Genomic DNA, 57,671 nt, shown 5'->3' with positions numbered 1-57,671 from the left:
ACCTTGTTCAGAATTGCCACGTTTGAAGATTGGACCGACGTAATGTACGAAACCATGCTGGTTTATAAACTTAGCTGGATTTACTACTTAACCTTTATATTTTTAACTGCGTTTGTATTTTTAAATATGATGGTTGGCGCTATTTTAGAAGTGATGTCGCAAGAGCACAAAAATGCCCGCGATGAGCTGGCCGATAACGACTCACTGCCCGCGACACAAGGGCAAGTAAACGCCTTGCAAGCACAAATTGCTGATCTAAAATCATTACTCAAAGAAAAAGAGTATTAATAAAAAGGCTATTAATTATTCACAGCCACCAGCTTAATAGTCCTAAGTTGAAGAATAATTAATTTAGCATTTAAAATAAAAAAGGGTTAGCCAATGGCTAACCCTTTTTTTATAAAACAATGTGAGCGTTTATACGGTTACATTAAATTGCTACTATTCGCTGTCAACAATTATGCGAAGCATACGACGTAGCGGCTCTGCAGCACCCCATAACAGCTGATCGCCAACGGTAAAGGCGCTAATATATTTAGGCCCCATGGCTAATTTACGAATACGCCCAATTGGAATATTAAGTGTACCGGTGACCTTAACTGGAGTTAAGTCGGTAGTACTAATATCGCGCTCATTAGGAATAACCTTTACCCACTCGTTATGCGATTCTAAAATTTGCTCTATTTTGGCAACGCTAATATCTTCGCGTAATTTAATGGTCATTGCTTGTGAATGACAACGCATAGCACCAATACGTACACATAAACCATCTATTGGAATAGGTTGTTTAGCCGAGCCTAAAATTTTATTCGCTTCAACTTGCGCTTTCCACTCTTCTTTACTTTGACCACTTGGCATAGGCACATCAATCCACGGAATTAAACTTCCCGCGAGTGGCACACCAAACTGATCCTGTGGCAATTGGTTCGAGGCCATTTTTTCACTGACTATTTTATCTATTTCTAAAATAGCAGCACTTGGATTTGCAAGTTGCTCGGCAACACTTTGATGAATTGCGCCCATTTGTGCAATTAACTCTTTCATGTTGCGCGCACCCGCGCCCGACGCGGCTTGGTAGGTCATGGGGCTTACCCATTCTATTAAGTCTTGCTCAAATAAACCGCCCAGTGCAAGCAGCATAAGAGAAACCGTACAGTTACCGCCTACAAAGGTTTTAACACCTTGTGATAAACCTTGCTCAATAACGTCTTTATTGACCGGATCAAGCACTATAATGCTGTCGTTAGCCATACGCAGTGCCGACGCTGCATCTATCCAATAACCATCCCAACCCGACTCGCGCAATTGTGGATAAACCGCATTGGTGTAATCGCCACCTTGGCAGGTAACAATAATGTCCATTTTAGCCAGTTCGGTAATATTGCTGGCATCGAGTAACGGCTTTGCTTCGCCCGCAATATCTGGGCCTAATTGGCCCGCTTGTGAGGTGGTGAAAAAGGTGGTGTCGATAAGTGCAAAATCACTTTGTTGCTTCATACGCTCTAATAACACAGAGCCAACCATGCCACGCCAACCGACTAATCCTACTTTTTTCATTGTGAGTTCCATTATTTGATTCATAAAAGATGCCTTAATACATTAAAAATTAAATTCATTGCGTGAGATTTAATTTTCATTAACGTCAAAATAACACCACCAGCACCCTAAAACTAGTGAATAAAGTAGAACTCAAATTTTTTTCATAGTGTAAAAAATGCAAAAACATACTGTGCTTATTTTAAACTTTAATAAAAGCTTAACCTTGTTGAAACTTATATTTACCATGCTCAAAAATAAATATGGAAGAGCAACAAGGCGTATTAGTCAATACCGCAACAACTTATTACAGCCCACAAGTATGGATAAATAGAAACTTAAAGCCATTTATTGTGGGACCGACAAATGGAAATCAATTTTGTGAAGAGTGTGGTCACAACCTAGAAACCTCTGGAAGCACTGTTACTTGGGGAGAGGATGAAAGCGCCTATGGATACTTCGATTGGTATAACCAATCATGGGGATGAAAAGCACTAGTATGAAAAACCAATGTTATCAGCTCTATGCAACTATAAAGTGCCAATAAAGTTGGCAAAATATAAAACCCAAAAAGCCCTGTATTAAATACAGGGCAAAGAACTATTGCCTACTTTAGGTGTCGTGGTTCATACCAATTTTGATAGTGTAGAAGTGAGATTCCAATCTAACCAAACATACAGTTAAGAGCAATAAGCATCCAGTTAATGATTGCGATGTATGAAGTCGAAATCTGATTCCTTTTGGCTTCATGACCTGCGTTTTTTTAATGCCTTAAAATACACATCAAGTGCTGTTATGTCAGCCAACAATTCATCAATATCTGGCATTTCCGTAACACCCAAACCAGTAGCGGTATCGTGACCTTCAAAGTAAGTACTACATTTCCCCATACCAGCACTAATAGTAGCTACATCCTCTGGTGTACTATCAACTATATATCGTATATTTTGCGTTTGAACAACACGACTAAACCGCTGCACAACATTTCTAATTAGCCATTCTTCAACTAACCTCTCCCATGTTTCACGCATTTTGCCATAAATATGTTTAGCATCTCGACTATACATATCTTCAATAAAGTCATCACGTTTAGTGTACCGACGAAGCTCTACTTCTAACTGTTTCAACTGGCCTATCCTATCTACAGTTTTTAAAGCATCCCAAGGTGGACTTCCTTGCGGGAACCCAGAGAGCTTCCCTCTACGAGTGATAGACTGGATATTAATCGGGTTTGAGGATTCCTCACTTAACATCATCAAGAATGGCAAGTCGTGCGTAAGTACGATCACCTGCCTATGTAGTGCTTCATCTGCAATACGTTTAGCAAACTTGCGCCTCCACTTATGATCTAAGGAATTGACTGGATCATCAAAAATAATGGCAGACTTTCGATTATCAATCGTTAACTCAGCCATAAAACCTGCTAGAGCTATACACTTTTGCTCGCCCTCACTGGCGATATGTCCTATCTTTGACGCATTCCTTGAAATCTGTAGAGTCAATTTCTGTTGACCAGCAGAACCTTGAGTTTTAGTTTCTACATCAAAGCTTTTAAAGTTCAACGCTGCTAACTCTTTGGCAAATGAAGCATTAATTACCCCCAAACTACCAGTTTTAGCCAACTCGGATATAAACCGCGTAATAAGTGAAAGGTTGGTTGTAGCTAGAGCTGAGTTAAAACAGCCAAATATCTTAATACGGTTTATTTCAATAAGGATGTTATCTTTATGCGCAGATAACCTCTGTCGATCTTCAAGCTCCATCAATCGGACCTGACTAAGCTTAATCATCTGAGCTAACGTACCGTCATCAGCAACACCATCCCTTCTTACTTTTAACGTTTCGACTTGCTTAGATAGTCGTTGTAAAAATCTCATATCGAGTGCTGGATGAGTAAATGTTGGGTTAGCAGAAGTTAGGTTGTTCTTCCTATCAAACAACTGCTGTATACAGATGTTGAATTGCTCCATGGCATCAGGTGCAGATTGCCGTATTTCCTCAAAAATACCTTCATACGGTTTAAGGTCAAAACCCAATTGAGTTATGAGATTCACCTGTAAGATTAGAGCCGCAGTTGCCTTATCAGCATCTACCTGAGAGTGATTAGTAATATAATCATTGAACCTAGCCATCCTTTCAGCAGCTTGACTTCCTACCGGTTGTAAGCAAGTAGGACAGTGTTCATTTTTAACTGGTGGGAAAGTTTTATCATCACCATTACCCATTATGAAGTTCTGCGCATGGTTCCACATTTCTTTCCAGGCATCATTCCCGATACCTTTAATTGGTAAACCATTTAAAGTATTCTGCCTTACATTCTCAGCAACTTTTAATTTAGTTAATTTATCATCATATAAAACACCAATTTTGGTTACATTAACATCATTTAGTTTTTCATATAGGTTGTTAAGAAAATTAAGTAGCGGTTCACGATGTTTTAATTTGGTTGCATAAAAAGCTTTTAATTGAGCAGGTGTTTTCCCGTTTAGCTCTTCCAGATCTTTCTTTAATTGAGATATTTCTATCAACTCATTTACACAACCACATTGAGCATCTAATGTAGTTTGGGTGGCTGTAATTAACGAATTACAGAAAGCACTCACATTAGATAATGGATTTAAATCAGGTATTACGTATGGTCTACTAAATGGAATCAATTCACGTGCCAATTCATCTTTCACAAATCGACAAGCACGACACAGCTCATCCAATAATTTTACTTCTGCTGGTTTGTACTCAACACTATCTGTTTTTGAAATGTAGTTTGTTGCTGAATTAGAATCAAAAATCCTTATAGACTTTAACTCAGGACTTGGTTCCCCCTCTATAGACCAGATATTTTCAACTACTGCGGCACCGTCAACTGACACACCTAAAGTAGCTTGTGATGGAACATCTGAAGGATTGAAAGCATTTGTAGAAATAACAGGAATATCACCTCGAGTTAAACATGCACTTTTGAGTATCTTTGCATAACTTGATTTACCAGCACCATTATCCCCATATACAGCTGTTAAGCCCTCAATTGGAAAGTTTAGTGTCACATCTTCAATTAACGATGAGACATTTTTTACATTGCCTAAGCTTGCTAACGTCACTGGTGCAGCTTCAGCTTCAAATCCTGCAACCGAAACATGTTTAACGTAATTAGGAAATTCAGGTGTTCGTGGAAGTAGGCCAAACTCCATTTTGGCAACTTGGTAAATAAGCTGTAAATCTTGCTGTTGAAGACCTCCCTGCCCCATGACCATACGGACTACCTGTCTCCACCATAGGGGCTTATTAGCGCTATTTACCCATGTAACAACTTTCTCTATTTGTGTCATAAAAATCCTTTTGTGCCATGCGTTAATATACGAACATTCGACTAAGAATTGAATACCCTGATATTAAAAACAATATCCATTTGATGAATAACTTAAAGATAATTTACTCTAAGCTTAAGTTAACCTAAAGCAGGTGTTTCAGTTCAATTTTGTACCTTTCCTATTAATTAGAGAATGTACGGTAAATATAGCTAGCTGTCGACTTCGTTTCGCTTGGAACGAGAGCTAGAAAGCTTCGAACCTTATCAATACGATAAACGTTGGTATAAAGAAAGACCTACAGATTGAAACTTATATGCGGTATTTAGCCTGTAGAATATTTAAAATAGTGTTCTACGTAATTTAGAAGTTATGTGACTCCTTCAGAATATGACCCTTAGGCTCTAAATAAAAAACCCCGTACAAAGTACAGGGCTAATGCATAATTCATCAGGTTTTATTAGCTAAAATAAACATTTAAAACTCGTAGCTGTAACTCACATCAAAGGTCATTCCCACTTCTTTAGAGCGTACTACAATATCTGACTGCGTAACTTGCTGCTCTTCATCAAGTAAGTTTGTAACTTTAAACTTAACGTTGGAGTTAAAGTCGGGATACCAAGTGTAAATTAAATCGAGTGAGTGAAAAGGCTGCTCGTAGGCATCATCACGCCCGGCTATACCGGCGGCCAATATACGCTCGCCAAATACGTTATACACCAACGAGCTACTATGCTGGCCATCAACAGAGTCGTAGTTGAGCTGTAGGTTAACCACGTATTTAGAATGCCCTGTCATGCGTTTAGTCGGGTTAGTTAAGTTACTCGCAAGTGCAGGATCGATATCTGCCTCTGAGTCACTTAAAGTAATGTTACCGCTGGTAAATAGCCCTTCGGTTAAATAAGTAAGATCTTTTAGCCATTCGGTTTCTATACCGTATACCTGCGCAGTTTTACCATTTACAAATGAGGCTGAGTAATCTTCATCGCCAATGCGTAATACAGTTTCAATCGGTTTATCTATGTCTTTATAAAAGGCTGCTACAGAGAATGAATCTCCGGTGTTGCCATAATATTCATAGCGTAAATCGTAATTTTTAATTGGGCTACTTTGCAAACCCACGCGGCCAAAAGTACGAATATCGGTTAGCGGATCAAAATACGACACTGGCACTACTTCACGTAAGTCGGGGCGCACTACTGTTTCGCCATACCCTAAACGTACTTGGTAATTTTCGCCGCCTAAATAAGTAAGCGATAACGCCGAAAAAAAGTCATCTTCATTAATACTGCCTGCGGCTATTTTTTCTGGGGAATAGTAAATATTTAAGTCATCCGCAGTAAAAATTAAGCTTGAGGTGCCTATAGAGGTTTGTTTAAATTCTTCATAACGCACCCCACCACTTAAGCGCAGTAAGTCATCATAAATAACATCAAACGAGCCATACGCAGCTGATATTTTTTGCCCAGCTATATAATCATCGGCATCGGGGGCTGAGGGTTCATTGAAGTCGAGTAAAATACGTTCGCCGTCAATAAATTCATCGGTTAAATAATTGCCCGCATCAAGCGGATTATCTGCCACAGTTAACGCCAAGCCAGTGCCGTTATTTACAGCAAAACTAGAGGTGTTATAAATACGCGCTCGGTCGGCAATATCAAAGCCGGTTTTTAACTCTACCTCAACAGCATTAAAGCTTAAGGGAAGCGTTAAATTACCACCGTATGAATTTACTCTGTCTTGCATATTTATATACGAGAACAGCGCACGGTTATCATCGCCGGTAATTTGCGAGTTGCTATAGTTACCGCTGTTATCGTAGTTATCTCTAAATTTAAACTCTACATTAGTTGGAATGTCAGTACTGGCTTTAGAGCGAGTATATTGCCAGTCGGCGCCAATACCCCAGTAATCTAAAAAGGTATGCTGACCCAATAACTGATTTACCGTAAGTGTACGCTGCTCTAAATTAAACTCATGAGTACGATTAGCCCGGTTATCATTTACTATGGTAAATACCGAGCTGCCTGCGGGGCTTTGCGACGTGGCTACCTCGGTTTCATCCTCGTTGTCGCGTAAATATAAGCTCATAAATGAAATACTATGGGTATTTAATCTATAACCTAAATTTAGCGTGGCGTTATAACGCTCGTTTTCGGTGGTGGTTACTGAGTCTTTAACTGTGTTAAAACACGATGTACTTACATCTTGCGCTGAATTAAGGGTGGTTGCACAATCATCACCAATATCTTGGGCTATAACAGCGGTTCTTCTTTTTGCCGAGTCCCAGCTTTTATCGTATTCACCTGAGAGTAAAAAGCCAAAAGTGCCGCCTAAAAAGGACTCATCAAAACTATTGCCTAAATGGCCTTTAATATCCCAATTTGGGTCTAGCGATTCATCTTTTAAAGCAAAATTGCGTGGTAGCGATTTTAACAATTGATTGTTAATGGCAATTGCTTGGTCTGAGCGTGACGCCTCGCTGTTATCAACCAAGTTATCTTTAGCAATAATGTTCCCCACATCAAAATTGCCTTTGTATTGCACTATGGCGTTATTTAAAACTTGGGGTATATCGCCATCGTTGCCTTTATAGGTAAAACCGCTGCTAGCCGATGTATCTTTAGATAAACCAACCGCAAATCCGGCAGTAAATTCTGCAGGAATTGATTTAGTACGAATATCGATATTACCGCCGCCAAACGCCGCTGGCATATCTGGAGAGTAGGCTTTTTGTACCGCCATACTTTGAATAATACTGGCAGGAAAAATATCCAACGGCACTACGTTGCGCGTTAAATCTGGGCTGGGAATATAAGCGCCGTTTAAACGCGCGCTAGAATAGCGCTCACCTAAGCCACGTACGTAAATAAACTTACCATCTACTAAGGTTAAACCCGTTACACGGCGCAGCGCCGAAGCCGCATCGCTATCGCCGGTTCGCGCAAGTTGTTCAGCACCTAAAATATCGGCAACAAAGGCTTGGTTTTTACGCTCCTCAACTACAGCTGCGGCGCTACCTTGTAGCCGAGTGCCAACAGCAACAACCTCTTCTATTTCGCTTTGCTCACTTTGTGCAGCGCTCAAATTAAGCGAGCTTGCTAAAAGCGAGAGACTAATTGCCAATGACAATTTATTCAATCTAGCTTGATTCAACATCTTTACAGATCCCTAATCAGTTAAAAAAGGGGCGCCTAAAATGCACTTTGCAAATGGCGCCCTAACTATTTAATGTGCGTTACTGAGGTATTAGTCTTGAGCTGATGCAGCGAGTGCTGCTTCTACCCACTTGTACCAAGGTGATGTGGTGTCTTGATCAGACACTGCACCAATGTAAGGAGCGGCTTCAAAAAAGCTCGCATCTAAGCCACTTAAGTCGTTAGCGGTAACAGTAATATCGGTTGAGGCAGTATTTGTAGCAAAGCCATTGCTAGCAAATACATCGGCCCCTTCGCCTATACGTTGATTACTGCCGTTATTATCAAACCAGGCAGTAAGTGTAGTGGCCGTTAATGCTGCAGGCTCTTTGCCACTATTGAAGGTGCCATCGGCATCGTCAAATTCAGAGGCGCAGGTCATTACTGAGCTATTAAAAATAATTTTATCGGCTTGTTTTTCGCCATCGCTTGAAAAGCTAATACAGCTAGATTGCAAAGCTATGTCTTTGGTCATTAATACGTTATAAAAATTAGCATTAAATGAGTCATCAAATTTAAACGCATTTGAAGGGTCAGTATCGCGAACCGATAGGCCATCGGTGGTGATAATAGTGACATTAGCAATGGTTGGGTTTGATGGTGCCACTTGCGCACTTGATGTACCTTTTACGCCGTCTGACTCAAAGCCGTTATTACCCATATATACTGTGGTGCCTTCGCGGGTAATTACGGTGCCGTGTTTAACGAACAAAAACTGCGCTTTGCCCTGCCAACCTGCATCAAAGTCAAACGAATCATCTTGAGTGTCGGTTACAACAACATGCTTAATGGTGGTTGCGCCACCAAATATTTCAATACCATCATCAAAACCTTGATGAATATGAATGTAGTCAAACTCTGAACCCGAGCCTACCGCATTGAGGGTTAACGAGTTTAAATCATCCCCTTCTCCGCCTACTTTAGGACCTGATCCAGCATACCAAATTTTGGTCCATTTAATATTACCGCTAGAGTCGCTATTATCATTACCACCAAAGTAACTGGTGATCCCTTCTGAGGGCACATTACACGTTGCCGCGTCGCGCTCTGCGTCAGTACATTGGTCAGTAATGCCATTACCATTAATAATTATGCCGCCCCAATCTGCATAGAGTGGGCCTTTACCTTCGGCATCAAAACGAGGAAATGCCTTAGCTGAGGTAAATACAATCGGTTTATCGGCAGTGCCAACAGCTTGAATTTTTGCACCACGGGCAATGCGCACAATAGCCTCACCCGATTTAAATGCAAGGGTTGCCCCAGGCTTAACCGTTAACGTAGGGCCGTTTGTTGGAATGCTAAAATCAGTAGTCGTGTCGCCATCTGTACCAATTAATAATGCGTCTTCGAATAAGTGAACACCGCCATCTGGTAATTCTTCAAAGGTTAAGTTAGCTGTAATTTGAATGTTTTTACTGGCAAACGAGTCATTATATAAACAGTCCTTACCATCAAAAATACCAGCAACCGTGCCCGCATCAGTTTGATACTCGGTACAACTAATATCATCGTTAGTGCCACCGCTATTATTATTTGAATTATTAACACTGTTATCAGTACTGGTGCTGTTATCGTTCACCGTGGGTGTAATTTCGATATCGCCGCCACAGCCTGCTAAAGTCATTGCAGTAGCCACTAGACTAACCTTAAATAAGCCAGATAATTTCATTGTTCACTCCGTTAAAGTATTTAATTATTTTGTTAGCGCATTAAGTAATAACTTAAGTCACTTTAAGGCACGATACTCATGCATTAAGGTCACTTGAGTTATCGAATAGGAGTACAATACGGGAGAGATATGACAGTGCCGTTACATTTTAATAAACACTATGTGACAATAATAAATTAAGTATATTCATATGGTTAACTTTGCAGAAGTAAAAAAACCGCACTAAATTAATATTAGTGCGGTTTGGCGTTGCGATTATAAACTGTTTTTATGCGCTATTAATTTAGCACCTAGCGCAAAAGTAAAACATTAAAGTAGCGCTGTTTTTAGGGTTTCAGCATGTATTTTTTCGCGCTTTACATATTTAATCCATTGCTTGGCTAAGCGCTGCGACTTTTTATGTATTTGCGCTTGTTCAAACGCTAAAATAGAGGCATCAAAGTTTTGTAAATTGAACTGTGCCATGCCCAAAGCTACAAATGCGTTTGATTCAAAATCAAGGTTGCCTTTATCAAGTGCTTTACGCGCAGAGTCGGCAGCTTCTTCATATTGCTCTGTATTTACATACACTTGTGCTAAGCGCTGATCGTAGTTACCACTGCTTGATAACTGCGCCGCTTTTACAAAGTATTTAATCGATTGCGCATCTTCTTTAGCTTGGATCATGGCTTCAGCTACAAAGGCATAGTTTTTAGCGGTTTGCTCTGCTATTCCTGCCTCAATTGCTTTACTCATCACTATGGCTGCTTTATAAGCCAAGCCATTGTATAAATACACCTGGGCTAATTGGCGTAAATCTGACTTGGAGGTTAAAAAGCCTTGCTGATATGCCGCTTCAATAATTGCTAGTTGTTGTTTTTCTTGACCTGTTTCGCCATACATACCTGCTAACTGCACCCAGTATTCTGGTTTGTTATACAGCTTAACCATGCGCTCTAGTACCTTTACTACTTTATCAGTTTGATTAAGTGAGTAGTACATAGCACGCTGTAATACTAGCCAGTTCTCTTTTGGTACTTTGCCTTCGCCGTCACTTAGTGTAATAGCTTGCGTTATATAGTTAAGGCCTTGCTGGTAGTCTTTTAGCTGATAATAGGTTTGCGCTCTTAACACATAGTAGCTCTCTGGCTTATCTTTTGTATTAATAGCATCCCATTGGTCTAAAAACGTAATTACTTTGTAGTAGTCACTGTTAGCCATTGCCAATTGAGCCAAACTAAACGTAGTGCTTAAACGTAATGTTTCTGGAATACCTTCCTCTGCGACTACTTTTTCAAACGCGGCTATTGCTTTGGGTAAGTCGTTTTCGTTGTAATAAATAAAGCCATAAAAGTTATGCATCATTGCAATTTCGTAGGAATTCATGCTTGATGCGCGATCTTGTATAGAATCAAGCGCTTCAAGGCCTGCTTTAACATCGCCATCGTCGGCAAGCTTTTGGGCTCGCGCTAACTGGCTATATACTTTTTCACGCAGGGCCGGTACTCGTTTGGTTTTTTGCTCTGCGGCTTGCGCTGTAAAAGCACTCACACCTGGTAATAAACTAAGTGCACTGGGGGTTACAATACTTGCGCTTATTGTTACGGTGCAAAAAAGTGTTAATTTAAAAATAACTGCTATTGGTTGTAATTTCATCATCGCCTCGCTTTTCTATCCATTAATAGGTTGAATTAATTAATCCAAAAATTAACCGCTTATCTGGAAAGATATTTTGTTCTGCACTCCCGCAACTTCAACGGCTTCACCATTGACTACGCGGGGCTTATATTTAAATTTAAGGGCTGCATCCATCGCCGCTCGGTCAAATAGCGATTCAGGCTCTGCCTTTAATACCTGAGGGTCGCGAACAGTGCCTTGTTTGGTTACTGTAAACTCAACAATAACGTAGCCTTCAATCCCACGAGACAGTGCGCGCCTTGGGTACACTGGCGCCACTTTTACAATGGGCAGGTATTCACCATCACTTGATTCAAGGGCTAAACCACCGGCTAAATTCACCTCGGCATCAACATTGGCCGCAAAGTCAAAATTATTAGCTTTTGCATTGGCATCGCTGTTTTGCATTTTTGGTGACTCCATTGGTGGTGGCGGCTCTTTGGGTGTGGGTGGTTTTTGTGGTTTGCGCTGTTTTGTTTGTAAGCTTTCTTCTTTTTTAAGCCGTACAAAGTCAAGCACGTTCCCCTTTGCAGGTTCGCTCATTGCGCCCTCACCACCAGTAATAAGTGCCTGCATGCCTAAAAACAGCATAAAGGTTACTAAAATGGCTATTACAAATGCTATTAAATAACGCATGGCTAACCCTTAGGCTTCTTGGGCCGCAATCGACACATCAAACACACCCGCGGCGCGCGCTGCATCCATTACTTTAATTAAAGTATCCGTGGTCGACTTTTTATCTGCTTGAATAACCACGCTCCCTTGTGGATTTTCGGCTTTTAAACGCTCAATATTTGCCTGCACCGCACGCACATCTATTTGGCGTTTATTAATCCAAATTTCACCTGTGTCTGAAATAGCGACCAAAATATTAGCGCGTTCTTTTTTAACCGCAGTGGCGGCTTCGGGGCGGTTAACATCAATACCCGACTCTTTTACGAATGAGGCGGTCACAATAAAGAAAATAAGCATGATAAATACCACATCTAGCATGGGGGTCATGTTTATTTCTTCTGCTTCATCTTCTTGAAATAGGTTTCCTAATGGGGCTCTCATTTTTTATTCTCCTGAAATAAGTGGCTATAGATAGAGCCACTTATTAATAATTGCTTAATGGTCTAAAACCATGCTGTCTTCAAGTAGCGCTACTTCACGTTTAGCCCGGCGTTGTAAGTACGTTGAGGCAAATACCCCAGATAACGCACCGACCATGCCTGCCATAGTTGGAATAGTTGCTTTAGATACGCCCGACGCCATAGAGCGCGCACTGCCTGTACCTGTAATAGCCATAACATCAAACACTTCAATCATTCCTGTTACTGTGCCAAGTAAGCCAAGTAGCGGACACAATGCAACCATCACATTAATAAGTGCTAAGTTAGCGTTAAGACGCATACTGGCGCGTGAGATCATCGCTTGGCGAATTTGTTCTGCATTCCAGCTATTACGCTCGTTGCGCTTAAGCCAACTGTTTTTGATGGCTTTTTTGTAACCACGAAAACCATTAAAAAAGTAAATGAATCGCTCGAGTATCAATAACCACATCGCGAAGATTAACACCCCAATGACCAAGAGAACTTGGCCACCAGTGTCGAGAAAATCACGGATAGCATTGATTGAATCAATCAATAGCACCATGGTTTATGCTCCTTTTTCACTTCGTTTTGCAATAATGCCCGCGCTTTGCTCTTGTAAAATAAGCAGTAAGCTTTTTGCTCGGGTGTTGAGTATGGTGTAAATAAATACTGTGGGTATTGCCACAACTAAGCCAAGTACTGTTGTTACAAGCGCTTGAGAAATACCGCCTGCCATGAGCTTAGGATCCCCGGTGCCAAACAAGGTAATGGCTTGGAAGGTATTGATCATCCCGGTAACTGTACCAAGTAAACCAAGCAGCGGAGCCACTACTGAAATAATTTTAATCAGGGTTAAGTTACGGGTTATTTTTGGCATTTCACGCAGTATAGCTTCGCTTAATTTAAGCTCTAAGGTGTCGTAGGCTACATTTGGGTAGTCGTCTTTTACTTTCATAACACGGCCTAGTGGATTATCGTCGCGAGCAACCGTGTCTTTAAGTTGACGGCGAATTTTGCCACCCACTAGCAATAAAGATACAAAACGCTCAATTGCAATTAACAGTGCTAATAAACCCACACCTAAAATAACGTAACCCACAGCGCCGCCTTGGTGAACTTGCTCAGCGGTATCTGGGGCTTGTACTAGTAAACCTAAAATTGAGCCACCGGTTGGGTCTAGTGCAAACTGTACAATACCGTTTTTAGCCTGCTGTAAATCTCCTGCGGTTGATGTATAGCGCGATACGGGCTGGCGAGTAAGCTCACTTAGCATATTTGTACTTGAGCTGTACTCTAAATATTTACCGTTGGAAATAAGGTTAAAAGCACCAACACGCACAACTTCTTGCTCTGCTTTGTTACCACCTTCAATAATAACCTGAGTATTAAAGCGGCTCACTTTGCCTTGCTCGGTCATTTCACGTTGTAGCTCGTACCACACTTTTTCAATATCTTCGATTGAAGCAAGTTGTGAAGTAGATCCCATTTTTTGTGCTAGATCGTCCATAAAAACACTTCGCCCTGGTATTTCTGCCGATACCACAGAGGTAGCAAACTTATTGCTTGAATCGCCTGCCACTTGTTGCAACACACCAAACAATTCTTTAAGTGATCCCATACGCTTTGATAGGGTATCGGTTAAATTAGCCAATTTAATTTCGTTTTCTTCAAACTGGGTTTCTAAACGCTCTGATTCACTAAGCATTTGACTACGCTTTGCTTGCGTGTCTTTTAGCATTTGTACTTGCTCGTTTTGACGCGCAGTAAATTGTTGTTCACGCTGAGTATTTTGCACACTTTGCGCAGATTTACCTTGTTCAAGGTTTTTAAGTAATGAATCTAAATCCATTGGCTCAGCTGCTACACTTGCGCATGTAAAACTTATACTTGCAGCAAGTACGGCCATTTTTGTCATTTGAGTAAACAATTTCATTTTCGACCTCTTATCGTGCTGCGTGAACTGGCAGAGTTAACATATCTGGGGCAAGTTGCTTACGCGCAATGCGTAAACCTTTATTAATTTGGCTAATGGTTGAGTCTGGAAGTGCTGCAAACGTTTTTGTTTGTGTATCCCAGCTACCAGCTAATTTACTATCGCGGGTTAAGTAAATGAGCTCTAAGCGACCAATGCGTAAAAAGTCAACTTCGCGTTCTTTACCATTTACCTCAAGCAGTGCGCTGTAAGCTTCAATAGTGCGGCCATAATCAACTTCTACTTGGTAGGCTTCGAGTACGCGGCGGAACTTTTCGCTAGAGGTAATATCGGCACGTTCCATCATGGCTTTTAAAGAGGTTAAACGCTTTTCACGTTCGTCTTTTAAAAATGGCACATCGAGTAATACAAACTGTTCAAGACCGGTGATCATACGCATCATTAGTGGCGTAATTTGACGCTCAATAATTGAAACCTGATCCATAGAGAGATTCATCGATTGCATATCTGCAATTTGGTTATTTAACTGTTTTGTAAGCTGAGCGTTATACACAGCTAAACCATCAATTTCTTTATTAAGGGTTTTAAACTGTTGCAGACGCCCTTGCATTGAATCTGCAATCTTGTCTATTTTTGTTTGTGATTGCGCAGCCGATTTAGTAATTTCACTGCTTTTATCAATAACCTTATTTAAATCGTTTGCGTGTACAGCGGCACTTGCGGCCACAATACCAGCTATAATTAATGGTTTAACGCCTTTCATCGCATACACCTTTACTCGTTAGTTAGCAGATTTGCTAGTTTGTTTTTGTTAGCTTTAAACGTTTGATACAAACAATTAAAAACTAAATATTTTCAATGAGCGAAAGTGTATAGATGAAAAATGACAAGCATGTTGCGCAAAGAAGTCGCTTTTATGACAGCGTTAATAAATAGCCTGTCTAAGGGGGCTGTGTAGGAAGTGCTGTGTAAGGAGTGTTGTGTAACAAGTGTTATAAGGGGAGTGAGTGTTTGGCAGCCAAACACGCATAATTTAGCAATACTTAACTAGTGTTCACGTTATTTAGCTTAAAATAGCATTAATTTGATTTAATGTTTTTTGCCAGTTGGTGTAGTTTATTGCTATTGGGTGCACTTTATTGTCATTTATAAGCACTAAAGATGGAAAACCCTGAATGGGCAAACTATGTACATAATTAAGCTCTGCAATTAACTCATCATTAAGCTCTTTTGATTGAAGCCTATTTGCAAACTGCGCTTTATTTAAACCTATTTGCTCGGCTAAGCTAATTAATGTGCTTTCATCTGAGGGGTTTTGAGCATTTAAATAGTAAGCTTGCTGAATGGCTGCAACCATTGCACTTTCTTTGCCCGCTTTACGCGCAATAAGCGCCGCTCTACACGCCGGGTACGTTGAGCGCCTTGGTTGGCAGTTGCGCCAAAAATCAAAATTAAACTCAGTGCCCAATTGCGCTGCTATTTTATGCCAGGTGTTTTGTAGCATATCTTGCATGTTTTGTGGCATGGGATCTTGGCTGTCAGGAGCAAGCCCTCCAACTTTGTATTCAACTACTAGTTTACTCTCAAGAGCGGCTTTTAACTTAAGCCAGCTTGGCGCATAACCCCAGCACCAACTGCACATAGGGTCGTGTACATAAACAAGTTTACTTTGAGCCATTTGCTCCTCCGTATTAACAGCTCGCGCTTAATGTAAGCCACCAGCATTTACACATACTATAATGATTAATAGCTAAACTGTTGTTAGCGTTTGTTTTTAAAATTTAAACTTTAAACTTTTTAACCATACGCTCTAAATCGCTAAATTGTTGTTTAAGCTTGGTGCATTCATCCAAGGTACGGTTTAAATTAGCTTTGCCCTGTATTGAAAGCTCACTAATATTATGAATGTCTGAATCGAGAGACTTAACAACCTGATTTTGCTCATCGGTAGCACTAGCAACAACATGATTCGCATCGCTAATTTTTTGTATTGCATCTATAATCTGCTGCATTACAACACCTACTGCATCGGCTTGTTGCACGCTTGTTTCACTGTCGCTTAAACTGGTTTTCATTAGTTCTACCGCTAAATTAGAGCCTTTTTGTAATTGGCTTACGGTGTCTTCTATTTCTTGGGTTGATTGCTGGGTTCGGTGCGCTAATTGACGAACTTCATCAGCAACTACAGCAAAACCTCGCCCAGCTTCACCAGCCCGTGCAGCTTCTATTGCAGCGTTAAGGGCCAGTAAATTTGTTTGCTCGCTTACCCCTTTAATTACCTCAAGCACTTGGCCAATACTGGCTGTATGCACGTTTAAGCTATTAATAGTTTGCTGTGCCTGTTCCATATTTTTTGATAACTGATGAATACTGGCCACATTATTACTGAGTGTTTGCTGGTTTTGCGCTGAGTGCTGATCGGCATTTTTAGCTAACTTAGAGGCACGCTCAGCACTGTTTGATATTTCCATTGCGGTGGCAGAAAACTGATTAATAGCGGTAGCTACACTGTCGGTACGTTTAGTTTGGTCTTCGTACATTAATAATGTTGAGTCGGTTTGCGCCACTAAACTCGAAATAGCCACATCTAATGACTCTGTGGTGTGCTTTACTTGCTCAATAGAGTGCTGTATTTTTTCAATGAATAAATTAAAAGAATGACTTAACTCGCCGAATTCGTCTTCATTTTCAACTTCTAATCTACACGTTAGGTCGCCTTCACCTTGGGCAATGTTTTTAATAGCGTCGTTTAATCGCTGCATTGGGCGCATTAAATAGCGCAATAATAGTTGCATCATAATAATGATAACAACTATACCAATAAGCATATATATAGCGGCCGTTTTACCAAAGGCCGATACACTAGCAAAGGCTTTATCTTTATCGATTACCACGCCTAAGTACCAGTCAACGTTTTCTATACCGCGTATTTTTGTATACGATATAAGCTTACTTTGCCCTGCCACTTGATACTCTGTAAATTCGCTTTGCAAAGCAGTGTGGGTACCAAATAACTCAGTAGTATTTTTTAAATTAAGTGCTCTGTTAGGGTGGCTTAACACTTGGCCGTTACTGTCAATTAAAAAGCCGTAACCTAAGCCTAAAAAATCTATATCGTTAATAATTTTTGTAATAATGCTCATTTCTATATCGGCGCCCGCTACACCAATAAACTGCTCATTTTGCTGCATCGGCACAACCGCAGATATAGTAAGTTCATTGCTGGTTACATCTATATAAGGGGTAGTAAAGGCAGTATTTTCTTTGTTTTCTACTAGCTTGTACCAAGGACGAGACGTGGCATAAAATCAGCGGGCAATACTACGCTTTGATCGTTTAATATAAACACGCCATTGGATTTACCAATATAGGTATTTTTAAAGTTTCCGGCCAACTCAGCGGTATTAAGCTGTGTAAGGGTAAGCGCCTTGCTGTCACTAGATTGGTGCGTTTTTGCTATGGCTATAACAATTGCCAGTTTGTCGTTTAGCCAATTAGCAATGTTTTGCGAAACAGATTCTGAACTTTGTTGCAGTACAAGAGCAAGTTGCTGCTCGGTTTGATTGCGCATAGATACATAGTTATTAATTGTAAAAACACCAAGTACTAATACTAATACCAGTGATGCAGCAATAGTGACCTTAGAGGTAAATTTTAACGAGCCAAACATAAGTGCCCTTTTTTAGTTGTTATTATTAGCACCTACAGTTTTAGCAAATATTTAACTAAATGTCTTAGTTATTAAAGCTTACAAGCAACAAAAAAGCTAAAACAGTAATAAAGGCTTAATTATGATTATTCATGAACTTAGAAGGAACGGGGAGATTAAGGTGTGTTGTTTAAATTGTGTACTTAAAAATACAAGCCCCTTACGAGGCTTATTACTGATTGCACTTAACTACGGGGAATTTATGTCGTTTTAAAATACGCTGCACAGCGACTAAAACGCTATGCTTTTTCCCATTTCATTTTATTATTGGTGTCGCGCGAATTGATAATTGTAGTATCACTGCTCTCTACGCCGCCTAGTTTTGCTAAACGGTCGTATAGCACCACATTACAAGTGGCAGCGAGGTTCATGCAGCCAATAGTAGGAATATACACGACTTCGTCGGCCCACTTTAAAACGTCTTTAGACACTGAGCCATCCTCTGGGCCAAACACATAAAATGCGTTTTCTGGGTGGGTAAACTCAGGCAGTGGCGTTGCACCTTCAATTAGCTCAATAACCACAACCGTGGCACCTTGTGGCTTTACTTTTTCTAAATTATCGGTGGCAGTTAGTGAAATTCGCTCAACCACATTTTTTGTATCGGTATGAAACTTTTGTGCATTTAAATAACGGTTTCCGGTAAAAAACACCTGCTGTGCGTCGTAGCAACCTGCAGCACGTAATACACCGCCCACATTAGTTGGGCTTTTGGGGTTTAATAAACCAATAACAGCCTGTTGCTCGCTCATTAATCACTATCCTTGGTTGGCCACTCTGCAATATATAGGTCAAAGTCATCGAGCTTAACGTCGCAATCTTTTACGGTTTTGTCTTTTACCGAAATGCCCTGCTGATGCATTTTTGTTTTGTCGCCATTATTTAACAGCGGATGCCACGAGGCCAACCCTCGCCCTTCGTGCAAACGGCGATAGCTGCAACTTTGTGGCATAAAAAAGATATCTTTGAGGTTTTCTTTGGTAAGTTTTACACAAGATGGTACCAGCGTTTGACGATTTTCGTATTCGCTACAACCACAGGTATTATTATCGAGATACTGACACACAATATTAGTAAATATTAACTGCTCACCTTCGCGTAGCTGATCGGTGGCGGTAAATTCATCTTCATCTTCGCTATCAATAAAGGTATTTAAGCAGCATTTCCCGCAGCCGTCACAAATGGCTTCCCATTCATTTTGGTTCATGTCGCTTAGGCTTTTTTCAAGCCAAAATTGTGTATTTGCTAATTGTTGATCAAACATAATGTACTCGCGCCCCTAAAGAGCGCGCATTCTACCGTATTGCTGCAAATGGCGCAAAGCCAATACCTTGCAGGTAAGGGCTTTGCCTAAGCATTATTGTACTGATTTAACCCAGCGCTTTATTTTCTGTTCTAAAATTGGCATAGGTAATGCGCCATCTATGAGTATTTGCGTGTGAAACGCTTTAATATCAAACTTATTACCTAGCTGTTTATGTGCGTAGTCGCGCAGCTCACTAATTTTAAACTCTCCTAATTTATACGACAGCGCTTGGCCTGGCCATGCTATGTAACGCTCAACTTCGGCTATTACATCACTTTTAGCCATAGACGAATTAGCTAGCATGTAATCAATACCTTGCTGACGCGTCCAGCCTTTTGCATGAAAACCAGTGTCGAGTACTAAACGCATAGCGCGTAATTGCTCATCTGATAAACGCCCATACCACATATACGGGTCGGTAAATAAGCCAAGCTCTTTCCCTAAACTTTCAGCGTACAACGCCCAACCTTCGGCAAATACGGTGTAGCCACCAAATTTACGAAAATCTGGCAGGCCCTCTATTTCTTGCTGTAATGCTATTTGAAAGTGATGCCCAGGCGCTGCTTCGTGAATCGATAATGTTTCGAGTAAAAACTTAGCCTGAGCCTTTAAGTTATAGGTATTAATATAAAAAACACCTGGGCGAGAACCATCTGGTGCTGGAGACGCATAAGATGCGCCCGCAGCCGACTGTGCTCTGTAAGCTTCTACCGCTTTTACAACGTATGGCGCTTTTGGTGCTATGTTAAAAAGCAGTGGCAAACGCGCATCAATTTTTTGTTTTACGTTTTCGTATGCCGCTATTAACTCTTGCGGCGTGTTGTAGTAAAACTCGTCTGAATCACGTAAGTGGTCAAAAAATGCAGATAAGTCACCTTTAAAGCCAACTGTTTCTTTTACTTTTTTCATTTGCGATAAAATACGCGCTACTTCACTTAAACCAATATCATGAATTTCGTTGGCAGATAAACTAAGCGTAGTGTGTTTTTTAATTTGGTATTCGTACCACGCTTTACCGTTAGGTAAATCGCTATAACCAACACTTTCTCGGCTATTAGGAATATATTGATTAGCTAAAAACTCGCTCATGCTGTTATATGCAGGTACTAAACGCTCTATAATCAATTTTCTATATTGTGCTGTAATTTGTTGCTTTTGCTGCGCTGTAAACGACTCTGGAAGGTTATTAATTGGCCCCCAAAATAGTGAGTCTTCGGCGTCAGTTACCACATGGGCTGCAAATTGTGGTTGCAGCTTTTTAGCCAGTGGCGTTGGTAATACTACGCCCATCTTTATGCCTTGCGCCATTGATTCTTGCACACTTACAAGCCAGTTAATAAAGCCCTCACTTCGGGCTAAAAAGTTGCTGTAATCTTCAACTGTATTAAAAGGTTGTGCACTTTGTCCCGAGCCAAAACCAGCAAAGGTGTTATGTGCCCCTGCCATTTGATTAATTGGCAGTAAATAATCTGGGTATTGCATTCCTTCAAGCTTAAGCGCTAAGTCTTGGGCTAATACTTCAAAGCTTAATAATGCTTGTCCTACTAGCTGCTCTTTATCTATAAGTGTTAAGCGCTGTTGATATTTTTTATAAAAAGCGGCTTTTTTATCACGGCTAGCCGATGAAATAACAGGCGTAAATTGGTTATTAAACTCATTACGGCCATTGTAAGTGGCACTGAGAGGGCTAAACATAAGCGATTCATCGTAATATTGAGCTACCAGTACATCAAGCTGTTGTTGTGCTGAAAGCTCTGACACCACTGCTTTGGCAGTATTAGCCATGCTCAATTGCGCGTGGCTACTGGTGGTGTTACTTTCATGCTTACTTTTATTTATATTAGTGCAACCACTTAAAGCAAGCAGTACACCACTGGCTATAACCGCCAAGTTTATTAATTTCATGCTGATACCTTGTTAAAATTTACTTATCGAGTATGCGTAGTTACATCAACTAAATAAAGAAATTACGATAGATAACAGCCATCGCTATTTATTTGCAGTTTGTGCTTAGCTTGGTAAAGTCGAGTTAATTTAAAATACTAATAAAAGACCCCCTAATATGAAAAAACAACTATTGTCTGCTTCTATCGCACTTTTATGTTTAAACAGTATGAATGCCTATGCTGTTACTTATGTATCTGCTAAGGCAATGCTTGATGTTCAAAGTGGTAAGTTAATACAGTCACCCCTTATTACCATAGATAATGGCGTGATCACCGCTATTGATAGCAATAAAACGCCTAAGCTTAATAAAGGAGATGAACATATTAAGCTGCCTGAACTGACACTTATGCCAGGATTAATGGACATGCACGTGCATTTAACCAGCGATCCAACGGTACCTCGCAGTGAGCGTGTAGGACAATCGGTACCGCGTATGGCTGTAAAAGCAGCGTACTTTGCGAAAAAAACCCTTGAAGCTGGGTTTACTACCGTGCGCAACGTAGGCGCAGAAGGTTACAGCGTAATTGCAGTACGAGATGGAATTAATGCAGGCGATATAATTGGCCCTCGTATTTGGGCAGCAGGCCCCTCTTTAGGTATTACCGGCGGCCATTGTGATAACAACCGTTTGCCACCTGAGCTTAAATATACCTCGCAAGGCGTTGCCGATGGTCCATGGGCGGTACGCGTTAAAGTGCGCGAAAATATTAAATACGGCGCCAACGCCATTAAATTTTGTGCCACAGGGGGAGTATTTTCAAAAGGGACTAAATTGGGCGCACAGCAGTACTCGTTTGAAGAAATGAAAGCCATTGTAGATGAAGCGCACCTTCGCGACTTACCAGTAGCCGCGCATGCTCATGGTACAGATGGTATAAAAACCGCAATTAAAGCCGGTGTTGATAGCGTAGAGCATGCCAGTTATTTAGATGACGAGGCAATTAAATTAGCTAAAGATCATGGTACTTGGCTTTCAATGGATATTTACAATACCGAATATACACTGAGTTTTGGTGAGCAAAATGGCGTAGATGAGGAAAACCTAGATAAAGAACGCCAAGTATCTAAAGTACAGCGTGATAGCTTTAAACGTGCAGTGAACGCCGGCGTAAACATGGTATTTGGCACCGATGCTGCTATTTACCCGCATGGCGATAATGCTAAACAGTTTTCTCGCATGGTTGAGTTTGGTATGACTGAACTGCAAGCAATTCAAGCATCTACTGTAAATAGCGCAAAGCTATTAAAAATGGATAAGCAGTTAGGCCAACTTAAAACCGGCTTTGCAGCCGATATTATTGCAGTAAAAGGCAATCCGCTTAAAAATATTGCAACACTTGAGCACATTCCTTTTGTAATGAAGGCAGGGGTAGTTTACAAAAATTAGTAACTCTTTTTAGATAGCTCTACATAAGGCCCGCTTTTAATTTATAGCGGGCCTTTATTTTAAGTCTAAATAATTTTTATGCCTAAACAATTAATAGCTGAAACTCTGACCAACTTAGGCTGAAAAAGCTAATCGTACATTTAAAAAGCATAAGTTACGCTTGCCAATTTCAACACGCTTAAAAAACCAGCAAACAGATTGTTATTAAAGTTTTTTTTGAACTTTTTATTTATTTATATAACGATAACCATTATCATTCGCGCAACTTGTTAAATACGAATACTTACCATTATATGCATAACTTTAAATATTCTTTACTTACCCTTGCTTGTTTAAATGCACAATTAGCCTTTGCCGATGACATAAAAGTTGAAGACAACATAGAGCGCATTAGCGTTTACGAAAAACAAAACCGTGTTGTTATGAGTTCTGGCCTAGCTACTAAGTCAAACATGTCGTTAATGGAAACCCCAGCTCCTGTGGTTATTATTGACCGTGAACTTATTGAATCGCAAGGGGTTAATAGCCTGCAAGATTTAGTACGCAACGTAAGTGGTTTAACTCAAGCCGGCAATAACTACGGTATTGGCGATAATTTAGTTATTCGCGGCTTAGATGCCAATTACACCTACGACGGTATGTATGGCGGTGCTGGGCTAGGTAATACCTTTAACCCGACTCGGTCACTTACTAATGTTGAATCGGTTGAAGTACTAAAAGGCCCTGCTACTGGTTTATATGGTATAGGTAGCGCTGGTGGCGTAATAAACCTAATTGAAAAAAAGCCTGAGTTTAACGAAAAACATAAAGTGGGCGTAGAGCTTGGCCAGTGGGATAGTTATGCACTTTCGATTGATAGCACCAATGCTATAACCGATAATTTAGCCTACAGGGTCATGGCTAAAACAGCTTCAAGTGCCGGCTTTCGTGACTTAAAAGAAGATCGCGACGAAATTTATACCTCGCTTAAATATGTATTCGATAACAAACAAAATATTATGCTCTCCGCGGCTTACATTAAAGATGCCATTGCAGTGGATTCAATTGGTCACCCTATTCGTATTTACGATGCAAATTCGGTAAATGGACTAACGTCAGATCAAGTAACCGGTGCTGATTTAGTAAATGATCCGTCTGGCAATGGCTTGCAATTATCTGAAGCGCAGCGCATTGAGCTTGCAAATTCATTATCGTCTTCAGATGGTTTAACGCCTTACAGCTTTGGTACTAATGGTATTATTTCACCTATGGCTAAAGATAACGAAGGTGAGGAGCTGCGTTTTAAATTAACCCACAACTACTTTATTACCGATGATTTATTTTTGAATCAACAATTGCAGTATCGTAATTACACCTCAAGCTTTGCTCGTCAAACCGGGGCTTATAATTACGTGTATTCAACTCGCAGTGGAGTAATAAACCAAGATCCGCGCGCGCCACTAGTTGAAGACGGGGTACTTTACCCGTTTGCAGCACGCCGCCAAGAGTATCGCCAAGTGGAGGCCGACGAAAAGTCATGGCAGTACTTTGCCGATTTGCGTTACGACTTTTCAGTAGCCGATATAGACAACGAGTTATTAGTAAACGCTAATTATGAAGATAGAGATATTGGCTTTAAACAATATTCTATTTATGATGCCGATAAAGTGATTAACGATAGCGACGGTAACTTACTTTACCAAGGCACACTGCCCTACATTTACGATATACGAGAGCCTAACTGGCCAACCGGTAACTTTGCCGATTACGACCCACTTAAAACCAGCGACTACAATAAAAAAGTACAAGCTTGGGGGTTAGGTATTCAACATGTAAGCTATATAAATGAAGCCCTTACTACACGTATTGGGGTTGCCTATAACCGTATTAAACAAAGTTACGAGCATTTAGGTGTAGATGAGCGCTACAGTTCAAGCCGTGCAAACCCAACCCCTGAGGCAAATACATCAGACAGTGGTTTAACCTATAATTTAGGTGCAACTTATCAACCAACTGAAGATTTCTCGATATTTGTTAATCATTCTAAAGGGCGAACAGCCTACAGTGTTTTAGGCTCTGTAAGTGGTAACGAAGCCGACAGAGAAGATTCTGAATCGTTAAGTAACGATTTAGGATTTCGCTTTAAGGCCTTTGACGATCAGTTATTAGCGTCTATTGTGGTATTTGAAAGCGCGCGAACTAATTTAGAGTATGCTAATCCTCTTTATGAAGCGGGTGTATCTGCAGAGGGTGTAGTTGAAAGCTTTTATAATGGTAAAGAAAAAACCAAAGGTGTGGAGCTTGATTTAAACGCTTACTTAAACGATAAATGGAAAATAAACGTCAACGGCGTATACCAAGATGCACGTGATCAAAGTAATCCTAATAGCAGCAGTTTCGATACTCGCCAAAAAGGCGTGCCCTATGTAACTGCAAGCACTTGGGTAACTTACTACGCAAACATGTTTAATTTACCAGAGGCGGTAAATATTAGCGGCGGTATTACTTTTGTAGATAACCGCAGCACTAACTCTAGCTCGTTTTCGATTCCGGATGGTTATGTACCTAGCTATACAATTTATGACACTGCCATTTCGTACACAACTGATAAATGGCATATGCAGCTAAATCTTAATAATTTATTTAATAAGCGTTATTACTCTAAAGCCATGTTTTTAGGCGGTATGCCTGGGCAAGAGCGCAATGCTAAATTAAGCTTTAGCTACACACTTTAACTAGTTAAATACTTAAAAAGCACGGTTTTCTAATTTAGAAACCGTGCTTTTTTGTGTTTGATGAATGCTTAATTTAGATCAGATAGTAACAACTATACGGCCGTTAATTTCGCCTTTGAGCATATCATCAAAAATTTCGTTAATATCCTCTAAGCGTTTTTCTTCAATAATTGCTTTTACTTTACCTTGTGCTGCAAATTCTAAGCACTCTTGTAAATCTTTTCGAGTACCTACAATAGAGCCCACAACTGACACACCATTTAATACTGTGTCAAAAATAGGTAATGGCATATCCTCTGGCGGTAAACCCACTAACACACACTTACCGCCACGACGTACACTTTTATAAGCTTGCTCAAAACCAGGCTTTGAAACTGCAGTACATACAACTGCATGCGCGCCGCCTACTTGTTCAAAAATGGCTTCGCTTGGAACCACTTCTTTAAAGTCGAGGGTAATATCTGCGCCAAGCTCTTTGGCCAGCGCGAGTTTTTCTTTGCCGGTATCAACCGCTATAACATTAAACCCCATTGCTTTAGCATACTGTACAGCTAAGTGCCCAAGACCGCCCACTCCCACAATAGCCACCCATTGCCCGGGTTTAGCTCCCGATACTTTAAGTGCTTTATACGTGGTTACTCCAGCGCAAAATAATGGCGCGGCTTCTGAAAAGCCAAGCCCTTCGGGTATTTTTACCACGTAGTCACCGTGTGCTAAACAATATTCGGCGTAACTACCATCTATAGAGTAGCCGGTATTATGCTGTGACAAACACAGGGTTTCTCTGCCATCTAAGCAAAACTCACAATGCCCACAGGCACTGTAAAGCCAAGGCACACCAACGCGATCGCCTACTTCTAGGTGTTTAATATTGCTACCGACCTTTTCAATTACACCTACGCCTTCGTGGCCTGGCACTAAAGGCATTTTAGGCGCAACAGGCCAATCGCCATGACATGCATGTAAATCGGTATGACACACCCCACAGGCCGCTATTTTTACCAATACATCATTTATGCCAACCTCTGGGATAGGCATGTCTATTATTTGTAATTTACCTTTAAATTCATTATTAATTGCAGCTTTCATAATCATTCCATCGTTTAAGTAATACCTATAAAATAAGTATTAATGTGTATTAAAAATAAACTTCATTGCTTTATACCCGTTACAACTTAAACCAATATAGCTGAGTGATTATTAATCTAAATCAAACTTTAGTCTGACAGTAATTACTTAACTCGCTGTAAAATCTTGCCATACTCAATAAGCGTGCTAGCATTAGTTTCTGAAATTACTAAAAATTAAGAAGTTATGAGTTTATCCGACAAAAATTTTTCCTTTGTAATGCACTGTGGTGAAATGGGTAGCCGCTGGGGATTCAATCGTACTATTGGACAAATGTGTGGCTTATTGATTATTACTAAAAATCCGATGACCGCGAACCAAATTGCAGAATCCCTCAGTATTTCACGCGGCAATGTTAGTATGGGCATTAAAGAGCTGCAATCGTGGCAGCTTATTAAAGTACAACATATTCCTGGCGACAGAAAAGAATATTATGCCCCTGCGGGTGATATTTGGGATATGGCTAACCGGGTGTTCGAAGAACGTAAAAAACGCGAAGTAGAGCCTACTCTAAGCTTACTGCGCGATAATCTATTAGATACTGCAAGCAACGAAGATGAACTTTACGCACAAAAACAAATGGGCGAAATTCATAACCTGCTTGAAACAGTGACTAAATGGTCATCTGAATTACAGCGTTTAACCCCTGAGCAGCTTAATAAGCTAATGAAGTTAGGATCTGGTATCGGTAAGGTAATTGATTTAAAAGATAAAATATTTAAAAAAGAGTAAGTAAAACCCAAAATTCAAAAAAAGCCGCAATTGCGGCTTTTTTTAGATACTTATTTAATCTGTATTATATTTTTGGATAGCCAATTCTGTCTGACAAATAACCTACACTGGTAGCAAAGTAATACGAGCGATTCCAGTGCATAAATACTTTATAGTTATCGTAGGCTAAGTACATACGACCATTTATATCATCTGGCATTACCAACGCTGCTCGTACATCTACATTTGGCAGATCACTACCATCTGCACGGCGTACACCTAGTGCTTGCCATTCAGCTAATGAGCGCTCTGAGTCATTCCAAAACTCTAACCATTGTTTACGCGTTTTAGTACCGCGCACTAGCACGTATTTACTATCAAAGTTTTCTGGTAACTTAACCTGACGACCCCATGTAAGCGAGTCGTTCCAGCCTTCTTGCTTTAAGTAATTAGCAATAGAGGCGAATGCATCTTCTTTGGTAGTCCAAATATCTTTGCGACCATCGTTATTATAGTCAACCGCGTAAGCGTTAAATGAGGTAGGCATAAATTGCGTTTGCCCCATAGCACCTGCCCAAGAGCCTTTAAACTTATCAAGGGTAATGTGCCCTGACTTTAAAATATCAAGCGCAGCCCAAAGCTGTTTTTTATACATGGTTTCGCGACGACCATCGAATGCGAGCGTAACGAGCGATGAAATTACATTATGGCCACCTTGTATAGCACCAAAGTTACTTTCAAGGCCCCAAATAGCCACAATAAAGCGCGCTTGCACGCCAAAGTCTTTAGCTACTTTTTCTAGCACGTCTTGGTTTTCGGCGTATAATTTACGGGCGCGATCAATTTTCCATTGCGGTACGCGTTTAGGTAAATAGGTTTCGAGCGTTTCTTTAACTTCTGGCTGATTTTTATCTGCAGATACTATTTTTTCTTTATAGCTTGCACCAGCAAAGGCTTGATCAATAAGCTGGCTGTCGTAACCCTTTGCAATTGCTTCTTGCTTTAAAGCGTCTAAATATGTTTGAAATTCAGCTTGTGTTTTTGCCATTACAGATGTGCTTAAACATACTCCACATAAAATCATGGCTAATTTTTTAATCATTATCGGCTCCGTTTTCTTTTCGTAATTGGCTTAACAGATTCTCCTGCGGAGGCGGTATTTGTAAATAATACCCTTTTTCTGTCAATGCTGCTTTTACGGTTTCTAAATCAGCTGTGCCTAACATCGCACGTTTTGCTAGGTTTATCAGCATCACATATTTAGGTTGACCAAACATAGCCATTAAAGGTTCCGGAACTTTAGTAAAATCATCTCTTTTTTCAACAAATAAGAAGCTATCCGCTTTTTTCTTACTTTTATATACCGCAGTGAGCATTATGGCCCTATAAATTCTTGCTTTTAAGTGCCAAGCACTTAAGATGTTGTAATCATTGATCTTTTTAAGGTATCAATTTTTGCGGGGTCATCGAGGGTCCAAACCGGCTTTGAATCGGGGATGAACTTACCATAAACCTTCCGCACCATAGTAACGTCATTATGCCCTAAATGATTTGCAACTGCACTCTCAGGTTCACCAGCTTTGAGCATCCAACTGGCAAAGCTATGTCGCGTCATGTAAGGGCGTCTATACATTATACCAGCTCTCTCAAGAATTTTGCGCCAGTGCTTTGAACTGAATAACGTTGCTGTGTGGTACGGCTTGCCTTTTCCCGTTGTCCAGACCCTCTCGAAATCGTGCGTTTGCAATTGTCGTTCTAAGACCAATCTCGCGGAAGATGGAAGGTAGATCTTCCTCTCTCGGCCAGTCTTCGGTGTCTGTACCTCGCCCCTTTGTGTTAAAGTGTGCCTCACAGTGATATATGGTAGACATACGTCCTCTCTCCTTAGTGCTGCGGCCTCGCCTGGTCTTAATCCTGACCAAAAAAGGAATGTCACGAGCCGCTTGTTATTTTCTGAACGGCAAGCATTAACTATTTTCTCAGACTCACCAATGGTAAATACTTCATCGGTGTTCAACACGTCTGTTGCCCGTTCACCTATTTTCAGTGCTTTAGACTTTCGTTCAACCGTATCAAGGAACGAGCCGAACGGGTCTGTTTTAAGGTCTAGCTCACGTACTGCGCGGCGCACGGTAACGCGGACTATCCACAAACGAAGTGACGCTGTATAATCCGATGGTGAGCTACTAATTATTGCCTCTCTTATATGCTTAGCAGCCTTAACATCTACGTTTGCGACGTCAACGTCCCCAATTGCTCTAATAATAAGGTCTGCATGCCTTTTATATGCGTCAATTGTTGAGCCTTTTACCAGCCCAGCTTTAGCCTTTAGAAAGTGCTCGTCTAGCATATGTGAAAGCATATGCTGCTCTTTCTTTAGACTGGGGTCATTCGGGAAGTAGTCGGCTAGGTTAAACTGGCCTAAGCTTATGTCACGCCTAATCGAGTTTAACATTTGCTCAGCGGCCTTTATGTTGGCCTTTGTTGCTGGAATGCCTAGCGACCTTTTCCATTGTACTTTTTCATGTGGTGGCCTGAATGCAATACGGATTTTACCCCTATGCAGCGTCACACCTTTGGGTAAATCTAAATCACTCATATGTCATGCTCCTGACAAGTTTACCCCCCACCGACTAGGATAGAGGACAGGGATCTTAGTGTCTATAAAATTGGCATAAAAAAGCCCCACCTATATTGGCGGGGGCTTTTGTTATTCTTCTACTACTTTGTGAGCGCGTCTTTTACGATAGCGTGTAGCTCATCATCCCATTCAGCCTTGGTGCTCTTGACCAGCTTTTCGGACGCGAACAACATAAGCTTTACAAGTAGCTCTGTTGTCACAAGCCGCGAGATAACGAACGCCGCAAACTTACTCACTTTCGGCGACTTCGATTACAGGTACAGCTTCGATCAGCGCAGATAAACTTTGGCCTGTGAAACCAACACGCTTAGCAATTGCGCTCAATACTTCTGTTAAGCCTTGCGACTCTTCTTGCATGTCAAACAGTCGCGCCTTTAATCGGATCAACTCTACTGATTTTTGTTGTTCGTCGTTCACACCGATACCCCCATGATTTCTGTTTTACAATGCAACTCAGCTGCGCCCTCTGCTGTTAAGCCCGCGTATGTTTCTGCATCTAGCGAGTAATCAGCGAAGTCCTGTGAAAATGTATTACTGTCGATCAAAGTATACGGCGGTGTGCCTGCATCCTTTGCCACTTGCGTAGGCCAGTAGCCCATGCGGTAGTTTAGTGAAAAACTAGATGAACCACTTGCCACTGCACCTGCACTTGTCGCAATGTCGAACTCAAACGTTTCGCTCTTGTTTTCCGTAAAGCTGGCCTGTAGCACTTGGCAAACGGCGGCTTTGTATGCAGTACCCTGTGGGTCGGTGAATGCTGCTGTGAACATATTTTGTCTCCTATGGTGATGAGCCGTTAGTATAGCGTGTTACTACTTGGCTATAAAGTAGTAACACTACTATTGTTGTTTGAAGGGGAAGTCCAGCTTTACTTTAGCGACGGCCTCAACCCACGCGGCCTTTGACTCTGGTGTTTGGTCATACTGCCACTCCATGAACAGAGGGTCTGTTGTTGTAGCATATGCCCTCTTGCGGGCAGCCACTACTTTAAGTCGCTCAACCTCGGTGTCCGAAAACCATGAGCCACTATCAGGATTGTACCACTTCCCCATGTACTCAGCCTGTGGGTCAAAATCAACCTCGTGCCAGTTCTCTAAGTCCTCGGGCACAGGCCACACTTGGACTTTACGACATGTGGCCTTATCCACATAAGCTACTGTAAATTCCTCATCCTCTGTTGGGATACTACCTACTACATTCATTTCTACACCTTCTCTACCATTTTTACGCCCCAGATACGATGAACTAAACTGTTCGTATCTTGCACCTGTATTGTATGCTTACTCAGCATTCGTGCTCGCCAGAAACTATCATACCCCATACCCTGTAGCATGAAATGCTTTGAGCTGAAAATGCCCGCATCCTCCGTTATCATGTGCGTTGGTAACAGCGTTGCCCCCATCCACGCGCCACTCGTATCAGAACCCGCAATGGCTAAGAACTCATAGTCATCATAGGGCGCTGAAAGTACAATATTGCCCCAGCCCGTACCCGATGGTGCGAAGTACAGTAACTTGTACTCATACGCCATTTCGATGGGCTTGAACGCAGGGGAGTTACCCGCAAAACGCCTTCTATTAAGCGACGTAGGTGTGCCCGAAACACGCATGACTTTGATAGTGTAGTTTTGGGACTTCATTGCATTTTTGTCGCTGAATTGGTCTTCAATATGTATGCTGTATTCACTATCCCAGAACCGACTCATGCCAGGTTCTCTGTCTTGTACGTTTCTAGCTGTTCCCGTGTAATTCTTATCAAATATTAATGCACCCGCCGCATTACCACGGAACACCTGAACACGCCATACGGGGGTGGTGTAGTTTGGGCTACCCGATGTTGACCTTATGGTTTTCGACGCGCCCAAGTTCCACGAGAGGTTGACCTTACCCCCAAGTACCGTTATCGCAGGGATAGAAAACGCCGCGCCTGAGGCCATAGCACCCACCGGTGCGAGCTGGCTACCTCCTGTGACTGTGCCCAAGTAGTACGGGTTTATCTGTCTGCGAGCTTCATCCTGTATAGACTCGATATCTACAGTGCCTTTCGATAGCTTGCCTTTAAAATAACCATTACCCTTAGTGTCTACATAGAATATTGGGTCAATTTCATTGCCTGCTGCGTCGGTATTTGACAGTGATATAGGACGCTCAGCCTCAGGAGCTACTTTGAAGCTTGTGTATTTTCCACCTGTGTTGACTAAGCTGCTGACCTGTAGGTGCTTAGCATTGATTGCCCCCGCCCCAATCCAGTTAGCAGTTATTGTATTCTCTAGGCCAGCTGGCGGGTTCGCAGGCAAGAAGTCATCGTGTGTTAGTACGCGAGAGATAGTACCATTCGACGCCTTAGCCTTAACTGGGTCAGAGAACTCCCAAACACGCGAGTTACCTGCCCATCGGACGCGCGTTTCCAATGTACCTTTAGCATCGGCCATATACACACCGAAGTTAGCATCACTGCCTCTGTAGAACATACGGGCATATCGGTTGTTGGACGAGAAGAGGTCTATTTGCGCCTCATCCGCAGTGGACTTAGCTACAAGTTTTACGCCCTGTATTGTGCCCACCGCAGTAACGCCCGTTGCCGACCACAGCCCTGATTCGCCCATAGCTGCCCTTGGCGTTCCGTTTGAAACCCACACCATTTGGTGCCCGCCAGCCATTGTGCCGCCTGTAGCATTATTTGTGTGTTTATAGGCTAGGCCATACAGGTTGCCGAAGTTCAGACCCTTTGGCTCAATCTGGTACTGGCTGCCCATCGACCATATATGACCAATTCGCACTGCATCATAGATGCCATACATGCCTGCTCGTCGAAAATCAGTGTGGTTAGCCCTGATTTTACCATCGCTATCTACGGATAGGCGGTGGCCTATTGTAACTACGTCATGCCCCGCATGAGTGTGGCTAGCATTGGCGAATGAAGATGCTGCTCTGCCCTCCAACTTAGCAGAGTCAACTGCCTTAGAACCCGCGCCCAACTTGCCATTAGCTAAGTTATACGCACTATCCGCTCTAGCTCTTGCGTCGACACCTTTGTCATAAGCTGTTTTAACCGCTGTTAAGCTAGCAGAGATACCCGCATCAACTGTGGCTACGCTGTCACTAATGCCACGATGGGTATTGGTGTCTGTGAACTTAGCGCCTGCTGGTACGTTTGTTAGCACCTGACTGGCCTTTGCATAAAAGCTACCTGCTTGGCCGCCAAGTTTAGCTGAGTCAACTGCCGTAGCTGTTGCCGCTAGTTTCGTATTAGCGACGTTAAGTGCCGAAGTGCCTCTGTCGTATGCTGTTTTAACCGCTGTTAGGCTGGCAGAGATACCCGCGTTAACTGTGGCTACGCTGTCACTAATTGCGCGATGTGTATTGGTATCTGTGAACTTAGCGCCCGCAGGTACGTTCGTTAGCACCTGATTAGCCAGTGCTAATGCTGGTTTGCCCCCAACTTCACCCCATGAAGGCCAACGCGTAGCCTGTGCTGGTTTGCTCTTTACTTCATCCCAATTAACATCGGTTATGAAGCCACCGCTTGATTTAACAGGCTCTGACGCGGAGAACGACAACGAATACTGTGCGGCATATGATGTATCATTCACATGGACACCAACAACACGCATTTCATACACATAATCTGTGCCTGAGACTCTAGCAGGCGTTATTATCTGCTCTGAGAAGTTAACTGACGACACATACACGTAATACTGCGAAGGACCACCGACTAGCTTTTTCTCAATCTCGATTTCAACTTTCTTAACAACAAACCCATCGTTGAACTTTAAGGCTGCACCATTTACAAACAGTGAAATGTTGATATGGCCTGAAATACGGTCGTTGCCATTTGGTGCCACAATACGTGCGTTGATCGTATGAACGTTACCGCCTGACTTAAGCGCAGGAAGTTTAAGACTTGTGCCATACGCTACGCCACGAACCTCTTTTGATACTGTACCACCTAGCACCGCACCATTTGGGTTGACACGCACCAAGCCATCTTTGAACGATGCATCAAGCATGTCGCCAGTGATTGAACCCGCAGGGAGTGACAGGTCTTTGGTCATAAGGCTTAGGCCATCTACCACTAGTCGCCCTGAGTCAATTATCTCGGCAGACAGTTTTTTAATGGTTGCCTCATCCAAGTACATTGAGTTTCTATCTTCTGAGAAGTAAAACGGGAACTTTGTTTTATCCAGCTCAGTAATACCGTTCCAGCTTGGCGGCACAATAGCAATCTCATCGGCTTGGAAATAGAGCTTACCGCCCGCATCCGCACCACTGCCCGTAGCAATCATGTGTACGCCCGACACTTTACCGTTAGCATCGGCCTTGATTACACGTTCAGCTTTAATTGCACCGGTGATTTGGTCTGTGTAGGTCTTTGCTGTAGACGTAGACGCTGCAATATCTTTACCGCGCTGCGTGTTTACTGCCTCAATACGCGTAGCACTGTCACTCGTTGTCTTTTCTAGGACTGTAACCTTGCTTGACGTAGTATTTGACTTCGTTTCGACTGCCGTGAGTCTTAACGCATGAGCCGCATCCGTTTTTTCGGTGGCCGTAACTCGGTTCGTGACCGTTACTAGGTCGGTAGCTGCCTTGTTAGCCTTGGCCTGCGCTGCTGCTGCGTCTGCTACGCCTTTATCAGCTACTAGTTTTGCAGCGGCTGCGTCTGCGATACCTTTATCCCCCGCGACTTTAGCTGCGGCTGCATTTGTGACACCCGCATTTGCCTTAGTTTGGGCTGCCGCTGCGTCTAATACACCTTTATCAGCTTTGGCCTGTGCCGCTGCTGCATCTAACACGCCTTTATCAGCTTTGGCCTGTGCTGCTGCCGCATCTGCTACCGCTGTTGTTGACGTAGTTTCAACCGTTGTAAGCCTTTTTGCGCTTTCTAAACTAGTCTCTTCAAGTGTACCGACACGGTTCGTTACTGTTGTGATCGTAGCTGTGGCCGCATCCGCTACGGCTTTGGCTGCGGTGGCTGCCGCCTGAGCTGTTGCTGCGTTCTTGACACCTAAATCGGCTTTAGCCTGCGCTGTAGCTGCATTAGTGACACCTTTATTAGCTTGAGTTTGGGCTGTAGACGCGTTCGTTACGCCTTTGTTTGCCTGAGTTTGTGCCGCTGCTGCATTAGAAACACCCGTGTTTGCTTTGGCCTGTGCTGCCGCCGCATCCAGAATGCCTTTATCAGCCGCTGCCTGTGCTGCTGCTGCTGCGCTAACTGCCGAAGTCGATGTTGTTTCGACTGTTGTTAACCTTTTCGCGCTTTCAAGCCCCGTTTCCTCAAGAGTGCTGACACGGTTCGCAACCGTAGTAGCCGATAACGCTGCTGCGTCTGCTGCTGCTTTAGCCGCTTTAGCATCTGCTACGCCCTTGTCCGCTATAAGTTTAGCTGCTGCTGCGTCTGCAATACCCTTGTCGCCCGCCACTTTAGCCGCTGCTGCGTTTGTGACACCTGCGTTTGCTTTAGTTTGGGCTGTCGCTGCGTTCTTAACACCTAAATCAGCTTTAGCCTGTGCTGCTGCTGCATCCAGTACGCCCTTGTCAGCTTTAGCCTGAGCCGTAGCTGCGTTTGTTACTGCGGTGTTAGACGTTGTTTCAACAGTTGTGATCCGTTTCGCACTATCAAGACTTGTAGCCTCTAGCGTACCGACACGGTTAGTAACGGTGGTTAGTGTAGCTGTGGCCTCGTCCGCTGTGCCCTGCGCTGCATCTGCTGCGGCTTTAGCGGCTGCTGCGTCAGCAACGCCTTTATCCGCTTTAGTTTGTGCCGCTGCCGCGTTTGTTACGCCTTTGTTTGCCTGAGTTTGCGCGGTTGCTGCGTTCGTTACACCTTTGTTTGCCTGTGTCTGGGCTGTCGCTGCGTTCTTGACACCTAAATCAGCTTTGGCCTGAGCCGTTGCTGCGTTTGTTACTGCGGTGTTAGATGTTGTTTCAACCGTTGTTAGCCTTGACGCACTTTCTAGGCTGGTTTCCTCTAGCGTAGATACGCGGTTCGTTACCGTTGTTACAGACTCAACAGCTGCATCCGCTGTACTTTGGGCTGCATCTGCCGCAAGTTTAGCGGCCTTAGCATCAGCTATACCTTTATCAGCGGCCAACTTAGCGGCTGCTGCATCTGCTACGCCTTTATCCGCTTTGGCCTGTGCCACTGCTGAACCTGATACACCCTTATCCGCCTGAACCTTCGCTGCTGCTGCGTTCTTGACACCTAAGTCTGCTTTAGTTTGCGCTGCGGCTGCATCTAGTACGCCTTTATCCGCTTTGGCCTGAGCCGTTGCTGCGTTTGTTACTGCGGTATTAGATGTTGTTTCGACTGTTGACAGTCTCGATGCACTGTCTAGGCTAGTTTCTTCAAGTGTGCCAACACGGTTATTAACAGTAGTTAGCGTAACCGTTGCCGCATCTGCCACCGCTTTAGCGGCCTTAGCATCAGCAATACCTTTATCCGCTGCAAGTTTAGCGGCTGCTGCATCAGTTACACCTTTGTCTGCTTTAGTTTGTGCTGCTGCTGCGTTCGTTACACCTTTGTTTGCCTGTGCTTGAGCAGTTGCCGCGTTCTTGACACCTAAGTCTGCTTTTGCCTGAGCTGTGGCTGCATTCTCAACAGCGGTGGTTGATGTGGTCTCAACCGTTGTGATCCGTTTTGCGCTGTCAAGGCTGGTAGCCTCCAACGTTCCTACGCGGTTAGTAACCGTAGTCACTAATAAAGCATTAGCATCAGCTGCTGCTTTCGCTGCTTTGGCATCGGCAATACCTTTGTCTGCTGCAAGTTTAGCGGCTGCTGCATCGGCCACACCTTTAGCGGCTGTCGCTTGCGCGGCTGCTGAGTTTGTAACACCTGTATTCGCTTTGAGCTGCGCGGCGGCTGCATCTGCCACACCTTTGTCAGCTTTAGTTTGCGCTGCTGCTGCGTTTGCCACACCTTTTTCGGCTTCAAGCTGGGCTGCTGCTGCGTCCGCTACTGCTGTACTCGATACTGTTTCGACTGTAGACAGTCTTGATGCACTGTCTAGGCTGGTTTCTTCTAGGGTAGCTACACGGTTGTTCACGGTAGTAAACGACAGTACCGCTTTATCCGCCACTGCTTTTGCAGCTGCTGCGTCCGCGATACCTTTATCCGCTGCAAGCTTGGCCGCCGCTGCGTTCGTTACACCTTTGTTTGCTGTAGCTTGTGCTGTTGCGGCATTGGTGACAGCGGTGCTTGATGTTGTTTCGACATTCGTTAAACGGCTTGCGCTATCTAGGCTCGTTTCTTCCAACGTACCTACGCGATTTGTGACAGTAGTTATTGTCTCAGTGGCCGTATCAGCTGTGCCTTGTGCCGCATCTGCTGCTGCTTTAGCGGCTTTAGCATCTGCTACACCCTTGTCCGCTATTAGTTTTGCTGCTGCCGCGTCTGCTACACCTTTTCCTGCTGTTAGCCCTGCGGCTGCGGCATCCGCTACACCTTTATTCGCTTTAGCCTGCGCTGCTGCGGCATCCAGTACACCCTTGTCAGCTTTAGCCTGCGCTGTAGCTGCGTTCGTAACCGCTGTCGTTGATTTTGTTTCTACGTTTGTTAAGCGACTAGCATTATCGACACCTGTTTTTTCTAATGTGCCAACACGGTTAGACACCGTTGTGACGCTTTTACCTGCGGCCACGGCTTTAGCATCGGCTGCATCTGCTGCTTTTTGTGCCGTAGATACTTTGCCATCTAGTAACGTAGCGTTTGTCTCAACACCTGTGACACGTAAAGCCGTTTCTTCGGTTGTGGCCTCTAGCGCCGAAACCTTACTTTCCGTAGCTGTGCCCTTCGTTTCAACCGTTGAAATACGCTTGGCCTGCGCCGCTGTTGTTGTTTCGAGTGTGGCTACTTTGCTCTTGGAGTCCGCCGCAGAAGTTTCGACACCGGTTAAACGGGTTGCGTGAGTTGCGTCTGTTTCTTCAAGTTTTGTGACACGGCTAGTTGTTGCGCCATCTGAGGTTTCGAGTTCTGCGATACTTTTAGCATGTGACGAACTCGCCTCCTTGACCTCTGTAATCGTCGAGAAGTTGAGGCCATCCCACACTCCTAAGCTGTTTAGCTGCGTAGCCGTTTTACCTGTTGTGGTTTCAAGCGATGCGATACGTGACTTACTGTTGCCATCACTCGTTTCGAGGATCTTAACCTTTTGCGCCTGAGTGGTAGACGACTTTTCTAGGTCAACAATTTTAGACTCATGGCCGCTTGTTAGCGCCGTTAGCCCTGTGACCCCATCTTTAACACCGCCCAGCTCAACTATTGTGGAGTCAATTGAGGTCTTAGCGCCTGCCAAACCTGTTGTGAGCTTTGCATCAGCGGCCTTGAATGCCACGTCCGTTGCTTTTAGATGCGTGTCCAGTACACCAATTGCTTTTTTCTGTGCCTCTACAGCGGTGTTGATACGCCCCTCAGCATCTGTTACCAGCGTTGGGAACTTATCCTGTTTATTGAGAATATCATTGAGGACTGATTCATCTACATCTGTGCCATCGACACCATCTTTACCTTTGATTAATGACCAATCAAATATAGTTGGGTCAGACAAGTTCGGCTCTGCAACCGTTTGGCCTGTGGCAAAACCTAGATATTTCTTATCAGTTGGATCAAGGCTAATGCCAACGCCATAAGCATCATCAGCATACGCTTTCCATACATGGTACGCGGGGCCTTTAGCCTCTGCGCCCAAGTCGATTAAGTGCCACGCACCTTCAAGCCTAGCGTAAAGGGCTGTGTGGTCTGCCCACACGCCCCCTTTCTTTATTTTTATTGCCGATACTCGTTGCCAAGTACCGTTTATTTTTATAGCCGACATTGCGGATTTCCATTAGGGAGCTGCGACAATCCATATGTCACCATCTTTACCCTGCCCCGCACTTGGGGCTGTAGTAGAGGTGGTAACGCGATTACCTAACTTCTCTAATGTGTCACTGACTTGTGCTGCAAGTCGAGTGTTTGTGGTTGCTGACACACTACGCATAATACCATATGGTGCACTCACTTTAGTAGCTAAGTTGTAAGGCTTATCAATAACTATCGTAGAGTCGTCAACAACTTCCATCACTTCGTACACTCGGTTGTCTAACACGAACATATCGCCCTCAGCTGGCTTGTTAGCCGCTGTTTCCCAATATGTGCCCACACCTATTACTTTGTCGCTATCTTTCGTTAGGGTTACTACACCCGTTCTGTACCATCTGCTCATTATTATTCCTAGAAATGAAGGCCACCGACACGTTTAAGCGTCGAACCTGTTTTAAATACATCTGCCACAATTGCAGACTCTTGTACTAATATGTTGTCGTTAACCCCCGGGATTAACACGACCTCGAACGAGTGCTCAGCGGCGCTAACTGGTATCTTGCAACCCAGTTGAACCGTTACCGACCCCTCTTCTCTGGCGTTGTGTGAGCTGAACCGTTGCTCGACTGAACCGTTAAGTAGCAGGTGAACCTCAAAGTTACTAGACGAACCCCCGCCGTCTTGGTGGTCTAGCGCAATACCACTAACCACAAGTACCCGTTCTGCCGTAGCACCCATCTGGCCTGCTGTTATTACGCCCTCAATAAGTGTGAACCGCTGGCTGGCCCCTACTGGATAAGGTTTCTTAACCACAACTACAGCACGGTCAACAATATCCCCCTCAATGTTTTTGGCGAACAACGTACCTTCGATAGTGCATGTTTCACCAATACGGACGTTCTCAAGCGTTCCCGACTTAGCCTTAATGTTGCCATCAAAAAACCCATCGACAGACCGCATAATGCCCTTGCTATCTACTGAGAACCCATTGCCAACCGTTAGCGATGCGCCATCAATCGACCCACCTTTTATGATTGGGGATGAGAACGACACGCCCACTTTCACACGCTCTGCGACGATGTTAGCCGCCAGTAGGTTATATATCTCGGCGCTCTGTATTAGTGCCGTGTCGATTACTGTTTTGCCATTCTTAATGATGAACGGGAACAACTTATCGTTACCGCCCGTAACCGCAAATGTCTGGGCATCGACAATGAAGCTTGTTTTTAGGCCATCATTGAGAAAACCGACACCGCCCTGTAAGTCACCAACCTTAGTTTTGACACCCCACTGTGCCTTGTAGCCCTTGTCCGCAGAGGCTGCAACACTCGATAACTCCTGTAGCGTTACGCCTGTACCATCATAATCAACAGTGTAGTTGCGTATGGCCTCGGCTATTGCCCCGCGCTCACTAACAAGCGTTGTTTCAAAGCTGCTAATGTTCGCGTTAATGATTTTGCCTAAGTCATTTTCCCAACGTGATTCCATTTCCTGAATGCGTAACACGTATGCTTCATCTGCATTCACTGCTGCATGTATGCCGCCCGATAGCCTTGCGTAGTTCTTTGCAAGCTGTAACTGTAAGTTCTCGCTTTGGACGTGCTTTGATATAGCTTCACCCATTGCCTGCTCTGCCAGCAAGTCGCTAAGTGACGAGCTGTTAGCCAGTAGCTTGCCTAGACCTGAGTCGCCTAACGAGCTGCCTTGCAATGTGCGGTTTATGGTGTCCATTATGCTCAAGTCGCTGCGTAACCACTTAAAGTTTTCACCTGCCGCGATCTCTTCGCTGTATTTAACAAGCACCTGCTCTGGTGTCTCGGACGTACTAGCCTTCGTACCTTCTGGCGAGCTTACATCACCCGCTTGGAAGTCACGGTTTACATGGCGCGCCCAATAAACAAATGACTTTGCAGGCTCTACCATATCTGAGAAGAACCCCGTAGCCGATGAGCCGACAAACAACGCGTCAGCAAATACAGGCGTTGCTCCCACGACACCTGTCACATCAACACGGTAAATCTCAGTTAGCGCATACCAGCTAGCCTTTGGTCTATCCCACTCAAGCCCCACCATGTTGAACATGCCAAATGCTGCAAAGCCTGTAGGTCTTGTTGGCATTGGATCATTAAACGCCGTAATCGACCCCGACTCGGTTTTGGTAGCCAGCATACGCATGTCAGTTGTGCCGATAGACTTCTGCAAGTCGCGGAACGTAACAGCGCGGTCGAGTGAATTACCTCGACCCATGCCCGATTGTATTTGCACCGTTTCGCGCACCGCACTAAGGAACTGCTGTACCGAACGCGGAACGTCTTTAGGAACAGGGGGCAGCGCACGGCTCATTCTAATTCCTCCGGTGACTGTGCTAATTGTATATCCCTGACCTCAAGCCTTGTCGATTGACTTATGGCCTCTACTGCTACTCGCCACTTAAACGACCTGCTGTTGAACGGCAAGTATGCGAACATAGGGCTGTTAACGTCCTTCGTATAGCTAATCACTTCGCCCGATACTGGATGCACACACTCCACACGTACTCGAACGGGGAATGCATTAGCCCGCACCTTTACTATGTTGAAACACGTAGGGTCATTGAACAGGTAGGTTTTCGACTCCCAACCCATGCTCATGTGCCCCTCTTTAGACTTATCAAACATGTGCAGCTCGCGTGTCGCTGTGTCCACAAACGCTAAGTCATTAGTCTCGTCCATCACAACAAACGACTGCGCTTGAATATCCACGGTACGAATGCCCGCTTTTGGATCAAGTGCATCGAATACCAGCGTTTTGCCTACAGTTGGGCAGTGTACGAACACCTTGTTGTTGTAGTTCGCCAGTATCATTGTCGTAGGGTCTAGCTCGCGCCATGCGTTAGAGTCAATAAAGCCCGTGCTCACGTTAGCCATGCTGTAACCTTCGATACGGTACAGGCCAGTCTCACTTGTGAAGTAGACAGCGCCCGCCACTTCGGTTGAACCTTCGGCACTTGAACAAGGTACAGGGTCGGCTAACCGCGCAGCATCCATCGACTCAGGATGAACACCTTGCACGATGTAAGGTACGCCAGTTGTTAGCACCACAAGGTTAGAACCCGAAGGCTGTATTGTTACAATATCCTCTTGAAACACTTTGTAGTAGCGAACAGGCCACGCGTAAAAAGCATCTGGCTCTGCGAAACACAGTAAGCGTTTGTTGTGGCCGACCAGCGTATCAGAACCCATGACCACTACTTTCTGCATAGGGCCATTCGGGTACAGGCTCGCATCAAGGTCTGGCGCACCTACCCAATCCTCGTTAATTGGCGCATCGAGTAAGTCGCCACTGTACTTCGAGTCCTCATACGTTTTCTGTGTTAGCGGTATTTCGTCCACGAACTGAAAGACACTTGTGCCCGACGCAGCCAAGTTCGTGCGGTATATTCGTATTTTGCCTGATGTTCCGCGAAGTGGGTCAACCGCCAACAACGCGTCTGGTACATCTGGGAACGTCAGTGTTACTTTTTTAGTATTTATGTACTGCCATTCTTTGATAGTAACTAGCTCAGTCGGATCGGCCAGCGCACTTAACCTGCCCCACGCGTCGACATAACAGTATGAGTAAACTACATCTGCCAAGTCATACTCGCTTTCCTCTGGCGATTCAAAAGGCTTAACACCTATGATGCCATCACCATTCGAGTCTGTGCCTTCGACCGCATCTTTTGGCATGTACTCTTCGCCATTTTCATCTAGCATAGACTCCGAAACCCAGTTATCCGCGTCCTCGACCAAAACGCCCGATATTCTTGCAGGCACAGGAACATTCAACGGGTATGACACGGCTGGGTATGGCCCGCCCCCTTGCTCAGCGTTTAAGTTGTACACAACCTTTGGCTCATTTGTACCCGACGCAAACAGCACGTAATCGTAAGCATCGTTCTTCAACGGGGCTTTAGCGGCGTATGTTAGGTCAGGCCATGTAAACCACTGGTTCTTGTACTTATACATCGACTTTGCATTGGCGCGGCCAAACGTACCTAGCGATGTTGGTAGCGCCCACGGTTCGAGTATGCCCCGCTCAGATTTTGTATTGTGCGACACGGACGAGTAGCCATCTGGCACACTCTCCACATCGAATTTGGGTGCTGTGCCTAAGAAGGCATTAAACGTAATTTTCATTAGCTGTAGTTCCAGCTCGTAGGGTCAGCCTGTATGCGCCAGTCAATATGAATGAACGTGTTACCAAAGCCGAAGCCCTTAGCCCCAAGCTTCAAAGCAAGCTCAATAATTCGCATACGTTTTCTTCCCCACGGCACACGAATATCAAACGCGATGCCTTGGTTATGTGTGCCTGGTTTATCTTTACGTGCCTCATCTTCATGTAATGGGCAACGGTACGCACTATTTAGGGTCAATGGTCCTACTTCCTCTCGGATTCGTTGGAGCATGCGAAGTGCAAAAAGGTCACACTCATTAGGTACTTCGCGGTTACATACGTTACATCTACAGCGCAGCTCTTTTGCAGAGAAGTTTTTTGTCATTGGTTCTGTCATTGCATATGCCTCATAGTAGCATTACTTATGAGGCATTATAACAGTGTTGCTACTAATACTTAATCATATTCTCAACTCCATCGTTGAAGGGCTTAGCCAGCCACGGTATTTGGTTAACTAATGGCACTACTCGGCTCGGTTGCATTTCGAGTGTCGCCACATCTACAGCGAACTGTGCCGTAGGACCCGCAGCCGCTACTACAGGGTGGCTGCCGTATGTTGTGCCCTTGTACACAGACTCCGCCATTGATAGAGGACCCAATAAACCAGTCGCCATAAACACGCTGCTACCCCAATCAACTAAGTCGCGTTCGCCCTGCCAAGCTGGTCTGCCGAATGGGTATCGGATCAACTCACGCATCAACTCTGCCATTAGCGCCATAGGTAAGGCCACTGCTGCTGTTACGGCAATTGCTCGCATTGGGTTAGATGCCATGTCTTTATCCTTCATGCCCGCAGACAGCGCGTTCTTTAAGTTATCGTAGAAACCGTAGAAGAACTTTTTAAGCGTAGTAACAAGCAGGAAACGCGGGTCATTCGCCACTAACGGTAGCTGCGTAGCTCGCGGGTTCGTCACTGCTTCATTGACAAACTTATGCACTGCGTCACGATACTTCTTGCCCGCAACACTCGATAGGTCTGCCTTTTCCGCGAACTCTCTGACCTGTGCCGCCGTTACTCCCAGCTCGTTTAGTCGTTTCTCGCCAGCTGCCCCATCTTCTGCGGCACGAACCAAGTAACGCTCACCCGCTTTAGTGGCAATAGCACGAGTTAACTTCGTTATGTAGTTCTGACCGTTAAGCTTAAACACCGTGGCTTGAATCTTCTGCGACACACGGCCAGCTGTCATGTCGTTCATGTTGTACATTTCTTGTAGCGAGTGCTCGATAGCCGCATCCGTTACTATGTCTAGGTCACGCGCCACCTTGAATAGTTGCTCACGGCCTACACCGGTCAACACGCTTTTCGCATCGTCCAACATGCCTTTAGTATCACCACGCATTCGAGCATAAGTAGCTGCCACCTCTGGAATACTAGCCAAACCTGAGAACCACAACACAGTCGCCGATTGGAAAGCCAACGCTGCTGAGTTTAGGGCGCGTAACTTAGGTGACATACCCATTCCTAAACGGCCTGTAACGCCTTGGTACAACTTGGCGAACTCTTGGCGATTGCCAGTGTGTACTTCACTTTGTATACGGTTGAACTCTGCATTTGAGTCCCACTTACCACCTACCATACCGCCGTGTGTTTCGTTCCATGATGCCCAACTTGTAGCCGAGTTAATCAGCCTTAACAGGTGTCGCGGTGCATCGGTGTCCACATAGCCCCCTTCTTTGAGCTTGTCATATAGGGCATCTATCGCTTTACGGCCACCACGGGGCTGGTTTGTTAGCTCTGGTCTAATGGCAAACTCAGGGTAGCCTCGGCCATCTAGGATCGACTCTAAGAGGCGTTCAGGATTCTTGATGCCGTTCTCCCGCAATATAGACAAAAAGCCCTCACGATTGCGTTCAACCTCATGTAAGTCTAAATGCACCTTAGATGTAACAGGTTCGTATGATGGATCATGTTTCTTGGTGTACATGTTTATCTCACGGACAAACGCTTCATACTTGCTGCGTTCTGGGCTGTCGACCTTGCGTATTGAGTCCTCGTAGCCTTTTTGTATAGCGGGCGCGTCGCCTATGTCTTTACCCATACGTGATGCTAGATACTCAGTGGCATTACGTTGTAGTGCAGTAGACTTGTCTGCTCGCTCCCCAGCCTCAGGGTGTATGCGGCCTAATCGTGTACGCGTCATTTCAAACAGGCGGAATAGAGACTTTTTAGCCATGCCACGATTACGCTGTACGGTTTTCATTACCTTGCGGTTAAGCTGTATCTTGCGGCCTTTGCTCAAGTCCGTACCATCAGGCGCTTTGCCATCTTTGTACGATGCGAACGCTCGCTCAGCAACTTCGACACGTCGCTCTGCCTCTTCGGTCAATTTGGCTATGATAGCCGCTGCATCTTCTGGCTTCGCCGCGCTTTTCTTAACACTTTCCAGTAGGTCTGCACGGTGCTTAGCCTGCACCAGCTCAGCGTGTACGTTTGTTCCTTTACCAAAGTCACCCTTGTTCACAAACTCTTTCTTAGAGTGCGCCACATCTGCCCTAGCCACCGCGCCCAATAGCTTAGGGGATGCCGTATCAATCGCGCCATGAGCATTACGCAGCTCAGCGACCGTGTAGCCCTCAACATCATTGCGGCGAATGGCCTCAACAATAGCAACCTTCATGGTGGTGTTGGCCTTATCTACAGCGGCCTTCGCCTCTTTAATCTCAGCCTCAATGTCTACGCCCTTTGACTTACTAACCTGCGCCAGCTTTTCTTTGGCCTCAACCAAGTTCGCCTCTAGACCTTTTTTTACAGCTGATTGTGCGCTGCTCATGTCCTCAGCTTTTGATTTAACGCGCTTACGTACTGCTGAACGTGTGCTACGGGCTGTCGATATTTCGTCACGGTTCTGAATTTCATCATCTTCGCGCTTAGTTTTCATCGTTAGCTCGCCGCCATCTTTGGCTGCCTGCTCATAGTCCTTGTCGAATACGTTAGCTCTGGCCTCGGTTAACAGCTCATCCCCGCGTTCCTCTGTTATACGGCCATCGGCAACAGCATCAGCAACGAGGTCGGCAACTTCATCGTATGACACTTCATCGCGGTACACGTTGCCTATATCATCTGGCACCAAGTCGGCCAGTGTACGGCTGCTGTTAATTTCATGCTCAACACTGCTGATAAACGATGCAAGCTCCGCGTCGCTAATATCACCAACCTTGTTCGCCAGCTCTGCCGCTGCTTTTACTTGGCTAAGCTCTGGCCTATCCGCCAGCTCAATACCTATTTTACGCATGGTGGCTCTATGCTCTTTGCCCACATGTGCCGTGCGTACCACATCTTTTTTAGGCGTGTACTTCTTGCCTTTGTGGTGAATGTTCCCTCTGATTGTGCCCATAGTAACCGACGCTAACTTGTCGCCATCCATTCGGTACACCACAGAATCATCACGTATTGTGCTCAAATCAATGCTGAACATTGGGCGGCCATCTGGCAGGCGCAACTCGGCCAGTGCCGAAATGCCACTTAACACCGCGCTCGACAGCTCGTTTATAAAGTTTAAGTTGCTTGAGTCCGCATCATTTAAGTCCAACTTATCTTCGCGCATCGACCAGCGGGTCACTGCGTCCATATCAACATGTAACTTTTTACCCGTTTCGTTATCGCGTACCGTAATACCCCGATCACTTCTTGCCGCCCCTTTTTCTGGGCGCGCATCACGGTAACGTTTGTTTCGCGGGAACGAGCTGCGAACCGCCTTTGCTAGTCGCTCGCTAGGTGATATTTGAGGCTCTTTGCCAACAGATACAAACTCTGGAAGGATGCCCGCACGTTCGAGGATATTGCCTACCGCCTCATAGTCTTTGTTGTCCAAGTGCTCTTTAATCTTACCCAAGACACCTGCCGATAAGTGGGGTGTATCTGGGCGGCGTTCTTGGTTGCCATGTGTGAACAGGGTTGGCTTATTGTCGCCAACCGTAAACTGGGTATTTTTTGTTGTGTTGCCATTGTTGATAGGGTCTTTGTCCGCACGGCCACGTTTAGGTAGCCTATCGCCAAGCATCTGCTCGCGCTCAGTTGGCTTGACCTTCTCACGCATGAACCTTACTAGTGGCGCGCCATTCAGTCCTTTTACGCCCCTAAGTGCTCGGTACGCCTCTTCCGCTGCTTTCGTGCGTCGAACATAGTGCGCTGCTACTTCAAGGTCATTGTCGGTAGTGTCTATTATCCCCTGAACATCACCCACGTTACGCTCTGCGCCATCCTCGCCTTTTTCGGTGTACGCTACTTGTTGGTCTGTTCTAGCCCCTAGCTCCCGCTGGGTTTTGTCCGCTGCGGTGCTCTCGTACATGTTATTGACAGCTTTAGGGAATGCTTTAATGAACTCATGCTTGTCTACACGCGCCTGTAACGCCTGCAATTTCGCGTAGATGTCCTTATTGCCCTTATGCTTTTCAATGTCGCCTAGCGCCTTTGCAGAGGCATCACTTATTGAATTTGGGTCAATAGCATCGCCATCTTTAAGGTACTGTTCGTACTGCTTTTCGGCTTCAAGCAATTTACCCATATCGCCATCGCTGGCCGTGCGAGTACCCAGCTCTTGCTTGAGGTAATCAAGCTTGCCCTTTGTAGTGGTCGGCTTGGCCTTAGGCTTACGAGCCGCCTTTTTATCGGCTGGCGTTCCACCCAAGCTGCTATCCACAATCTTGTTAAGCAGGGTCATTTTATCCGCTACAAGCGAACCTGACGACTCGAAGTCATAATGCTGGCCGACTTCCGCTAACTGCTTAGCGTTCTTGGCTACTTCGGTAGCGAATATGTCTCGCGCAGCCTGTGTATTCTTGCCTTTGCCCTCGATTACACTACGAACACGCACTTTTAGTTTGTCTTTAGCGTGATCCAACATAGTCATTGCATCGTCAACTTCTTGCTTGCTAGGTTTACGGCCTTCCATGCTCCAATCTGGGGTGCTCTTAGCTAAGCCTTTACGTTTGTCCTTAGGCGCTTCACCTTCTGGTACAAATACTTTATCCGCGTTCTTGGTTTCTGGCTCAACAACAGCCTCTTTTTTAATGCGTTCGCGTGTCTTAACACGGTCTGCCTTGTTTTTGGTGTAGTCACGGAACATTGCACGGCCATCGAACTTGTTAGCATTGCGGTACACAATGTTGTTTAGCTCAGGGTTAACATTAGCCAATGCCGCTTTTAGCGCCGTATCTGTGCCTATTTCCTCGGCCTCTCGCAACCGTTCTTTCTGGCCTTCGGTCAGCTTGATTTTGCTGTCGCGTGACATTCGGATCACTTGCTTAAACACTCGCGCCAGTGCATCGTCACCTCGTTCCTTGTCATAGCCGCCCGACAATGGTGTCTTTGAGCCATAATGCGAATCTGCCGCGTAGCTCGCAAGTTCGTCGTTTGTTAGCGCACCACTGTCGATGAGTGCCCCAACTTCTTTTTCACTTAGCGGCTTGCCCTTAGGTTCAAGCACGTCGCGCAGCTCATCGTAACGCTCGCTTTTCAGGTTCGGTACATCACGCGTAGTCATTGAGTCGAACTGACCTTGGCCTACTACACCCAAATCCGCGCCCTCTTCCAGCTCTGGCTTATCAGTTTTGATACCGGCCTTTACTTTCTTAGGTGTTAACTTAGCTACACGTTCTACGCTTTTTTCTAGTGTTTCCGCGCCCGTAAAGTCAGCCTCGTCTTGCTCAACCTCGACAACGGTATCTTCTTTCCAGCCTTCGCTATCGACTTTCTCGCCCTCGGCATCAACACCCTTTTTAGCCTCGTTGTATTCTTGCATGAAACCATGAGCATTGGCCGTAGCAGATGCCACACCACCCATAGCACCACCGCCAATAACGCCACGTAAACCAGCCTCGATTGCTTGTTTCGTGTCAAGACGCCACTCATCACCACCCATTTCTGTTGCGATAATCTCGTCAATAGTGGCCTGCGCTATTTCTGTAGCACCCTCAACCCCCGCACCAATGCCAGCGGTAACACCAATATCTTTAAGGCGTTTAGCAACAGAAGGTTTAGCCAGTGCATCCAGTACAGGTTTAGCCGCTGCATCCGATATGCCACTGGCCTTGAGCGATTTACCCATAACAGCAAGGAATGGTAGCGCGTTCGTCGCTGCCCCCGCTGTACCTGAAAGTAACGCCTCAGCTGTGTGCTCACCTTCATCAATTGCATCAAGGCGGTTCTCCATGTTACCCGCAGCCTGTGCAAAGCCCGATAGCGCAGGTCCCGCATACATGCCAGCTTTAGCACCTTTAGCCAGTGCTCGACCTGCCGTAGCCCGCATAGCCCCCATAAGGCCAGCGCCCGCTACAGCACCTACGCCACCCGTTGCCGCACCCGCTGCCACAGTACCCACAGTTGCAAGCGCATCCACTATAAGACCAGGAGCGAGTTCGCCTAGCGTTTCGACCACATAGTCAACCGCCTGCTCAAAGCCCTCAACCTTTTCGTATGTCTCGTACTTACGCTTGTTTAGTGCCGAATCAATGCCGTGTTTTTTGGCTATAAGCGAGCCTTCCGCCGCCCACTGGTCATTGCCTACCGCCTCACCAATGAAGTTTAAAGCCCCGCCCAACGCTGCTTTGGTGTCGGACGTGCCCCGATCAAATGCCTTCTCAAACGTACCACGGCGGTCATATACATCTGACGTTAATGTGCCTTTTTCCCACGGCGCGAACTCGTCATTCATTTCTCGGTTCTGGTCGCCGACAGCGTTCATTTCAGCATTGCTTGACGACTCGTAACCTAGCGCACGTCGCGCAACACCTGTCATTTCAGCTTGCGTAGATTCCACCCCACGGCTCGCAGCTGCGGCACCTGACATAACCATATCTGGGGCAATATCTACACCATATTTGTTGCGGAACTCAACGAGCTTACGGCCATAGTGCCCTGTGCCCTCATCCGTTGGCGCAATATAACCGCCATCATCGAATACGTCCTGAACCACGTCCTGTGCGGCCTGTGCGTTAGGGTGCTCATCTGCTCGGCTGGCATGGTATTTTTCGTTTGTGTTGTAGCCTACCGCACGAGCATCTTTGTCTTCCCCAATGTCCGCACTGTCACCATCGCGCAGTTTCCCTTCCATAGCATCAGCTGGGCGTTCATTAGTTAGCTCCCCTCGTGCCTCTGCTCTACGGCGCATTTCATTTACTACTTCATTACTTTCCATACAAAAAAATCCCCAACATTTTTACTGTTAGGGATTTTAACACTATTACTACTAACTTACTTCAAGACTATCGTTGTTCGCTCATAAACTTAGCTTTAAACAGTTCGTCAACATCAGCTTGCATTCCATCAGTCCACGCCACTTTGCCGCCTTGTGTGATCGCATCACGAGTCTCTATAAGGTGGTCATTGTATTGCTTTCGTATGTCCTGCATATCTACTTTAGGGTAGTTGACACTTAGCGTCTTAATTGTCTCTGCCGCTGCTGGCTTATACTTGGCCTCAGTAGCGGTTATGTATGGCGTAATGCTCTGCACTGTCATATCACTCGCGGGGTTATCTTTGAGGTATGACTCGACCGCACCTGACCACATACCCGCAAAACCAATAGAACTCGCGGCCTCTAGGCTATACCGCTCCGATGCCATGAATCTGTCGGCCAGCATTTCAACCTGTGCAGTTAGACCTTTAATCTGGTCGGTATTCATGCCTTTTTTAGCACCGATGAATGTCGCCACTGAGCCTCCAACTTCTTTTAGCTGGCTACGCGTTTCTTTCTGTTGTTTTTGCTTATCATCTTTCAGTTTAGACGTAGCCTTAGCCGCCTCAGTTTGTGCCTTGATTAAATCCTCACGCGCCTTGGCAACTTTACTTGTAGCCTTAGCCGACGCATCCAACACAGACACATTATGCTTTTCAATATCATGGCGGTTAAAGCGCATGTCGCCCGTTTCCATGAAGTTAGTCATGTCTTTTTCGTTGATATTGCCCGTAATGTATAGCTCGCCAATAACCGATGCCTGCTTGCGCTTGTTCGCATACTTTTTACGAATGGCCTCTAGCTTTGACTCAACATCTTCAACCTCACTGATTGGCTCTAGCTCTGCGCGTAGCTTAGGTAGCTCACCACCTGCCTTCTCTATCGTTTCCTTCGTGTCGCGTAGGTCAGCCACGCCCTCAGGTGTCGCCACTTTAGCGGTAGGACGAACCTTAGCCACACCATCATCCTGCACCGTAGTCTGCGCGCTATTACCTAGCAAGAATGCCTTGCCTGTTTTCTTGATAGACTTATCAAACCCACGTTCTATAGCGCCCTCGGACAACCACTCGCCCGCCTCTATGACCTTGCCCGCTCCTTTTTTGGCCATTGAGTACATCTGCTCCAAACCCGTGTACACACTTTTGACCATTTCTTTTTGTGCACTGCCTATTGGATCAGAAATGTCAAAGCCTGCACCCCCCGACTCGCGCATATCAGCCTTACTGTGTTGCTTGCCCTTGCCCGCATCAATCGGCACATCTTCATCCGGTGCTGTTTGTTTGCCCTTAATCGCGTCTAGCAATCCTTGCTCTCGTAAGTTGCTAGTGAACTCCTCATGCGTTGCGGGACGAACAATGCCGCCCTCATCTGCTGTGAAGCCCGCTCTGATATAAGCCGCATGGTACTGAGGGTCAACACCACTCTTTTCAGCAAACTCAGCACTACGCGCCGCATGCTCTTCCAGTGCTGGTATGTCCTCATTGCGCGCTTTAATCGGTGTGCTCTCATTGTCTGTGGCCTTGACAGTTAGCGGTACTTCGCCATCCTCCCTTGCGACACTTAGCGTAGTGAATCCATCGCCTGTGTCATTTGCCACTAGACCTTTGCCCTGACCTGAGCCACCCGCGCCCAATGTCTTTTGTACACGCTCAAACCGACTTAGCTCTGCGGCCTCTTGCTCATCAATGTCGCTTTTAGCCAGCCCCACATATTCCTCACGAGAACTAAGGCTACGCTCCCGCTCAGCCGCAACTCGTTCGCGCTCTGCATCTTTGTAGTCGTACTCGCCCATCTGTCTATTGAACAGGGCATCCGACCTTACGTCCGCTTTCTTTTGGCGCTGCGAGTTTTCGTAGTCTAGTTTCTCCTGACGTTCACGCGCATACGCCTTATCCTGCTGGCGCTCATTGTACTGTGCATACTGCCCAATAGCGTTAACGATGGCCGAGCCATCGCGCATTCCATATCCACCTGCCATAAAACCCCCTACTTAGTTAGACAATGCGCCGCCAGCTGCGCCACCAATTGCTGCACCAGCCGATGCACCCCAAGGACCACCGAAGAAACCACCAATTACACCGCCAGCCACTGCACCCGCCTGTGACATGAAGCCGCTGTTCGCTGCTTTGTACGCCTCGTCACGCTGGGTCTTGGCCTGATATGCCTGTGACATAGACGCTGTGCCCGACGATTGTAGCTGCTCAGATATACTCATTAGCTGCGTTCTAGCCGCTTGCTGCTTGTTACGTTGATCCTCATACGATTGCGTGACAGATGCACTGTTAGCGCGCCCTACAGCTAGGTTGCGTCTGCTATCCATTGCCCCGCGTTGTGAGGCCAGTTGACCCCCCATACTGTAGCCCAACTGTCGGTCTGTAACTTCCCGCGTTCTTGCATCTAGGCCATTAGCCAACTCCCGCGTTTTGTCCACGAGCTTTGTACTTTCGGCCTCTTTTTGCAGGCTTTCGATCATCGGTAACGTGTTTTTCTCGTAGTCCGATATTTGGTTCTGATACATGTCACGCAGATTCTGCTCATAGTCCGCTGTTTCCGCTGCCTGTTGCGCCTTTTTAGCCTCGGATGCTTTGTGCTCTTCACTTCCTAAATAGTCTTGGTAAGGCCCCATTGAGTTATTGTTGCCAATACCGCCACCCCCGGGTAATTTGCCATTCATGACATCATATCTCCTGAGAATGAGTTAGAGGCTGATTGCTGACTGTATATTGACACTTGGCCTGCAATTTCTGGATCATTTACTTTACTGCCATCTTTCGAGTACGCGTATGCCGAAGCCCCCGCAAGCCCTACATCAAGCAAGCCCTGTGTCTTCGTATTCTTATCGGTGAAGTCCTGCATGCTACGACGCTGCCCATCTGCGGCCATGCTACGTGCTATGCGTTCAACGTTAGATGTGCCTAATCTTACAGCTTCACCCTCTGTTTCGTATGAACGGCCACCTTTACCCGACGCTGCAATTCCTGCCGACTGCACATCAACTGCACCATCAACTGTTTTGTATGAACCCGCTTTACGGTTTGCGTGTAGCCTGTCCCGCGACACTTTTGCAGACTCTGCACCAACGCGTGAGATTAGCTGCGACCTGTTATCACGTTTGTTCGATGCCATGAATTGATCACGGTTAGCATCTTTTACCGCTGACCCCTCGGCAAACATCTTTTTAGCCAGTACGACTTGTATCTTTTCGCCTTCGGGTGTCTCTGGCTTATCTGGTTTAGACATTAGACCTCCTTTGCATATGTTATTGATTCGACGTGAAAGCCAATGCGACTTGCCACGCGACCCCAGCCTTCTCTTGGGCTGGTGAATGTGATTTTACTACACCCCAACTGTTTAACAAAGCTAGTAGTATCACTAATGATTTGATTAAAGTCTTTGACGTGTCCCGACAGCGAGGCCGCAGCGAGAATGTGACAGGTGGTTTCGCTCCATTGAGCAATAAAGAACGACTCGCCATCCGCAATATGCAGTGTAGCCGCTTGGATTTCGAGTAGGTGTCGCATCTTTTCTGGGCTGTAACCCCCAAAATCAAGATAGAGCCGATTGATAGTCGGCTCTATAATGGGGAACACATCGCCTATTTCATCTGGCGTGAATGGTGTCATTACCAAGCGTACCCTTGGTTGAACTTAATCGAACGCTTAGGCCGACTACGATCATCCCGCACTTCCCGCTTAGCCATTGTTATGCCCTCTCTAAAGTGCATTTCATATGCCGCTGCTGCACGGCCATCTGTCCAAAGCTTTTCAGGCATAGACAGTAAGCGAGCAAGTGCCCCACGTCGGATAACATCAAACCACTTGTCGCCTAGCGAGTCAGGTACGCTGTCTATATTACGGTTGGGCTGCACGACAACCGCAACTTCTAGCGTACCTTTCTCAAATGCGTCAAGCAGGATAGTGCTGTTGCTATGGGCAAATGTCCCTACTCGGCCTGCCTTACCTACACGGTGCGCCAGCTCACTAACTAACTTGTAGCGCGCATCTCGGCCTGCTGGTTCAAAATAAGCGTACTTGGTTGAGGCCACATAAGTATTAACTGGCAGCTGTTCCAGTTTAACTGTGTCACCGACCAACTCGATACGCTCAGTATGTACCCACGCCTCCGATAGCCTAAAGAACTCTTGTATGGCATAGCGCACTTGGCGCGCTACCATAGTTTCAAGAGGCTCGGACACGTCCATGCGGATGCTGTCTACCCAATCCGTAACTGTAGCCATTAGCGTGTGCCAATCACATCACGAGTCACAGCATTGTCGCTTTCCATGCTGGCTTGAGTATCACCAACCTGTGCGGTGAAAATACTGTAATAGCCCTGCGCGCGCGCCTGCATTGACTCAGATTCTGTGAACTTACCAAACGCACGGTACAGAATGTAGTTGGCTACACATGCTGCGTACATCGTAGGCAAAGGAAAAACCTCTGTTAGCTCGGTAACTTCTGGCGGTGTTGTGCCGACAACCATCATTAGGCCAGTTGTGCCATCTGATGGGGGGTAAACATAGAACGAACGTGGGTCTGTTAAACTCGCGCTGTATCGGAATACCGTGTCAGTTTTTGGCCCCGCCATCCAGTTAGGATCTTCATTATCTAGCGTTGAGCGATCAACACGACGTACTGAACGACCCTCATCTTCGCCTACCATGTTGCATATGACCTCAAGTACGCGTGACGCACCCATAGTCGCAACACTCTGCTTTGAGCCAGCTTTCAGCATGAAAGTAGACGTACCGCTACATGCCTCTGGACGCACACGCGCTATTTCAGCACACGCTTCATTGAACCACTGCAATAGTTCAGGGTCACGCCATTGCACACCGCCATCATCAATGTCTCGCAACAAGACACGAACACGGTTTGTTAATACTGTTCCTACGGTTAACATGACGCTATACCCCTATTACTTAGTTTCTTTTTCTTTGTTTGCTGCACGAGTTGCCGCTGCTTTCTTAGCTGCTTCACTTGCTTTAGCTTTTTTAGCTGCGTCTTCTAGCGCCATTGCTTGCTCTAGTGAGGCTTTGTGATCCGCTTCGGCCTCAGCCTTAGCTTTCTCTTTAGCAGCTGCCTCAAGCTCTAACATGCGCTCCATTTCAGACTGCACATCTTCAAGTGGAACTAGGCCAGCTCGGATTGCCGAATCTTCCATATGTGCAGGTAGCTCGCGCGTTTCGCCCGATAGAACCAATGCCACATGACCACCAATTGGAGACACAACGCGAATAGTTTTGCGGGTAAAGTTTTTTAATTTCATTATGATTCTCTGTGTAGTGTTAAGGGGGTGGTTAACTCACCCCCTTAGACGCATTAGATTGCGAAGTCGATACGAACAACACCGTAGTCTTGCTTAACCGACGCGCTAGCTGACGCTTTAGCATCTTTGAACTGCATTTTCTTCATACCGAAGATTTTGCCGTAAGCGATACCGTAGTTGTTGCCGTAGTCGAAATGGTCACGCTCGTCCCATGATGGGCTGTCTAGGTCAATGAAGCCTAACGCTTGAGCACCACATAAAAGACCCATACAGCCTTCTACATCGCCCGCTGAACCCCATTTAGAACCTGCTGCTGCACCTAGAGTTGTAGGTACATGGCGGAACTCATGGATATGTAAGCCATCGACAATGTAAGACTCGCCGCCAGCAAACAAGGTGTTGCTTTCGCCACGAACACCCGCATGACGCGCGTTCTCTTTAAAGTCTGGGTCAAGCTTCAATGCCGCAAGAGCCATTGGGTGTAGGAACAAGTGGTAGATTTCTGAACCGCCAGCGCCACGAATACCACGAATGTAACGAGTTTTAGCAATCGCTTGTAAACGTACAATGTGGTCATAACCCAACTTGTCGCCTGCCGTGATAGCCGTAGTGTCACTATTAACTACTTGGCCGCCTTTAAGACACATTAAGTGACGCTCAGATGTTGCCGCAAGGCCACCCGCAGTGTTGAACGCTAAATCAGACAAGTTGTCGTCATTAGTACCCTGACCAGGGCGGACACGGCCATCGTTCGTTTGTGCGAAGTCTAAGCCCGCCAACTGTAGGAACGTCATTTGATCCATACGGTCTGAAAGCCAGTAAGAAAGCTGGTCACGCGCTTGTTCACGGAAGTTAACAACGGTCTTTTGGTCGTTCATCTTACCGGTGTTTTTCACAGCGTTTCGTAATTGGTCAACTTCTACTTTGTCTTGATGTGCAGTTAGCGTTGCTTCATTACCTGTCAGCTCGTTGTCACCAACGATACCATCACCGTGCATGTCTGGAACTAGCGTTACGATAGCCTCAGTACCACGTTCAGATTTGGTAAGTTCTGTAATGCGTTGGATCATCGCGTTCTGGCCTGAACCCATGAACTTTGAAACGAACATCTTTTCGCGCGCTTGATGCCAAGTGTCGCGTGACCATACTTTTTTAGCGTCGTCGTCCAACGCCGAGAAATTTGTTTTTGCCATTGTAAGCATATCCTTCGTTAGTCCCTGAGCCGTTGGCTTTGCTGCGAAACGACAAACAGAGGACTGTAAAAAATCCAGTTGTTTTGGGTGTCGTCCCGTAACGTGGGTCTATCGAAATTTATGCACGGCATACTGAGCTGTGGGGCAGGATTGTTTGACAAGGCATCACCTTGAATATGCCGTAATAGTAGCATTGCCACTAATACATGTAAACAGTAACACTACTATTTGCAGGCGTTAAAAAGCCGACTCTTGGTCGGCTCAGTGTGCATTAGATAAAGTAGTCGCCTCGCGCCTTGGCCTTAGCCTCTGCGCTCAACTTGCCGAACTCTTCATCAGACAAGCGGCCTATGTCAATATCAGGTCGACCATTGCGGCCACCCGACCCCGACAACTTGCCGTTCTCGCGTTTAGCCGCCTCTAGCTTGGCCTTGGCATTAACCTTCTTCGATGGTCTAGCCATATCAGCCTTGGGCTTAGCTGTGCGGTCAACAAGCGAGTTCTCTAGTGCAACTAGACGCACTGACTTTTTAAGTGCCTGTGCTGGCGTTAAACCGCGATCAACATAAAGGTCACGCATTTCGACAACTTCTTCGATTAAGCCTTCATCCGCATCATCGCCCGCGCTGTCAAGCTCTGGGTACTGTGCTGCTAACGAGGCCGCCGTATCACGCAGCTCAGACATTGCACGGTCTTGATTGATTTCATTACGTACACGGTCGGCCACTTCTTTTTCGGTTTTGCTGCTGTAAGCCTGAGACTGTGTAGCCATCATCTTACCGAAAATATCGAATGCCTTGTCTGTCTCACCATCGAGCATCGCCTCTTGCATGCTCTCAAACTCTTCACGCGTAAAACTTTCAACTACGCTTGGCTCTTCGGCTTTGCTACCTTTTGGGGCGGCCTTGAGCGTATCAACCGTATTTCTAAGTTGAGTTAACTCTGCCTCTAATGCGCGACGTTTGCCGATTTCTTTGTTCAGTCGATCCAGTGGGACTTGACGTTTTGTTTTGCTTTTTGATTCCTTTTTCGCAGGAGTCTCATCGTCTTGTGGTGCATCAGGATCAACTTCATCCTCGTCCGCATTTTCTTCATCTTCTGGATCATCTTCTGGATCATCTTCTGAC

41 protein-coding genes and 1 pseudogene (1 of these 42 running past the window's edge) are annotated in these 57,671 nt (G+C 45.2%); 5 read left to right on the top strand and 37 right to left on the bottom strand.

Features of this window, described 5'->3' with window-relative positions; all coding sequences use genetic code 11:
* Window positions 1-288 carry the final stretch of an ion transporter gene (locus H5079_RS14030; RefSeq protein WP_182684335.1) on the top strand. The gene continues 522 nt to the left of window position 1, outside the view, so the window shows 288 of its 810 coding nt (coding positions 523-810); its start codon lies beyond the left edge, outside the window; the stop codon is at window positions 286-288.
* A gap of 153 nt (window positions 289-441) precedes the next feature.
* Here the strand turns inward: H5079_RS14030 and asd are convergent, their stop codons facing one another.
* Window positions 442-1,581: an aspartate-semialdehyde dehydrogenase gene (gene asd / locus H5079_RS14025; protein WP_041454945.1), complete on the bottom strand. Its 1,140-nt coding sequence runs from the start codon at window positions 1,579-1,581 to the stop codon at window positions 442-444.
* A gap of 218 nt (window positions 1,582-1,799) precedes the next feature.
* Here asd and H5079_RS14020 point away from each other — a divergent pair, with 218 nt between their 5' ends.
* Window positions 1,800-2,024, top strand: coding sequence for a hypothetical protein (locus H5079_RS14020; RefSeq protein ID WP_257025499.1), 225 nt, complete (start codon window positions 1,800-1,802; stop codon window positions 2,022-2,024).
* A gap of 258 nt (window positions 2,025-2,282) precedes the next feature.
* Here the strand turns inward: H5079_RS14020 and H5079_RS14015 are convergent, their stop codons facing one another.
* The 14 genes and pseudogenes from H5079_RS14015 to H5079_RS13950 form a co-directional block, all read right to left on the bottom strand.
* Entirely contained in the window at window positions 2,283-4,862 is a 2,580-nt protein-coding gene (locus H5079_RS14015) for an AAA family ATPase (protein ID WP_182684322.1), read from the bottom strand.
* 456 nt (window positions 4,863-5,318) lie between these two features.
* Complete coding sequence (locus H5079_RS14010) at window positions 5,319-8,000, bottom strand: TonB-dependent receptor plug domain-containing protein (protein ID WP_182684321.1); 2,682 nt, start codon at window positions 7,998-8,000, stop codon at window positions 5,319-5,321.
* Window positions 8,001-8,090: 90 nt separating this feature from the next.
* Window positions 8,091-9,707: a hypothetical protein gene (locus tag H5079_RS14005; protein WP_182684320.1), complete on the bottom strand. Its 1,617-nt coding sequence runs from the start codon at window positions 9,705-9,707 to the stop codon at window positions 8,091-8,093.
* 309 nt (window positions 9,708-10,016) lie between these two features.
* Window positions 10,017-11,342, bottom strand: a complete 1,326-nt coding sequence (locus H5079_RS14000) for a lipopolysaccharide assembly protein LapB (protein ID WP_182684334.1) — start codon at window positions 11,340-11,342, stop codon at window positions 10,017-10,019.
* A gap of 51 nt (window positions 11,343-11,393) precedes the next feature.
* Complete coding sequence (locus H5079_RS13995) at window positions 11,394-11,999, bottom strand: energy transducer TonB (protein WP_011330148.1); 606 nt, start codon at window positions 11,997-11,999, stop codon at window positions 11,394-11,396.
* A gap of 9 nt (window positions 12,000-12,008) precedes the next feature.
* Entirely contained in the window at window positions 12,009-12,419 is a 411-nt protein-coding gene (locus H5079_RS13990) for a biopolymer transporter ExbD (protein WP_011330147.1), read from the bottom strand.
* Window positions 12,420-12,473: 54 nt separating this feature from the next.
* Entirely contained in the window at window positions 12,474-13,001 is a 528-nt protein-coding gene (locus tag H5079_RS13985) for a MotA/TolQ/ExbB proton channel family protein (protein WP_011330146.1), read from the bottom strand.
* Between the two features lie 3 nt (window positions 13,002-13,004).
* On the bottom strand, window positions 13,005-14,372 hold the full coding sequence (locus H5079_RS13980) for a MotA/TolQ/ExbB proton channel family protein (RefSeq protein ID WP_182684319.1): 1,368 nt from the start codon (window positions 14,370-14,372) through the stop codon (window positions 13,005-13,007).
* A 10-nt stretch (window positions 14,373-14,382) separates the two neighbouring features.
* Complete coding sequence (locus tag H5079_RS13975) at window positions 14,383-15,135, bottom strand: DUF3450 domain-containing protein (protein WP_182684318.1); 753 nt, start codon at window positions 15,133-15,135, stop codon at window positions 14,383-14,385.
* A gap of 300 nt (window positions 15,136-15,435) precedes the next feature.
* Window positions 15,436-16,050, bottom strand: coding sequence for a DsbA family protein (locus H5079_RS13970; protein WP_182684317.1), 615 nt, complete (start codon window positions 16,048-16,050; stop codon window positions 15,436-15,438).
* Between the two features lie 103 nt (window positions 16,051-16,153).
* Window positions 16,154-18,042: pseudogene (locus H5079_RS13965) on the bottom strand (methyl-accepting chemotaxis protein).
* A 278-nt stretch (window positions 18,043-18,320) separates the two neighbouring features.
* A complete protein-coding gene (locus H5079_RS13960; RefSeq protein ID WP_182684316.1) occupies window positions 18,321-18,833 on the bottom strand; it encodes an RNA methyltransferase in 513 nt (170 codons plus the stop codon).
* Entirely contained in the window at window positions 18,833-19,345 is a 513-nt protein-coding gene (locus H5079_RS13955) for a YcgN family cysteine cluster protein (RefSeq protein WP_011330139.1), read from the bottom strand. Before H5079_RS13955 ends, H5079_RS13960 begins: the two co-directional genes overlap by 1 nt.
* Window positions 19,346-19,438: 93 nt before the next feature.
* Window positions 19,439-21,292: a DUF885 family protein gene (locus H5079_RS13950; RefSeq protein ID WP_182684315.1), complete on the bottom strand. Its 1,854-nt coding sequence runs from the start codon at window positions 21,290-21,292 to the stop codon at window positions 19,439-19,441.
* A 157-nt stretch (window positions 21,293-21,449) separates the two neighbouring features.
* On the opposite strand from H5079_RS13950, the gene H5079_RS13945 reads away from it, so the two are divergent.
* Both H5079_RS13945 and H5079_RS13940 read left to right on the top strand, forming a co-directional pair.
* On the top strand, window positions 21,450-22,721 hold the full coding sequence (locus H5079_RS13945) for an amidohydrolase family protein (protein WP_011330137.1): 1,272 nt from the start codon (window positions 21,450-21,452) through the stop codon (window positions 22,719-22,721).
* A gap of 293 nt (window positions 22,722-23,014) precedes the next feature.
* Complete coding sequence (locus H5079_RS13940; RefSeq protein WP_182684314.1) at window positions 23,015-25,435, top strand: TonB-dependent siderophore receptor; 2,421 nt, start codon at window positions 23,015-23,017, stop codon at window positions 25,433-25,435.
* Window positions 25,436-25,513: 78 nt separating this feature from the next.
* On the opposite strand, the gene adhP is transcribed toward H5079_RS13940, so the two are convergent.
* Entirely contained in the window at window positions 25,514-26,524 is a 1,011-nt protein-coding gene (gene adhP / locus H5079_RS13935; protein WP_011330135.1) for an alcohol dehydrogenase AdhP, read from the bottom strand.
* A gap of 225 nt (window positions 26,525-26,749) precedes the next feature.
* On the opposite strand from adhP, the gene H5079_RS13930 reads away from it, so the two are divergent.
* Window positions 26,750-27,295, top strand: a complete 546-nt coding sequence (locus H5079_RS13930) for a GbsR/MarR family transcriptional regulator (RefSeq protein ID WP_011330134.1) — start codon at window positions 26,750-26,752, stop codon at window positions 27,293-27,295.
* 64 nt (window positions 27,296-27,359) lie between these two features.
* On the opposite strand, the gene H5079_RS13925 is transcribed toward H5079_RS13930, so the two are convergent.
* The 21 genes from H5079_RS13925 to H5079_RS13825 all read right to left on the bottom strand — a co-directional run.
* Complete coding sequence (locus H5079_RS13925; RefSeq protein ID WP_011330133.1) at window positions 27,360-28,376, bottom strand: lytic transglycosylase domain-containing protein; 1,017 nt, start codon at window positions 28,374-28,376, stop codon at window positions 27,360-27,362.
* Window positions 28,369-28,650: a YcgL domain-containing protein gene (locus tag H5079_RS13920; RefSeq protein WP_011330132.1), complete on the bottom strand. Its 282-nt coding sequence runs from the start codon at window positions 28,648-28,650 to the stop codon at window positions 28,369-28,371. The genes H5079_RS13925 and H5079_RS13920 overlap by 8 nt, the downstream gene beginning before the upstream one ends.
* A gap of 38 nt (window positions 28,651-28,688) precedes the next feature.
* Window positions 28,689-29,873: a tyrosine-type recombinase/integrase gene (locus H5079_RS13915; protein ID WP_182684313.1), complete on the bottom strand. Its 1,185-nt coding sequence runs from the start codon at window positions 29,871-29,873 to the stop codon at window positions 28,689-28,691.
* Window positions 29,874-30,143: 270 nt separating this feature from the next.
* On the bottom strand, window positions 30,144-30,332 hold the full coding sequence (locus tag H5079_RS13910; protein WP_182684312.1) for a hypothetical protein: 189 nt from the start codon (window positions 30,330-30,332) through the stop codon (window positions 30,144-30,146).
* Complete coding sequence (locus H5079_RS13905) at window positions 30,329-30,685, bottom strand: hypothetical protein (RefSeq protein ID WP_182684311.1); 357 nt, start codon at window positions 30,683-30,685, stop codon at window positions 30,329-30,331. Before H5079_RS13905 ends, H5079_RS13910 begins: the two co-directional genes overlap by 4 nt.
* 69 nt (window positions 30,686-30,754) lie before the next feature.
* Window positions 30,755-31,117, bottom strand: a complete 363-nt coding sequence (locus H5079_RS13900) for a hypothetical protein (protein WP_182684310.1) — start codon at window positions 31,115-31,117, stop codon at window positions 30,755-30,757.
* A 2-nt stretch (window positions 31,118-31,119) separates the two neighbouring features.
* Window positions 31,120-38,727, bottom strand: a complete 7,608-nt coding sequence (locus tag H5079_RS13895) for a hypothetical protein (RefSeq protein WP_182684309.1) — start codon at window positions 38,725-38,727, stop codon at window positions 31,120-31,122.
* Between the two features lie 12 nt (window positions 38,728-38,739).
* The gene (locus H5079_RS13890; RefSeq protein ID WP_182684308.1) at window positions 38,740-39,117 is read right to left on the bottom strand and encodes a hypothetical protein; all 378 of its coding nucleotides are present in this window, start codon (window positions 39,115-39,117) and stop codon (window positions 38,740-38,742) included.
* A gap of 8 nt (window positions 39,118-39,125) precedes the next feature.
* The gene (locus H5079_RS13885; protein WP_182684307.1) at window positions 39,126-41,057 is read right to left on the bottom strand and encodes a phage tail tip protein; all 1,932 of its coding nucleotides are present in this window, start codon (window positions 41,055-41,057) and stop codon (window positions 39,126-39,128) included.
* Complete coding sequence (locus H5079_RS13880; RefSeq protein ID WP_182684306.1) at window positions 41,054-42,871, bottom strand: hypothetical protein; 1,818 nt, start codon at window positions 42,869-42,871, stop codon at window positions 41,054-41,056. Before H5079_RS13880 ends, H5079_RS13885 begins: the two co-directional genes overlap by 4 nt.
* Window positions 42,871-43,233 carry a D-Ala-D-Ala carboxypeptidase family metallohydrolase gene (locus H5079_RS13875; protein ID WP_259398066.1) on the bottom strand — a complete coding sequence of 121 codons (363 nt, stop codon included), beginning with the start codon at window positions 43,231-43,233 and terminating at the stop codon, window positions 42,871-42,873. Before H5079_RS13875 ends, H5079_RS13880 begins: the two co-directional genes overlap by 1 nt.
* 64 nt (window positions 43,234-43,297) lie before the next feature.
* A complete protein-coding gene (locus tag H5079_RS13870) occupies window positions 43,298-50,044 on the bottom strand; it encodes a hypothetical protein (RefSeq protein ID WP_182684304.1) in 6,747 nt (2,248 codons plus the stop codon).
* 67 nt (window positions 50,045-50,111) lie between these two features.
* Window positions 50,112-52,061, bottom strand: coding sequence for a hypothetical protein (locus H5079_RS13865; protein WP_182684303.1), 1,950 nt, complete (start codon window positions 52,059-52,061; stop codon window positions 50,112-50,114).
* Window positions 52,062-52,073: 12 nt separating this feature from the next.
* The gene (locus H5079_RS13860) at window positions 52,074-52,601 is read right to left on the bottom strand and encodes a hypothetical protein (protein WP_182684302.1); all 528 of its coding nucleotides are present in this window, start codon (window positions 52,599-52,601) and stop codon (window positions 52,074-52,076) included.
* Window positions 52,602-52,753: 152 nt separating this feature from the next.
* Complete coding sequence (locus H5079_RS13855; protein WP_182684301.1) at window positions 52,754-53,323, bottom strand: hypothetical protein; 570 nt, start codon at window positions 53,321-53,323, stop codon at window positions 52,754-52,756.
* Entirely contained in the window at window positions 53,323-53,706 is a 384-nt protein-coding gene (locus H5079_RS13850; RefSeq protein ID WP_182684300.1) for a hypothetical protein, read from the bottom strand. Before H5079_RS13850 ends, H5079_RS13855 begins: the two co-directional genes overlap by 1 nt.
* The gene (locus H5079_RS13845; protein WP_182684299.1) at window positions 53,706-54,320 is read right to left on the bottom strand and encodes a hypothetical protein; all 615 of its coding nucleotides are present in this window, start codon (window positions 54,318-54,320) and stop codon (window positions 53,706-53,708) included. The genes H5079_RS13850 and H5079_RS13845 overlap by 1 nt, the downstream gene beginning before the upstream one ends.
* Complete coding sequence (locus tag H5079_RS13840) at window positions 54,320-54,985, bottom strand: DUF6682 family protein (RefSeq protein ID WP_182684298.1); 666 nt, start codon at window positions 54,983-54,985, stop codon at window positions 54,320-54,322. The genes H5079_RS13845 and H5079_RS13840 overlap by 1 nt, the downstream gene beginning before the upstream one ends.
* Window positions 54,986-55,000: 15 nt before the next feature.
* Window positions 55,001-55,351 (bottom strand): hypothetical protein, encoded by a 351-nt coding sequence (locus H5079_RS13835; protein WP_182684297.1) that lies wholly within the window; start codon window positions 55,349-55,351, stop codon window positions 55,001-55,003.
* 53 nt (window positions 55,352-55,404) lie between these two features.
* Entirely contained in the window at window positions 55,405-56,520 is a 1,116-nt protein-coding gene (locus tag H5079_RS13830; protein WP_182684296.1) for a N4-gp56 family major capsid protein, read from the bottom strand.
* A 295-nt stretch (window positions 56,521-56,815) separates the two neighbouring features.
* Window positions 56,816-57,671, bottom strand: an 856-nt coding sequence (locus tag H5079_RS13825) for a hypothetical protein (protein WP_220488996.1), incomplete at its 5' end; no start/stop codon positions are given.

Origin of the sequence: Pseudoalteromonas sp. SG44-5, assembly GCF_014164175.1 — a bacterium.
Classification (GTDB): Bacteria; Pseudomonadota; Gammaproteobacteria; order Enterobacterales; family Alteromonadaceae; genus Pseudoalteromonas; species Pseudoalteromonas nigrifaciens.
The sequence above is the reverse complement of the archived record's forward strand: the minus strand, read 5'-3'. Positions and strand labels throughout refer to the sequence as shown.

What these genes read in the sequence shown, in the direction of transcription:
- asd (WP_041454945.1), bottom strand. Translation starts at nt 1,581, where the DNA reads ATGAATCAAATAATGGAACTCACAATGAAAAAAGTAGGATTAGTCGGT.
- H5079_RS14020 (WP_257025499.1), top strand. Translation starts at nt 1,800, where the DNA reads ATGGAAGAGCAACAAGGCGTATTAGTCAATACCGCAACAACTTATTAC.
- H5079_RS14015 (WP_182684322.1), bottom strand. Translation starts at nt 4,862, where the DNA reads ATGACACAAATAGAGAAAGTTGTTACATGGGTAAATAGCGCTAATAAG.
- H5079_RS14010 (WP_182684321.1), bottom strand. Translation starts at nt 8,000, where the DNA reads ATGTTGAATCAAGCTAGATTGAATAAATTGTCATTGGCAATTAGTCTC.
- H5079_RS14005 (WP_182684320.1), bottom strand. Translation starts at nt 9,707, where the DNA reads ATGAAATTATCTGGCTTATTTAAGGTTAGTCTAGTGGCTACTGCAATG.
- H5079_RS14000 (WP_182684334.1), bottom strand. Translation starts at nt 11,342, where the DNA reads ATGAAATTACAACCAATAGCAGTTATTTTTAAATTAACACTTTTTTGC.
- H5079_RS13995 (WP_011330148.1), bottom strand. Translation starts at nt 11,999, where the DNA reads ATGCGTTATTTAATAGCATTTGTAATAGCCATTTTAGTAACCTTTATG.
- H5079_RS13990 (WP_011330147.1), bottom strand. Translation starts at nt 12,419, where the DNA reads ATGAGAGCCCCATTAGGAAACCTATTTCAAGAAGATGAAGCAGAAGAA.
- H5079_RS13985 (WP_011330146.1), bottom strand. Translation starts at nt 13,001, where the DNA reads ATGGTGCTATTGATTGATTCAATCAATGCTATCCGTGATTTTCTCGAC.
- H5079_RS13980 (WP_182684319.1), bottom strand. Translation starts at nt 14,372, where the DNA reads ATGAAATTGTTTACTCAAATGACAAAAATGGCCGTACTTGCTGCAAGT.
- H5079_RS13975 (WP_182684318.1), bottom strand. Translation starts at nt 15,135, where the DNA reads ATGAAAGGCGTTAAACCATTAATTATAGCTGGTATTGTGGCCGCAAGT.
- H5079_RS13970 (WP_182684317.1), bottom strand. Translation starts at nt 16,050, where the DNA reads ATGGCTCAAAGTAAACTTGTTTATGTACACGACCCTATGTGCAGTTGG.
- H5079_RS13960 (WP_182684316.1), bottom strand. Translation starts at nt 18,833, where the DNA reads ATGAGCGAGCAACAGGCTGTTATTGGTTTATTAAACCCCAAAAGCCCA.
- H5079_RS13955 (WP_011330139.1), bottom strand. Translation starts at nt 19,345, where the DNA reads ATGTTTGATCAACAATTAGCAAATACACAATTTTGGCTTGAAAAAAGC.
- H5079_RS13950 (WP_182684315.1), bottom strand. Translation starts at nt 21,292, where the DNA reads ATGAAATTAATAAACTTGGCGGTTATAGCCAGTGGTGTACTGCTTGCT.
- H5079_RS13945 (WP_011330137.1), top strand. Translation starts at nt 21,450, where the DNA reads ATGAAAAAACAACTATTGTCTGCTTCTATCGCACTTTTATGTTTAAAC.
- H5079_RS13940 (WP_182684314.1), top strand. Translation starts at nt 23,015, where the DNA reads ATGCATAACTTTAAATATTCTTTACTTACCCTTGCTTGTTTAAATGCA.
- adhP (WP_011330135.1), bottom strand. Translation starts at nt 26,524, where the DNA reads ATGAAAGCTGCAATTAATAATGAATTTAAAGGTAAATTACAAATAATA.
- H5079_RS13930 (WP_011330134.1), top strand. Translation starts at nt 26,750, where the DNA reads ATGAGTTTATCCGACAAAAATTTTTCCTTTGTAATGCACTGTGGTGAA.
- H5079_RS13925 (WP_011330133.1), bottom strand. Translation starts at nt 28,376, where the DNA reads ATGATTAAAAAATTAGCCATGATTTTATGTGGAGTATGTTTAAGCACA.
- H5079_RS13920 (WP_011330132.1), bottom strand. Translation starts at nt 28,650, where the DNA reads ATGCTCACTGCGGTATATAAAAGTAAGAAAAAAGCGGATAGCTTCTTA.
- H5079_RS13915 (WP_182684313.1), bottom strand. Translation starts at nt 29,873, where the DNA reads ATGAGTGATTTAGATTTACCCAAAGGTGTGACGCTGCATAGGGGTAAA.
- H5079_RS13905 (WP_182684311.1), bottom strand. Translation starts at nt 30,685, where the DNA reads ATGTTCACAGCAGCATTCACCGACCCACAGGGTACTGCATACAAAGCC.
- H5079_RS13900 (WP_182684310.1), bottom strand. Translation starts at nt 31,117, where the DNA reads ATGAATGTAGTAGGTAGTATCCCAACAGAGGATGAGGAATTTACAGTA.
- H5079_RS13895 (WP_182684309.1), bottom strand. Translation starts at nt 38,727, where the DNA reads ATGTCGGCTATAAAAATAAACGGTACTTGGCAACGAGTATCGGCAATA.
- H5079_RS13890 (WP_182684308.1), bottom strand. Translation starts at nt 39,117, where the DNA reads ATGAGCAGATGGTACAGAACGGGTGTAGTAACCCTAACGAAAGATAGC.
- H5079_RS13885 (WP_182684307.1), bottom strand. Translation starts at nt 41,057, where the DNA reads ATGAGCCGTGCGCTGCCCCCTGTTCCTAAAGACGTTCCGCGTTCGGTA.
- H5079_RS13880 (WP_182684306.1), bottom strand. Translation starts at nt 42,871, where the DNA reads ATGAAAATTACGTTTAATGCCTTCTTAGGCACAGCACCCAAATTCGAT.
- H5079_RS13875 (WP_259398066.1), bottom strand. Translation starts at nt 43,233, where the DNA reads ATGACAAAAAACTTCTCTGCAAAAGAGCTGCGCTGTAGATGTAACGTA.
- H5079_RS13870 (WP_182684304.1), bottom strand. Translation starts at nt 50,044, where the DNA reads ATGGAAAGTAATGAAGTAGTAAATGAAATGCGCCGTAGAGCAGAGGCA.
- H5079_RS13865 (WP_182684303.1), bottom strand. Translation starts at nt 52,061, where the DNA reads ATGGCAGGTGGATATGGAATGCGCGATGGCTCGGCCATCGTTAACGCT.
- H5079_RS13860 (WP_182684302.1), bottom strand. Translation starts at nt 52,601, where the DNA reads ATGTATCAGAACCAAATATCGGACTACGAGAAAAACACGTTACCGATG.
- H5079_RS13855 (WP_182684301.1), bottom strand. Translation starts at nt 53,323, where the DNA reads ATGTCTAAACCAGATAAGCCAGAGACACCCGAAGGCGAAAAGATACAA.
- H5079_RS13850 (WP_182684300.1), bottom strand. Translation starts at nt 53,706, where the DNA reads ATGACACCATTCACGCCAGATGAAATAGGCGATGTGTTCCCCATTATA.
- H5079_RS13845 (WP_182684299.1), bottom strand. Translation starts at nt 54,320, where the DNA reads ATGGCTACAGTTACGGATTGGGTAGACAGCATCCGCATGGACGTGTCC.
- H5079_RS13840 (WP_182684298.1), bottom strand. Translation starts at nt 54,985, where the DNA reads ATGTTAACCGTAGGAACAGTATTAACAAACCGTGTTCGTGTCTTGTTG.
- H5079_RS13835 (WP_182684297.1), bottom strand. Translation starts at nt 55,351, where the DNA reads ATGAAATTAAAAAACTTTACCCGCAAAACTATTCGCGTTGTGTCTCCA.